At 71.0% G+C, this 55771-nt stretch carries 52 protein-coding genes (3 of these 52 running past the window's edge); 20 read left to right on the plus strand and 32 right to left on the minus strand.

Features of this window, described 5'->3' with window-relative positions:
- The 3 genes from EDC64_RS08900 to EDC64_RS08910 form a co-directional block, all read right to left on the minus strand.
- Positions 1-87: the beginning of a polysaccharide biosynthesis/export family protein gene (locus EDC64_RS08900; RefSeq protein ID WP_207915980.1), read on the minus strand. It extends 1098 nt beyond the left edge of the window; 87 of the gene's 1185 nt are visible here — the first part of the coding sequence; it begins with the start codon at positions 85-87; its stop codon lies off the left edge, out of view.
- 222 nt (positions 88-309) lie between these two features.
- Entirely contained in the window at positions 310-1512 is a 1203-nt protein-coding gene (locus tag EDC64_RS08905; protein ID WP_132030931.1) for an aminotransferase class I/II-fold pyridoxal phosphate-dependent enzyme, read from the minus strand.
- Positions 1513-1748: 236 nt separating this feature from the next.
- The gene (locus EDC64_RS08910; RefSeq protein ID WP_132030932.1) at positions 1749-2558 is read right to left on the minus strand and encodes a LicD family protein; all 810 of its coding nucleotides are present in this window, start codon (positions 2556-2558) and stop codon (positions 1749-1751) included.
- A 419-nt stretch (positions 2559-2977) separates the two neighbouring features.
- On the opposite strand from EDC64_RS08910, the gene EDC64_RS08915 reads away from it, so the two are divergent.
- The 4 genes from EDC64_RS08915 to EDC64_RS08930 are packed head-to-tail and all read left to right on the plus strand — an operon-like array spanning position 2978 to position 6415.
- Positions 2978-3268 (plus strand): hypothetical protein, encoded by a 291-nt coding sequence (locus EDC64_RS08915; protein ID WP_132030933.1) that lies wholly within the window; start codon positions 2978-2980, stop codon positions 3266-3268.
- A 7-nt stretch (positions 3269-3275) separates the two neighbouring features.
- Positions 3276-4484, plus strand: a complete 1209-nt coding sequence (locus EDC64_RS08920; protein ID WP_132030934.1) for a beta-ketoacyl-[acyl-carrier-protein] synthase family protein — start codon at positions 3276-3278, stop codon at positions 4482-4484.
- 1 nt (position 4485) lies between these two features.
- Positions 4486-5268, plus strand: a complete 783-nt coding sequence (locus EDC64_RS08925) for an SDR family NAD(P)-dependent oxidoreductase (RefSeq protein ID WP_132030935.1) — start codon at positions 4486-4488, stop codon at positions 5266-5268.
- Positions 5269-5281: 13 nt separating this feature from the next.
- Positions 5282-6415: a hypothetical protein gene (locus EDC64_RS08930; RefSeq protein ID WP_132030936.1), complete on the plus strand. Its 1134-nt coding sequence runs from the start codon at positions 5282-5284 to the stop codon at positions 6413-6415.
- Here the strand turns inward: EDC64_RS08930 and EDC64_RS08935 are convergent.
- From EDC64_RS08935 to EDC64_RS08945, 3 genes are all read right to left on the minus strand, one after another.
- The gene (locus EDC64_RS08935; RefSeq protein ID WP_132030937.1) at positions 6381-7520 is read right to left on the minus strand and encodes a glycosyltransferase family 21 protein; all 1140 of its coding nucleotides are present in this window, start codon (positions 7518-7520) and stop codon (positions 6381-6383) included. The two genes, EDC64_RS08930 and EDC64_RS08935, sit on opposite strands and share 35 nt — an antisense overlap.
- Positions 7521-7629: 109 nt before the next feature.
- A complete protein-coding gene (locus EDC64_RS08940; RefSeq protein ID WP_132030938.1) occupies positions 7630-8067 on the minus strand; it encodes a GNAT family acetyltransferase in 438 nt (145 codons plus the stop codon).
- A 1-nt stretch (position 8068) separates the two neighbouring features.
- A complete protein-coding gene (locus EDC64_RS08945) occupies positions 8069-9103 on the minus strand; it encodes an L-threonylcarbamoyladenylate synthase (RefSeq protein ID WP_132030939.1) in 1035 nt (344 codons plus the stop codon).
- A 128-nt stretch (positions 9104-9231) separates the two neighbouring features.
- Here EDC64_RS08945 and EDC64_RS08950 point away from each other — a divergent pair, with 128 nt between their 5' ends.
- Entirely contained in the window at positions 9232-11022 is a 1791-nt protein-coding gene (locus EDC64_RS08950) for an acyl-CoA dehydrogenase family protein (protein ID WP_132030940.1), read from the plus strand.
- A 1-nt stretch (position 11023) separates the two neighbouring features.
- On the opposite strand, the gene EDC64_RS08955 is transcribed toward EDC64_RS08950, so the two are convergent.
- Both EDC64_RS08955 and fabG read right to left on the minus strand, forming a co-directional pair.
- Positions 11024-11965 (minus strand): NUDIX hydrolase, encoded by a 942-nt coding sequence (locus EDC64_RS08955; protein WP_132030941.1) that lies wholly within the window; start codon positions 11963-11965, stop codon positions 11024-11026.
- Between the two features lie 189 nt (positions 11966-12154).
- Positions 12155-12934 carry a 3-oxoacyl-ACP reductase FabG gene (gene fabG, locus EDC64_RS08960; RefSeq protein ID WP_132030942.1) on the minus strand — a complete coding sequence of 260 codons (780 nt, stop codon included), beginning with the start codon at positions 12932-12934 and terminating at the stop codon, positions 12155-12157.
- A gap of 173 nt (positions 12935-13107) precedes the next feature.
- Between fabG and EDC64_RS08965 the strand changes: the two genes are divergently transcribed.
- On the plus strand, positions 13108-14112 hold the full coding sequence (locus EDC64_RS08965) for a phosphotransferase enzyme family protein (RefSeq protein ID WP_132030943.1): 1005 nt from the start codon (positions 13108-13110) through the stop codon (positions 14110-14112).
- Positions 14112-15428 (plus strand): aspartate aminotransferase family protein, encoded by a 1317-nt coding sequence (locus EDC64_RS08970; protein ID WP_132030944.1) that lies wholly within the window; start codon positions 14112-14114, stop codon positions 15426-15428. The genes EDC64_RS08965 and EDC64_RS08970 overlap by 1 nt, the downstream gene beginning before the upstream one ends.
- A 4-nt stretch (positions 15429-15432) precedes the next feature.
- On the opposite strand, the gene EDC64_RS08975 is transcribed toward EDC64_RS08970, so the two are convergent.
- Entirely contained in the window at positions 15433-16029 is a 597-nt protein-coding gene (locus tag EDC64_RS08975) for a HupE/UreJ family protein (RefSeq protein WP_132030945.1), read from the minus strand.
- A gap of 273 nt (positions 16030-16302) precedes the next feature.
- Here EDC64_RS08975 and EDC64_RS23495 point away from each other — a divergent pair, with 273 nt between their 5' ends.
- Positions 16303-16956: an invasion associated locus B family protein gene (locus EDC64_RS23495; RefSeq protein WP_165933697.1), complete on the plus strand. Its 654-nt coding sequence runs from the start codon at positions 16303-16305 to the stop codon at positions 16954-16956.
- Positions 16957-17010: 54 nt separating this feature from the next.
- Here the strand turns inward: EDC64_RS23495 and EDC64_RS08985 are convergent, their stop codons facing one another.
- Entirely contained in the window at positions 17011-18861 is a 1851-nt protein-coding gene (locus EDC64_RS08985) for a M3 family oligoendopeptidase (RefSeq protein ID WP_132030947.1), read from the minus strand.
- 142 nt (positions 18862-19003) lie between these two features.
- Between EDC64_RS08985 and EDC64_RS08990 the strand changes: the two genes are divergently transcribed.
- From EDC64_RS08990 to EDC64_RS09005, 4 genes are all read left to right on the plus strand, one after another.
- Positions 19004-19678 carry a response regulator transcription factor gene (locus EDC64_RS08990; protein WP_132030948.1) on the plus strand — a complete coding sequence of 225 codons (675 nt, stop codon included), beginning with the start codon at positions 19004-19006 and terminating at the stop codon, positions 19676-19678.
- 151 nt (positions 19679-19829) lie between these two features.
- Positions 19830-21803 (plus strand): L,D-transpeptidase scaffold domain-containing protein, encoded by a 1974-nt coding sequence (locus EDC64_RS08995; protein WP_132030949.1) that lies wholly within the window; start codon positions 19830-19832, stop codon positions 21801-21803.
- A gap of 403 nt (positions 21804-22206) precedes the next feature.
- Complete coding sequence (mepK, locus tag EDC64_RS23695) at positions 22207-23715, plus strand: peptidoglycan L,D-endopeptidase MepK (RefSeq protein ID WP_245504611.1); 1509 nt, start codon at positions 22207-22209, stop codon at positions 23713-23715.
- Positions 23716-24141: 426 nt separating this feature from the next.
- Entirely contained in the window at positions 24142-24522 is a 381-nt protein-coding gene (locus EDC64_RS09005) for a DUF2794 domain-containing protein (protein ID WP_132030950.1), read from the plus strand.
- A gap of 21 nt (positions 24523-24543) precedes the next feature.
- On the opposite strand, the gene EDC64_RS09010 is transcribed toward EDC64_RS09005, so the two are convergent.
- From EDC64_RS09010 to argB, 3 genes are read right to left on the minus strand one after another with little or no spacing between them, the layout of a single operon-like run.
- Complete coding sequence (locus tag EDC64_RS09010; protein WP_132030951.1) at positions 24544-25389, minus strand: GNAT family N-acetyltransferase; 846 nt, start codon at positions 25387-25389, stop codon at positions 24544-24546.
- On the minus strand, positions 25386-26090 hold the full coding sequence (locus EDC64_RS09015) for a pyrimidine 5'-nucleotidase (RefSeq protein ID WP_132030952.1): 705 nt from the start codon (positions 26088-26090) through the stop codon (positions 25386-25388). Before EDC64_RS09015 ends, EDC64_RS09010 begins: the two co-directional genes overlap by 4 nt.
- A 1-nt stretch (position 26091) precedes the next feature.
- On the minus strand, positions 26092-26997 hold the full coding sequence (gene argB / locus EDC64_RS09020) for an acetylglutamate kinase (RefSeq protein ID WP_132030953.1): 906 nt from the start codon (positions 26995-26997) through the stop codon (positions 26092-26094).
- A 312-nt stretch (positions 26998-27309) separates the two neighbouring features.
- Between argB and EDC64_RS09025 the strand changes: the two genes are divergently transcribed.
- Genes EDC64_RS09025 through EDC64_RS09035 form a run of 3 tightly spaced genes read left to right on the plus strand, consistent with a single transcriptional unit; the run spans position 27310 to position 29813 of the window.
- On the plus strand, positions 27310-28446 hold the full coding sequence (locus EDC64_RS09025) for an alpha-D-ribose 1-methylphosphonate 5-triphosphate diphosphatase (protein ID WP_245504612.1): 1137 nt from the start codon (positions 27310-27312) through the stop codon (positions 28444-28446).
- 56 nt (positions 28447-28502) lie between these two features.
- Positions 28503-29195, plus strand: coding sequence for a DUF1045 domain-containing protein (locus tag EDC64_RS09030; RefSeq protein ID WP_245504613.1), 693 nt, complete (start codon positions 28503-28505; stop codon positions 29193-29195).
- 3 nt (positions 29196-29198) lie between these two features.
- On the plus strand, positions 29199-29813 hold the full coding sequence (locus tag EDC64_RS09035) for an LbetaH domain-containing protein (RefSeq protein WP_132030955.1): 615 nt from the start codon (positions 29199-29201) through the stop codon (positions 29811-29813).
- Here the strand turns inward: EDC64_RS09035 and EDC64_RS09040 are convergent, their stop codons facing one another.
- The 8 genes from EDC64_RS09040 to EDC64_RS09075 all read right to left on the minus strand — a co-directional run bounded on the left by EDC64_RS09040 (position 29814) and on the right by EDC64_RS09075 (position 38649).
- Positions 29814-30728 (minus strand): methyltransferase domain-containing protein, encoded by a 915-nt coding sequence (locus EDC64_RS09040; protein WP_132030956.1) that lies wholly within the window; start codon positions 30726-30728, stop codon positions 29814-29816.
- Between the two features lie 48 nt (positions 30729-30776).
- Positions 30777-31142, minus strand: coding sequence for a DUF1850 domain-containing protein (locus tag EDC64_RS09045; RefSeq protein WP_338023394.1), 366 nt, complete (start codon positions 31140-31142; stop codon positions 30777-30779).
- Entirely contained in the window at positions 31139-33184 is a 2046-nt protein-coding gene (locus EDC64_RS09050; RefSeq protein WP_245504628.1) for a TRAP transporter permease, read from the minus strand. Before EDC64_RS09050 ends, EDC64_RS09045 begins: the two co-directional genes overlap by 4 nt.
- Positions 33185-33393: 209 nt before the next feature.
- Entirely contained in the window at positions 33394-34335 is a 942-nt protein-coding gene (locus EDC64_RS09055; protein ID WP_132030958.1) for a TAXI family TRAP transporter solute-binding subunit, read from the minus strand.
- Between the two features lie 127 nt (positions 34336-34462).
- Complete coding sequence (locus EDC64_RS09060) at positions 34463-35731, minus strand: hypothetical protein (RefSeq protein ID WP_132030959.1); 1269 nt, start codon at positions 35729-35731, stop codon at positions 34463-34465.
- 130 nt (positions 35732-35861) lie between these two features.
- Positions 35862-36839 carry a Bug family tripartite tricarboxylate transporter substrate binding protein gene (locus EDC64_RS09065; RefSeq protein ID WP_132030960.1) on the minus strand — a complete coding sequence of 326 codons (978 nt, stop codon included), beginning with the start codon at positions 36837-36839 and terminating at the stop codon, positions 35862-35864.
- A gap of 35 nt (positions 36840-36874) precedes the next feature.
- Positions 36875-37279 carry an AtuA-related protein gene (locus EDC64_RS09070; protein ID WP_132030961.1) on the minus strand — a complete coding sequence of 135 codons (405 nt, stop codon included), beginning with the start codon at positions 37277-37279 and terminating at the stop codon, positions 36875-36877.
- A complete protein-coding gene (locus EDC64_RS09075; protein ID WP_132030962.1) occupies positions 37276-38649 on the minus strand; it encodes an acyclic terpene utilization AtuA family protein in 1374 nt (457 codons plus the stop codon). The genes EDC64_RS09070 and EDC64_RS09075 overlap by 4 nt, the downstream gene beginning before the upstream one ends.
- 104 nt (positions 38650-38753) lie before the next feature.
- Between EDC64_RS09075 and EDC64_RS09080 the strand changes: the two genes are divergently transcribed.
- The 3 genes from EDC64_RS09080 to EDC64_RS09090 all read left to right on the plus strand — a co-directional run bounded on the left by EDC64_RS09080 (position 38754) and on the right by EDC64_RS09090 (position 41807).
- Positions 38754-39683, plus strand: a complete 930-nt coding sequence (locus tag EDC64_RS09080) for a LysR family transcriptional regulator (protein ID WP_132030963.1) — start codon at positions 38754-38756, stop codon at positions 39681-39683.
- Between the two features lie 54 nt (positions 39684-39737).
- Positions 39738-40982, plus strand: a complete 1245-nt coding sequence (locus tag EDC64_RS09085; RefSeq protein WP_132030964.1) for a glycerate kinase type-2 family protein — start codon at positions 39738-39740, stop codon at positions 40980-40982.
- A 210-nt stretch (positions 40983-41192) separates the two neighbouring features.
- Complete coding sequence (locus EDC64_RS09090) at positions 41193-41807, plus strand: GNAT family N-acetyltransferase (protein ID WP_132030965.1); 615 nt, start codon at positions 41193-41195, stop codon at positions 41805-41807.
- On the opposite strand, the gene EDC64_RS09095 is transcribed toward EDC64_RS09090, so the two are convergent.
- The 5 genes from EDC64_RS09095 to EDC64_RS09115 all read right to left on the minus strand — a co-directional run bounded on the left by EDC64_RS09095 (position 41808) and on the right by EDC64_RS09115 (position 48701).
- Positions 41808-42137, minus strand: a complete 330-nt coding sequence (locus tag EDC64_RS09095; RefSeq protein WP_132030966.1) for a DMT family transporter — start codon at positions 42135-42137, stop codon at positions 41808-41810.
- Positions 42138-42144: 7 nt separating this feature from the next.
- Positions 42145-42474 (minus strand): DMT family transporter, encoded by a 330-nt coding sequence (locus EDC64_RS09100; RefSeq protein WP_132030967.1) that lies wholly within the window; start codon positions 42472-42474, stop codon positions 42145-42147.
- 75 nt (positions 42475-42549) lie between these two features.
- Positions 42550-45942, minus strand: a complete 3393-nt coding sequence (locus EDC64_RS09105) for an error-prone DNA polymerase (protein WP_132031049.1) — start codon at positions 45940-45942, stop codon at positions 42550-42552.
- 187 nt (positions 45943-46129) lie between these two features.
- A complete protein-coding gene (locus EDC64_RS09110) occupies positions 46130-47701 on the minus strand; it encodes a Y-family DNA polymerase (protein ID WP_132030968.1) in 1572 nt (523 codons plus the stop codon).
- Positions 47604-48701: an ImuA family protein gene (locus EDC64_RS09115; RefSeq protein ID WP_132030969.1), complete on the minus strand. Its 1098-nt coding sequence runs from the start codon at positions 48699-48701 to the stop codon at positions 47604-47606. Before EDC64_RS09115 ends, EDC64_RS09110 begins: the two co-directional genes overlap by 98 nt.
- Here EDC64_RS09115 and EDC64_RS24035 point away from each other — a divergent pair.
- Together EDC64_RS24035 and EDC64_RS09125 are read left to right on the plus strand one after the other, a co-directional pair.
- Positions 48685-49197: a nucleotidyltransferase family protein gene (locus EDC64_RS24035; protein WP_132030970.1), complete on the plus strand. Its 513-nt coding sequence runs from the start codon at positions 48685-48687 to the stop codon at positions 49195-49197. The genes EDC64_RS09115 and EDC64_RS24035 overlap by 17 nt on opposite strands.
- Complete coding sequence (locus EDC64_RS09125) at positions 49178-49660, plus strand: ribonuclease toxin HepT-like protein (RefSeq protein ID WP_132030971.1); 483 nt, start codon at positions 49178-49180, stop codon at positions 49658-49660. Before EDC64_RS24035 ends, EDC64_RS09125 begins: the two co-directional genes overlap by 20 nt.
- A 28-nt stretch (positions 49661-49688) precedes the next feature.
- Here EDC64_RS09125 and EDC64_RS09130 read toward each other — a convergent pair whose 3' ends face one another.
- On the minus strand, positions 49689-50978 hold the full coding sequence (locus EDC64_RS09130) for an MFS transporter (protein WP_132030972.1): 1290 nt from the start codon (positions 50976-50978) through the stop codon (positions 49689-49691).
- 428 nt (positions 50979-51406) lie between these two features.
- A complete protein-coding gene (locus EDC64_RS09135) occupies positions 51407-52426 on the minus strand; it encodes a peptidoglycan -binding protein (protein WP_132030973.1) in 1020 nt (339 codons plus the stop codon).
- A gap of 3 nt (positions 52427-52429) precedes the next feature.
- On the minus strand, positions 52430-53533 hold the full coding sequence (locus tag EDC64_RS09140) for a flagellar motor protein MotA (protein ID WP_132030974.1): 1104 nt from the start codon (positions 53531-53533) through the stop codon (positions 52430-52432).
- Between the two features lie 125 nt (positions 53534-53658).
- A complete protein-coding gene (locus EDC64_RS09145) occupies positions 53659-54447 on the minus strand; it encodes an inositol monophosphatase family protein (protein WP_132030975.1) in 789 nt (262 codons plus the stop codon).
- 141 nt (positions 54448-54588) lie between these two features.
- Positions 54589-55771, minus strand: partial view of a tetratricopeptide repeat protein gene (locus EDC64_RS09150; protein ID WP_132030976.1) — the 3' portion only. The gene runs 2 nt beyond the window's last position; 1183 of the gene's 1185 nt are visible here — the last part of the coding sequence; the start codon is cut by the window's right edge — 1 of its three bases falls inside, at position 55771; it ends in the stop codon at positions 54589-54591.
- Positions 55770-55771, minus strand: partial view of a thiamine phosphate synthase gene (locus EDC64_RS09155; RefSeq protein WP_132030977.1) — a 2-nt sliver only. Its footprint extends 595 nt past the window's final position; a 2-nt sliver of its 597-nt coding sequence is all that appears in the window; its start codon lies beyond the right edge, outside the window; the stop codon is cut by the window's right edge — 2 of its three bases fall inside, at positions 55770-55771. Before EDC64_RS09155 ends, EDC64_RS09150 begins: the two co-directional genes overlap by 4 nt.

Below are 55771 nucleotides of genomic sequence, written 5' to 3' on the forward strand. Positions count from 1 at the left end.
CCCGCAGCCGGTCAGCCCCATCAGCGCGGACGCGGCCATAAGCAGAAGACTGGCACGCTTCGCCCGCAGTCCGTGGAAGACCGACATTCCATCCTCATGCACCGACCATGCTGCACCGCGGGTGCCGCGCGCAGACCTTTACGGACCAAGCGTCGCGCGTCAAGCGCCGCCGCAGCCCCGTTCCGGCGTACCCCATCTATTGTAAAGATCCTGCAAACACAGGGGCCTGGGGTCTCTCGGGGGGCGTCGCGACATGTTGCATTTGCGCATCGCTGCGGCGGCAAAGCGGACGGAAGGGCCGGTGTGCCGCTACGTGACGTTGCGGATGATGCCCAGCGTGCGGTCGATTTCACACCGGTCGAGGTCGGCGGAGAGAAAGAAGCGGATCCGCGAGGAGCCGGTACCGATCCCGGAATGCATGATGGGCGGGGCATAGATCCCGGCCGCGGCGAGCGCGCGCGACACTGCGGCGGTCCGGGTCGGCGTGTCGAACAGAATCGGCACGATCCCGGCACCGATCGCCGATCCGGTGGCAAGTCCGGCCGCGGCGGCTTCGGACAGGAAGTGGCGCGAGAGTGCCTGCAGGCGCGCCACCCGCTCGGGCTCCCGGCGCAGCACCCGCAGCGCGGCATCCGCCGTGGCGGCGATCGCCGGCGACAGGCCGACGCTGAAGACGAAACCGGGAAGCGTGAATTTCAGCCAATTGACGAGCTCGGCGCGTCCGGAGACGAAGCCCCCCATGGAGGTGAAGGTTTTCGACAGCGTGCCGACCAGGATGTCCACGCGCGCGGGATCGACACCGAAATGCTCGCATGCCCCCCGCCCCGTGGGACCCAGCACGCCGATGGAATGGGCTTCGTCGACCATTACCCAGGCGTCGTGCGCATCGCGGATGTCGAGGAGGCGCGGCAGGTCGACGATATCGCCGTCCATCGAATAGAGGCCCTCGACCGCGATCAGGCACAGGCCGTGCCGCTCGCGCTGCTCGGCGAGAATCTGCGCGAGGTGGTCGAGGTCGTTGTGGCGGAAGGTGCGCACCGTCGCCCGCGTCGCCTTCGCACCGTGGACGACCGAGCTGTGCGCCAATTCGTCCATCACCACCAGATCGTCGGCGCCGACCAGATGCGGGATCAGCGACAGGCTGACGAGATAGCCGGCCCCCATCGTCATCGTGGCTTCGGTGCCGAGAAAGTCCGAGAGGGCGCTCTCGAACTGCGCGTGGATCTCCCGCTCGCCGCCGATCAGCCGCGACGCGCCCGCGCCGATGCCGACGGTGTCGATCGCGGATTTGGCGGCGGCGCGGACCTCGGGATGCCGGGAGAGGCTGAGGTAATCGTAATGGCCGAGGCTGAGAAACGTCGTGTCCGCCTGGGCGGCGGCGTGCTCCATCGTATCGATGGGACGAAACCAGGGGCTCTCGGGGCCGGTCAGAACGATGCCGGGCGGCAGGCCCGTGGCCGCCAGGCGCATGCGCTTCCTGGCATAATCGTGCAGCCGTACCCGCATCTTCATCCTGCGCCTCCTGTGCCGTCACAAACGCCTGGGCGGCGCCTCGCGGGGGTGCGTCGGGACGGACCCACGGGTGGGGATCGCAGATGGGTCGGCGCGGCGACCCCCCTTCGCGAACGGAAGCGGACACACGGTTCGAATCGACCGGAGCCGAGCGGATCCGACCCCCTGGGGCACCCTGCGGCGAAACACGCGCGCCCGTCAATCCGGCCGGGATCGGCCGAAGGGGTCGGGGCGCCTCATTCTCCCGCCTCATTGTTCCGGTCGGCGGCGATCCGCCGGCGCGCCCATCGCTTCAGCGCGTTGATGGCGAGGATGTAGCTCCCGTTGAACCACCACCAGGGTACGCTCAGAACGGGGCGCCAGCGCGCCTGGCCGCGAAAGCGTGCCGAAATGGCCGGCCAGTCCAGCCGGTCGGGCGTCCGCGCCCGCGCCCAGAAGTCCTGCGCCGCGCGCCGGATCCGGGGCGGACGGAAGGCGCGCATGGCCTCTTCGCCGGCAGATGCGCCGTAGAGCCGCGCGAGAATCTGCTCGGTCTTCTGCGGCGCGAGCACGAAGCTGCCATAGATCGGCAGCCGTTGCAGGTCCCGCAGTTCGCCCTCCGCGAGATGGGGCGCGCCACCCTCCCAGACGGGCAGATCCTCGGGGCGCGCCGCCAGCGCCGGCAGGACGGTGAGCGAGAGATGTCCCGAGGCCGCCGGCCAGATCGCCTCGCGCACCCAGAGAAAGCCCCTCGGATCGCGGGTCATCCGATAGCCGTGCGCACGCATCACCGGCGCGAGTCGCGCTTCCACGGCATCGATCGTCACGTCGATCAGGAACAGATCGTGGTCCTCGTCCCAGGGCAGCGGGGCGCCGAGCCGCGCCGCCCCGAGCAGCGATCCGTAATGCACGACATAGTCGATCCGGGCCTCCTCCAGGGCCGAGGCGACGAACAGGAGGAGGTCGGTGAAATGGGTGGCCGCGCCGGTCGGCATCATGGCCCAGTCCGGCCGCGCGCTGGGCAGCAACCGCGCGAGGCGCGCAAAACCGTCATGTATCCACGACATCTGGTCTTCCCGGGTGGCGCACGCGATCTTAGAGCACGCGCCGATCGGCCCGCAGCGCAAGCTGATCGGATAACGCGTTCTCCCACAAATGTTTAGAGGCTGATTCACCGATCAGGTTGGTTCGGTCCGATCGGATGGGCTCAAACGGCGGCCCTCCGCAGGGGGCGTGCCGTTCGATCCAAAGACGTGTTGACGGCAGCGTTCGGGACCTTGATACCATGGCAAGCATGAATCCGGGCTGCCGTTGGGGGAGTCGGATCAGTTCAAATTTCGCGCGCCGAGCACATAGTCCCAGCTTTCCCTCAGACGACTGAAGCGATAATTTGCCGAAGCGGATGCCAGTACAGATCGACGCCCTGCTTGTGTATGTTGCCGTCAATGCCGTCTCGGATCGACTTTCAGTTGAGAGGATAAATTCGATGGTTGAAGTTGCGGAGGGTCACGCCGCGCTGCTCGACAGGAAGGCCCTGCAGGAGGAAATCATCGCCTTTCTTCAGCGGGAAATTCAAGATCCGAGCGTCATCCTGACGATGGAGACGCCGACGGACAGCGTCGTCATCGACTCGCTCGACATCGCGCGCGTTCTTTTTAAGATCGAAGAAAAATATCAATGTGAAATCGTTTTGTCCTTGGCCGCCCCGCCCGAGTATGTCGGTGAAATCGTGGATTTCCTGATCGACCAAATCTTGCTGGAAAAGCAGAACGGATAGGACGTCCATGGCCATCAGCGCCATTACGGGGCTCGGAATCGTCTCGAGCGCGGGTCAGGAGGTCGCGTCCTTCGCATCCGCCGTTCTGAACGGGACCTGCGCCATCGGCGACATCTCCGATCTGACCGAGGCGAATCAGCGGGTCGCCATCGGCGCGCCGGTGCGCGGGTTCGATGTCGCCGGGCATTTCGACCGCCGCACGGCGGGCCAGCTCGATCGCTTCTCGCAATTCGCCGCCGTCGCGGCCCGACAAGCCTGGGCCGATTCGGGGCTTGCGGCCGCAGCGCCGGCCCCCCACCGGCTCGGCGTCGCGATGGGCACGAGCGTCGCCGGCATCGACATTTTGGACGCGGGCTTTCGGCGCATCCTGCACAAGGGGCTCAAGCCGGATCCCTTCACCGTCCCGATGACCATGGGGAATGCGCCCACCAGCCGGATCGCCTTCGAGATCGGCGCCCGCGGACCGAGTTTCGGGATCAACAGCGCCTGCGCTTCGGCGGCGCACGCCATCCTTCTGGGCCACAAGCTGATCGCATCGGGCCTGGCGGATGTGTTCGTCGCGGGCGGCACGGATTCCTGCTTTTCCGACGGCTTCCTGCGCGCGTGGGATTCGCTGCGCATGCTGTCGCCCGAGCCGTGCCGGCCGTTCTCCGCCGACCGGCGCGGGCTGTCGATGGGCGAGGGCGCGGCGGTTCTCGTCCTGGAATCGCGCGAGCACGCGGCGCGGCGCGGCGCGCAGGTCCACGGCTATTTGGTCGGCGGTGGATTGAGCAGCGATGCCTGCGGCATTCTGGTGCCGGATTCCGCCGGCATGGCGCAGGCGATGCGCAGCGCGCTGGAAGATGCCGGCCTGGATGCGGCGGACATCGACTATATCAATGCACACGGCACCGGAACGGTGGCGAACGACAAGGCGGAGGCGGCCGCGATCCTGGACGTCTTTGCCGGCCGGCCGGAGCCGGTGCGGGTGTCCTCGACCAAGTCGATGATCGGCCACAGCATGGGCGCCTCGGGGGCGCTCGAGGCGGTCGCGACCCTCGCCGCGCTGAAAGCGCAGATCGCGCCGCCGACCGTCAACGTCACCGCCGCCGGACCCGACTGCCCGATCGACATCACCCCCGAAATCCCGGTGCCGCAGCCGATGCGGTACGCCATGTCCAATTCGTTCGGCTTCGGCGGGCTCAACGCCGCCTTGATCTTCGAACGGGCGCAGTGACATGGCCTCCAGCTTCGCCCATGTCGCCATCACCGGCGCGTCGAGCGGGATCGGCGCGGCGCTGGCGGAGGCGCACGCGGCCCCCGGCGTGCGCCTCGTCCTCGGCGGACGGGATGCGGCGCGTCTCGCGGCCGTGGCGGCCCGCTGCCGGGAAAAGGGCGCCGAGGCGGCGGTGCAGTGCGTCGACGTCACCGATGCCGCCGCCATGCGCGGCTTCATCGAGGCGGCGGACGATCTGCGCCCGCTCGATCTCGTCTATGCCAATGCCGGGCTCGGCGGCTTGCGCGCGCTGGCGGCCCCCGACGGCGAGGCGATCGAGGCCGCGCACGCGATCATCGCGACCAATCTCGCCGGCGTCGTCAACACCGTCGCGCCCGCATTGCGCCGGTTCGTGCCGCGCGGCGCGGGTCATCTGGTCCTGGTCGGCTCGCTCGCCGGGCGGCTCGGCCTGCCGCATTCCCCGGTCTATTCGGCCTCCAAGGCCGCCGTCGCGGCCTATGCCGACGGGCTGCGCCGCCTCACCGCCCGCACCGGCGTCACTGTCACATTGATCGAGCCGGGTTTCGTCAAGACGCCGATGGCGGAGGGCGTGCCGTCCAGCGCGCTGATGCAATGGTCGGCGCCACGGGCTGCTGCGGCGATCCGCGCCGCCGTCGAGGCGCGCCGCCCGGTCTATGCCTTCCCCTTCGCTTTGGCAGCGCTGCTCCATCTGGCGCGCCATCTGCCCCGCCCGCTGGTCGACGCCATCCTGTCGGCGGCGCATCGAAAGTCCGGCCAGCCATGACCTGTCCCCGAACATGAATGCCGTCACGGTGAAGTCGCTGAGGTCCGGCGCCCGGGTCACGGACTGGATCGAGACGCCCGCGATCGTCCATGCCGAGGATCCGCATTTCGTCCGCCAGCTCGACCTGAAGGAGCGGATGCGCATCGCCCGGCGCTTCAATCCGTTCTTCCGCTTCGCGCGCGCGGAAATGTTCGTCGCCTATCGCGGCGGCCGCCCGGTCGGGCGGATCAGCGCCCAGATCAACCAATTGCACCGCGCCCGGCACGACCCCCAATCGGGCCATTTCGGCTTCTTCGACTGCATCGACGACGTCGCCGTGGCGCGGGCCTTGTTCGATGCCGCGCGGGGCTGGCTCGCCGCCCAGGGCGCGACCTCCATCAGCGGCCCCTTCTCCTTCTCGATCAACGAGGAATCCGGCCTGCAGGTGGACGGATTCGACACCCCCGCGGCGATGCTGATGAACCAGGCCCGCCCCCATACCGGCGCGCTCGTGGAGGCCGCCGGCCTCACGCCCGAGATGGACACCTTCGCGTTCCGGCTGCGCGGCGGCGCTGAGGTGCCGGCGCTCGATCGGCTCGCGGCGCAGGTCGCGGCAAGCGCTGCGCTGACGATCCGGCCGGTGCGCGTGGACCAGTTCGCGCGCGAGGTGCGTCTGGTCATCGACATCTTCAACGATGCCTGGAGCGAAAACTGGGGTTTCGTGCCGTTCACCGACGGCGAGATCGACGCCATGGTGCAGGAATTGAAGCCGTTTTATGCGGCCGAATATGGCCGCTTCGTCGAAATCGAGGGGGAGGCGGTCGCCTTCATTCTGGCGATTCCCGACGTCAACGGCCTGATCCAGCCGTTCCGCGGCCGGTTGCTGCCGCTCAATTGGTGGCGGCTTCTGTCGGGGCTGAAGAAGAAGCGGTTTTCCGCCTTCCGGGTGCCGCTGATGGGGATCCGCCGCGCCCACCAGAACTCGCCTTTGGCCGCCGGCATCCTCGCCTTGATGGTGAGCGAGGCGCTGAAGGAAGCGCGAAACTACGATCTCGACTGGGTGGAGTTCTCCTGGGTGCTGGAGACCAATCGCCCCATGATGGCGCTGGCGCGGATGATCGCCGGCCCGCCCGTCAAGCGCTACCGCTATTATCGCGGTCCGATCTGACCTCCACCGCCTGGCCGCGCCAGACATAGCGGCGCCGGAACCAGGCGAGGATCCAGATCGCCGCCATCATGACGTCGCGGACGGCGCAGGCGAACGGATAACGCCAGCCCGCCGGCCAGCCCGCGGCGGCGGCGAGCGCCGTCTCGGTCCCGTACCAGAGCGCAAGGAGGCCGAGCCCGGCCGGCAGCAGCGGCCAGGACAGGCTCTCCGCCGCGACCAAGGCGGCCGCGAGCGCGGCGAAGACCGGCAGGAAGACCTCGGCGGCGAACACCAGCGGATAGGTTCTGCGCCGCACCAGCGCCCAGCGCAGGGTGCGGTTCCACACCTCGATCGCGCCGCGCGGACCGAGCGGCTGCGCGATCGGGCGCCGGCAGAGCCGCACCCCGAGGCCGGCGCTCCGCACCAGCTTGGTGATCGCGGCATCCTCCGCCGTCTCGCGATAGAACCCCTCGATCCCGCCATGGGCGTCGAGAAAACTGCGGCGGAAGGCCAGCAGCTTGCCATGGGCGAAGCCGCCGCCCAGTTCGTCCCCGGCGAGCTGCCAGCGCGCGAAGCACGAATTGAGCAGCGCGCATTCGACCTCCGCCCAGAAGCCGGCGGGTCGAGTGCCGAGGGGCGGGGAGGAGACGAGGCCGGTTCGCCCGTCCCACACCGCCAGCAGCCGTGCGATCAGGTCCGGCGGCACCTCGACATTGCCGTCGATCATCACGACGAGATCGGCCGTGGCGGCCGCAAGGCCCTGTTCCACCGCATCCATCTTGGGATTGTCGGAGACGCGCGTGCGGCCGGTGAGGAGGCGGGCCGTGCAGTCCGGCCGCGCGGCCAGTGCGGCCCGGATCTGCGCCGCAGCGGGATCCTCCGGCGCAAAGGCGCAATAGAGGATTTCGGCGTTTGTCCCGGTGAGGTCGAGGGCAGAGAGGGCACTGCGGGTTTCGAACGGCGTGAGGCCGACGACGGGGATGACCAGCGTGACCGGCTCCGCGGGCGCGTCCGCGGGGAAGGCCGGCGCGCTGCGCACCCGCCGCAGCGTCGCGAGCGCGGTGCCGAGATGGAGCAAGAGAAGGAGCGCGAGCAGCCCCGCCGCGATCCCGCCCGTCACGTCCATCGCGCGCTCCCCTCCGAACCCGGAGACCGCTCAGCGTGCGACCGGCGCGCGGGCCGACGCCGCGCGGCGCGGGCGGACGGCGGATCGCACGCCTCCGTCGTCCTCGGCATCAGGCTTGATCGAGCCGCTTGGAAAAGACGATCCGCGGCTCGTCGAGATAGCCGAGGGCGGCGTAGAAGCCGCGCACCCCGGCGTTCTCGGGGCGCACCATGAGCATCAGCTTGGGCACGCCGCGGGCCGCCAGCCAGTCCTCGGCGGCGGTGGCGAGCCGGCGGCCGAGGCCGCGGCGCAGCAGATCGGGCCGCACGGCGAGGTAATAGATCCAGCCGCGATGCCCGTCATGGCCGACCATCACCGAGCCGGCGAGGCCGCTCTGGTCGCGCAGGACCAGGATCGAGGAATGCGGACCGCGCCGGGCCAAGGCGATGTCGGCGCGCGGATCGTTCCAGGGCCGCACCAGTCCGGCGGCGTGCCAGAGCGCGATCAGTCCTTCGGCATCGTCGTCGCGCATATGGCCGAGGGCGGGTTCGGCATGTCCGGTCTCCATCTCAGCCTCCTTCGATTTCGGTGGAACGTGGGGCGGCGGCGCGCCGGAGGCGGTCGGCGATCGCCTCGCCGAGCCCGGCCTGCGGCAAGGGGACGACGGCGATGCCGCGCGCGCCCGCGGCATCGAGCCGGCGCAGCGCGCCGTAGAGATTGGCCGCCGCCTCGACCGGATCTCCGGCCGGGCTGAGGTCGAACACCGCCATCGCCGCGTCCGCACCCGGCGGAGCGGCGCCGGCAAAGGTCAGCAGGGCCTCGTCCGGTGCCACCGTCTCTGCATCGAGGCGCACACGCGCGCGCGGCGCATAATGCGAGGCGAGCCGGCCCGGCGCCAGCGGCCGCGCCGCGTCGCCCGACGCCGCGTCCGCGACCGCATGGCCGAGGATCCGGGCAATGTCCGCCCGCGCGAGCCCGCCGGGCCGCAGCAGGGCCGGCACCGCACCGGTGCAGTCGAGGATGGTGGATTCGACGCCGACTTCGGTCGGCCCGGCATCGAGCACCGCATCGATGCGCCCGCCGAGGTCCTGCATGACATGGGCGGCTTCGGTCGGCGAGACGTGGCCGGAGCGGTTGGCGCTGGGGGCGACGATGGGCCGGCCGGCGGCGCGGAGCAGATCGAGGGCGACCGGATGGGCGGGCACCCGCACCGCCAATGTGCCGAGCCCGGCGCGGGCGAGGTCGCACATCGCCACCGGGTCGCGGAGCGGCAGGACCAAAGTGAGCGGTCCCGGCCAGAAGGCGGCGGCGAGCCGTTCCGCCGCGTCGGACAGATGGCCGAGCGCAGCGGCGGCGGCGGTGTCCGGGACATGGGCGATCAGCGGATTGAAAGCCGGACGGCCCTTGGCGGCATAGAGCGCGGCGACCGCGCGCGGATCGCCGGCATCGGCGCCGAGGCCGTAGACCGTCTCGGTCGGGAAGGCGACGAGACCGCCGCGGAACAGAAGCCCGGCCGCCTCCCGCACCGCCGCCGCGCGGCCGGCGCCGGACGCATCCAGGAGGCGGGTCGTGCGGGTCAGGCTGTCGGTCGGGCTGAGCGGCATGGGACCTTTCCGGGCGGGGGCTTGACGAATGAGGCCCCCCGCATCGAACTGAGGCCCCGCCGGCCGCTTCGATTACGGCCGGAGGCGGGCCGAGGTCAATGCCGCGCAGGCCGGCGAGGGAGGGATTGATGAGCTATCGCGCGCCGGTCGAGGAAATCGGCTTCTTCCTCAGGCACTGCACCAGCCTGCCGCAGGCCATGGCGGAGGGCCGGTCGGACCTGTCCTTCGATCTCGTGGACAGCATCCTGGAAGAGGCGGGGCGGTTCGCGGCCGAAAGGATCGCGCCGCTCGACCGGGTCGGCGACACCGTCGGCAACCGGCTCGCGGAGGGCGCGGTGACAACGGCGCCCGGCTGGCGGGCGGCCTATGCCGCCTGGACCGGCGCCGGCTGGAACGGGGTGGCGGCGGGGGAAGCGTTCGGCGGTCAGGCCCTGCCGTGCGTCGTCACCTCGGCGCTGACCGAATTCTGGAACGCCGCCTCGCCGGCCTTTGCGCTCGGCCCGGTCCTCACCATGGGGGCGATCGAGGCGCTGACCCGCCATGGCGCGCCGCCGCTCCAGGAGGCGTTCCTGCCGCACCTCGTCAGCGGCCGTTGGACCGGAACGATGAACCTGACCGAGCCGCAGGCCGGCTCCGACCTCGCCGCGCTGCGCACGCGCGCCGAGCGCCAGGCCGACGGCAGCTACCGCATCTTCGGCACCAAGATCTTCATTTCCTATGGCGAGCACGACCTCGCCGAGAACATCGTCCATCTGGTGCTCGCGCGCCTGCCGGACGCGCCCGCCGGCACGCGCGGCATCTCGCTGTTCGCGGTTCCCAAGATCCTCCTCGCCGGCGACGGCACGCTCGGTGCGCGCAACGACGTCAAGGCGATCGGCCTGGAGCACAAGCTCGGCCTGCACGGCTCGCCGACCTGCACCATGACGTTCGGCGAAGCCGGCGAGGGCGCGGTCGGCTATCTTGTGGGCGAGGAGAATCGCGGCCTCGCCTGCATGTTCACCATGATGAACAATGCCCGCCTCGCGGTCGGCATTCAGGGCGTGGCGGTGGCGGAGCGGGCGACCCAGCGGGCGCTCGCCTTCGCGCGGGAGCGGCGCCAGGGTCGCGCGGCGGGCGCGGCGCCGGGCGAGATGAGCCCGATCATCGCCCATCCCGACGTGCGCCGCATGCTCCTGACCATGCGCGCCGAAACCGCAGCCGCCCGCGCCCTCTGCCTGCGCACCGCCGACGCCCTCGACCGCGCGGAGCGTCACGCCGACCCGATCCTGCGCGCCGCGGCGCACGCCGAGGCGAGCCTGTTGACGCCGATCGCCAAGGCGTTCGCCACCGATGCCGGCATCAAGGTCGCTTCGCTCGGCATCCAGGTGCATGGCGGCATGGGCTATATCGAGGAGACCGGGGCGGCCCAGCATCTGCGCGACGCCCGCATCTTCGCCATCTATGAGGGGACCAACGGCATCCAGGCGATCGACCTCGTCCTGCGCAAAGTGCCGCTCGCCGGGGGCACGGTCGCCGAGGGGCTGATCGCCGATTGTCGCGCGGCGGCGGCGGACGTCCTGGCGCTCAACGCGGTCGAGTTCGGCCAGACCGGCGCGCGCCTTTCCGAGGCCGTGGACGCGCTCGGCCGCGCCACGCGGGCGATGCTCGACTGGGCCGCCGAGGCGCCGGAAAAGGCGCTGGCCGGTGCGACGCCCTATCTCGCTTTGTTCGCCCGCGCCGCCGGCGGCGCGGCTCTGGTGCGGACCGCGCTCGCGGCGCACGGCGCGCTGAATGCCGGCGCCGACGATCCCCGCCTCATGGGGCGGGTGACGTTGGCGCGCTTCTTCGCGGAGAATCTGGCGGTCGAGGCGGCGGGGCTCGAAGCGGCCGTCCATGGCGGCGGCGCGGTGCTGGAGGCGGATCCCGCTTTGGCGCTGTAGCTCAGCCGCGCCGGACCCCGGTGGGCCGGACGCCAGGAGCGGGGCGCTCGATCAGCACCTCGCGCCGGAACCGGACCAGCCGGGCCGGACGCCCGGTGCCGGTCACGCTGCCCCCGGTCTCCTCGACCAGCCCCTGGCTCTCCACCAGCCGGCGGAAATTCTGCTTGTGCAGCCGCATGCCCGACAGCGCCTCCACCGCCAGCTGGAGCTGGAGCAAAGTGAAGGCCGGCGGCATCAGCTCGAACACGACGGGCCGATATTTGATCTTGCCGCGCAGCCGGCCGATCGCCGTGGCGAGGATGCGGCGGTGGTCGAACGCCATCGCGCGGCCCAGCGCGGGCGCGGCGCCGTCCTCTACCGCCTCCTGCACGAGGCCGGCCTCATAGAGCAGTTCGTAGCGCTCCAGCACCCGCTCGTCGTTCCAGGTCAGGCCCTCCCCGAAGGCGAGGCGGCGGCGCTGGCGGCGGATCTCGGCGCTCTTGGCGTCCGGCGCCGCCCGCGTCCAGGCCTCGAGGGCGATGTCGACGGCATCGAGGACCGCCGGGCGGCCGGCGCGCCAGTCCTCCCAGGGGAAGCAGCCGTACCAATCGAGCCAGGCGGCCTCGATCTCGCCCGCCGGTCGAGCCTCGCGCACCAGAGCGAGATAGGCGACCGACAGCGCGCGCGCCCCGGCATCGTGCCGGTCGAGATCGCCGAAAGTGTAGAGCTGCTCGACATAATTGAGCTTCTGGTTGGTCTGCCGCTCGACCCAGGAGCGTAGCCCCGCCTCCAGCGTCCGATGCGCCGCCTCGAGCGGCCCGGAGGGCAGAGCCGGCCGCTCGCCGCCATACAGCGCCAGCACGCGCGGCTGCTCCGCCGTCACCGCGACCACCGCCGCGGACAGGTCGATGCTGACGCCGGGCTCGGACCCAAAAGCGGGGAGGCGGTGAGGAGGATCGGCCATGGACGCGCACTTCTGTCCGGCGCCGCAGAGGAGCCGGCGGCTCTCTATCGCGCGAAGTCGCGCGCGCTTCAACGGCCGTCTGCGCCGGCCGCCCGATCCGCCCACCGGCCGCTCGGACCGCCTTCACATCTCGGGGAAATCGGCCATCGGCCGGTCCCCGCGCCGCCGACGTGAGGCCGGGCGGCGCGCTCAGCCGGCTGCCATGTCCTCGAGCGCGGCCAGCGATTCGGGCAGGACCTGCCCGCCGTCCACGACCAGGGTCTGGCCGGTGATGTAGCCGGCCTCCTCGCTGGCGAGGAACAGCGCCGCATGGGCGATGTCCTCCACGCTGCCGAGCCGCTTCAACGGGATCGAGGATTCCATCTTGCGCAGATAATCCGCGCCGAGCCCGTCCAGCCCCTCGGTCCGGATATTGCCCGGCAGGACGGCATTGACCGTGATTCCCCAAGGCGCGAGTTCGAGGCAGGCGGTGCGCACGAAGCCGAGCTGACCGGCCTTGGAGGCGCCGTAATGCGCCCAGCCGGGATAGCCGGTGATCGGCCCGGTGATCGAGGAGGTCACGACGATCCGGCCCCATCGGGCGGCCTTCATCGCCGGCAGGACGGCGGCGGCCGAGAGGAAGGTGCCCTTCAGATTGGTGCCGATCACGGCGTCGAAATCGGCGCCGGTCATGGCGTCGAGCCGCGCCGCCGGGAAGATTCCGGCATTGGCGCACAGGATGTCGATCCGGCCATAGCGGTCCAAAGCGGCGGCGGCGAAGGCGGCGCAGGCCTCCGGATCGGCGACGTCGGCGGCGAAGGCGGAGGCGTTGGGGCCGATCTCGGCGGCCGCCGCCGCGGCTTCTTCCAGCCGGAGCGCGACGATCAGGACATTGAGACCGGCCGCGCCGAACCGGCGCGCGATGCCGCGCCCGATCCCCTTGCTGCCGCCGGTGACGATGACGGTGCGCCCTGCCAGGGGGGTGAACATGGGGCCTCCTCGGCGCCGGTCCGGGGCGCGCGGCGAAAGGATGCGGTGCCGAAATTCCGGTGTAAAGCCTGCAATTCGGGGCCTAACATCGCCGCTAACAGACCATCTAAGCCCCGACATAACGCCGAGACCGACCGCCGGGCCACCGCGCGGCGCGAGAGGAGGGCCGGGCCATGTACGACGCGGCGTTTCTGGAGCGGCTGGCCGACGGGCTGCGGCGGGCGCTGCCGCGCTGGGACCTCCCGGCCGACGCGCGGCTCGACCTCCTCACGGTCTCGGAGAATGCCACCTTCCGCGCCGCCGGCCCCGGCGGGGCGGATCTGGTGTTCCGGGTCCACCGCCCCGGCTATCACAGCCGCGCCGAGATCGCCTCCGAACTCGCCTGGATCGCCGCGCTCCGCGCCGAGGAGATCGTGCCGACGCCGCGGCCGGTGCCGCTGCGCGACGGCAGCCTGATCGCCGACATCGACGATGCCGGCATTCCCCGCCAGGTGGTGGCGTTCGAGTTCGTCGCCGGCCGGGAGCCGGACGAGCGCGACGATCTCGTCGCCTGGTTCGAGGTGCTGGGCGCGATCCATGCCCGGCTGCACCAGCATGCCCGGACCTGGGCCCGACCGGCGGGCTTTGCGCGCAAGGTTTGGAATTTCGACACCATGCTCGGCCGCACGCCCTTGTGGGGGGACTGGCGCGCCGCGCTGGGGCTCGACGCCGCCGGCGCCGCGGTGCTGGCGCGGGCGGTTGCGGCGCTGGCGCACGATCTGCGGGCGGCCGGCACCGGGCCGGACGCCTTCGGCCTCATCCATGCCGACCTGCGCCTCGCCAACCTCCTGGTGGCGGGCGACCGGCTCGCTTTGATCGATTTCGACGATTGCGGCTTCTCCTGGTTCCTCTACGATTTCGCCGCCGCCGTCTCGTTCATCGAGCACACGCCGATCGTGCCGGACCTTTGCGCGGCCTGGGTCGCCGGCTATCGCACGCGGCTGCCACTGTCGGACGCCGCGGCGGCGCAACTGCCGATGTTCGTGATGCTGCGGCGGATCCTCCTCACCGCCTGGATCGCCTCGCACGCCGAGACCCCCACCGCCCAGGGCCTCGGCACCGGCTACACCGCCGGCACGGTGGAGATGGCCGAGGCCTATCTCGCCCGCCGACCGCAGCCGGTGGAGGCGGGGGGCTGATGGCGAAGGACATTCTCGCGCTCAACGCCTTCGCGCCGGGCGCCGGGCTTCCGGGGGACCTGGAGCGGCAGGTGGCGCGGCGCCGCGCGAGCTTCGGCGCGGGCTCGGTCCTGTTCTACGAGCGCCCGCTCCATCTCGTCGCGGCGCGTGGCGCGACCGTCACCGCGGCGGACGGGACGACCTATCTCGATCTCTACAACAATGTGCCCTGCGTCGGGCATGGCCATCCCAAGGTGGTCGAGGCGGTGGCGCGGCAATTGGCGACGCTGAACTGCCATTCGCGCTATCTGACCGACGCCGTCACCGCCTATGCCGAGCGCCTGCTCGCGACCTTCCCGCCCGCTTTGTCGAACCTCGTCATGACCTGCACCGGCAGCGAGAGCACCGATCTCGCGCTGCGCATCGCGGCGCAGGCGACCGGCGGGACCGGCTTCGTCGTCACCGCGACCGCCTATCACGGCAACAGCCGCGCCGCGACGGAGGTCTCGCCCGCTTCGTACAAGACCGGCGGGCCGCCGGCCTTTGTGCGCACCGTGCCGGCGCCCGATCCGGACCGGTTCGGCGCGGATATCGGGTCCGGCTTCGCGCAAGCGGTGCAGGCGGCGATCGCCGCGCTCGCGGCCGACGGCATCGGCTTCGCCGGGCTGCTGGTGGACACGATCTTCTCCAGCGACGGCGTGTTCGCCGATCCGCCGGGCTTTCTCGCCCCGGCGGTGGCGGCGGCGCGGCAGGCGGGCGGGCTGGTGATCGCCGACGAGGTCCAGCCGGGTTTCGGGCGGACCGGCGCGGGGCTCTGGGGCTTCGCGCGCCACGGCGTCGTCCCGGACATCGTCACCTTGGGAAAGCCGATGGGCAACGGCTATCCGATGGGCGGGGTGGTGACGCGGCCGGATTTGCTCGCCGCCTTCACGGCCGCCTTCGGCTATTTCAACACGTTCGGCGCCACGCCGGCGGCGGCCGCCGCCGGGGGCGCGGTGCTCGACGTGCTCGCGGAAGAGGGGCTGATCGCGCACGCGGCCGAGGTCGGCGGCCATCTGCGCGCGCGCCTCGCGGATCTTCGGGCATGTCGGCCGGCGCTCGGCGCGGCACGCGGCGCCGGGCTCTATCTCGGGATCGACTGTCTCGACCGCGACGGGGCGCCGGACGCGGCCGGCGCGTCGCGGCTCATCAACCGGCTGCGCGATCGCGGCATGCTGATCGGCGCGGCCGGCCCGCTCGGCCATGTGCTCAAGGTGCGTCCGCCGCTCTGCCTGACGGCGTCGGAAGCCGACAGGTTCGTCGATGCGCTCGACGCCTGCCTCGCGGACGCGGCCTGACGCCTCAGGCGATGCCGGCCAGGATGGCGATCCCGGCGACCGCGATCGCGGCGCCGGTGCCCTGGACCAGAACGGCACCCCGCTCCGAGCCGGTTCTGCCGATCGCCGTGCCGAGGCCGATTCCGGCGAGATGCAGCGCCGCCGTCGCGAGCAGGAAGCCGAGGCCGTAGGCCGCGCCGCTCGCCGCCTCGGGGATCTCGGTGCCGTGGGCATGGCCGTGGAAGATCGCGAACAGCCCGGTGACCGCCATCGCCACCGCGAGCGGCGCCCGGAGGCCGAGGGCGATCGCGCCGCCGAGCGCGATCACCGAGCCGGCGATGCCGATCTCGACCCAAGGCACGTCGATCCCGGCCACGCCGAGCATACCCCCCGCCGCCATCAGCGCCAGGAAGGTCGCCGGCACCGCCCAGAGCGCACGGCCGCCGAGCTGGCCGGCGAAAATGCCAACCGCCACCATGGCGAGCAAATGGTCGAGCCCGGTGAGGGGATGCAGGACGCCGTGCGCGAATCCGTCCGCGCCATGCCCGGTATGGGCGAAAGCGAGGGTCGGCAGCGCGGCGGCCAGGCTGGCGAGAAGGCCGGTACGGACAAGACGGTTCATCGCGAAATCCCCAACCGGAGCCTCGGTCCGGCGCGGTGCGACCGGCCCGATCCGAGACCCGCTCGAAACCCTGTGACGCGGCGCCGCCCCGACGCCCGGCGCAGAAGCGCCCCGGCGGAAGCCGCGCCCGTCCAAATCATGCTAAGCTGCCTTGATGGTGCTGCGCAATGCGCCGCGTGCAAGACCGGTGGTCCGATCCGGTTGGCACTGCGGTGCGGTATTGATATGCAGGGCGCCGAACCGGGAAGTTTGCAGAGCGCGGGGAGTCTTTTCATGGGTTTCAGCATTGGTCTCGGCATTTTTCAATCGCGGGCGGGCCGGCTTGCCTGCGGTCTTGCGGCGGGTATCGCCGTTCTCGGTCTGACGGCGGTGGATTTGGCGCAGGCCCAGACGCCGGCCCCTGCGCAGACCCAGCCTCGCAAGCCGGCCACGCCCCCCGCGACGGCGCAGAAGCCCGCCCTCGGCAGCCAGGACGACAATGTCCCGAGCCGCACCAGCGCGACCTATGACGATTGGGTCGTGCGCTGCGAGCGCGGCGAGAGCACCGGCGGCGTCAAGGTGTGCGAAGTCGCCCAGACGCTGCAGATCGGCAATCAGCAGCAGGGCCTGATGGCCCAGGTCGTGTTCGGCAAGCTGAAGGAAGATGGCCCGCTGCGCATGGTGCTGCAGGTGCCCGTGGGCGTCTGGCTGCCGGCCGGCGCGCAGTTCACCGCGGGCGACAATGCCAAGCCGATCCCGGCCGGCTTCAAATTCTGCATCCGCGCCTGCATCGCCGATCTCGACCTCACGGCGCAGCAGGCGGCGGCGCTCGCGACCGCCAGCGGCTCCGCCACGCTCGCCTTCGAGGACCGCAATCAGGCGCCGATCAGCCTGCCGGTCTCGCTGAAGGGCCTCGCCCCGGCGCTCGCCGCCCGCGAGAAGATGTGACCGCCTGAAGCCGGCGAACGCTCGGACGGGGACGCCGTCCGAGCGGGCCGCGGCTCAGGCGCCGGCCGGCGCGTCCGCCGGCGCCTCGGTCTGCTCCAGCTCGGTGATCATGCTGTCGATCAGATCGAGCCCGGTCTGCCAGAAGGCGGGGTCGCGGGCATCGAGCCCGAACGGGGCCAGAAGCTCGGCATGGTGCTTGGTGCCGCCGGCCGCCAGCATCTCCATATAGCGCTCCGCGAAGCCCTCGGAGGCACCCTCATAGACCGCATAGAGCGAGTTCACGAGGCAGTCGCCGAACGCATAGGCATAGACGTAGAAGGGCGAGTGGATGAAGTGCGGGATGTAGGTCCAGAAGGTCTCGTAACCGGGACCGAGATGGATGCCCGGGCCGAGGCTCTCGCTCTGCACGTCGAGCCATAGCGCGTTGAGCTGCTCGGCGGTGAGTTCGCCGCGGCGGCGCTCGGTATGGACCAGACGCTCGAAGGAATAGAAGGCGGTCTGGCGCACCACCGTGTTGATCATGTCCTCGACCTTCTGGGCGAGCATGATCTTGCGGGCCTGCGGGGTCGCCGCCTGCGACAGCAGCTTGCGGAAGGTCAGCATCTCGCCGAACACCGAGGCGGTTTCCGCGAGGGTCAGCGGGGTCGGCGCCATCAGCGCGCCCTGACGACCGGCGAGCACCTGGTGCACGCCGTGGCCGAGTTCGTGGGCGAGCGTCATCACGTCGCGCGGCTTGCCCTGATAGTTCAGCAGCACATAAGGGTGGACCGAGGGCACGGTCGGATGGGCGAAGGCGCCCGGCGACTTGCCCGGGCGTACCGGCGCATCGATCCAACCGCGCTCGAAGAAGGTGCCGGCGATCTCCGCCATGCGCGGCGAGAAGGCGCCATAGGCGCCGAGCACGGTCTCGCGCGCCTCGCTCCAGCCGATGTCGCGGGTCTCGACCTTGGGCAGCGGCGCGTTGCGGTCCCAGAATTCCAGCTGGTCCTTGCCGAACCACTTGGCCTTCAACGCGTAATAGCGATGCGACAGGCGCGGGAACGAGGCGCGGATCGCCGCGACCATCGCGTCGACCACCTCCTTCTCCACCCGGTTGGCGAGATGGCGCGACGCGGCGACGTCGTCGAAGCCCCGCCAGCGGTCGGAAATCTCCTTGTCCTTGGCGAGGGTGTTGGTGATCAGGGTGAACAAACGCAGATTCTTCGCGAACACCTCGGCGAGCGCCTGGCCGGCCGCGCGGCGGACCTCTTCCCGCGGATCCTGCATCAGATTGAGGGTGGGCTCGATCGCGAGCTCCTGCCCGTTCACCTGGAAGCGCAGGCTCGACATGGTCTCGTCGAACAGCCGGCCCCAGGCGCCGCGCGAGGGGTGCGACTTTTCGTGGAACAGTTGCTCGATCCGGTCTTCGAGCTGATAGGGCCGGTCCTTGCGCAGATCCTCGACCCAGGGCCGGTAATGGCCGAGCGCCGGCGCCGCCATGGCGGCCTCGAGCGCGTCGTCCTCCAGCCGGTTCATTTCCAGGGTGAAGAACAGGAGGCGGGTCGAGACGTCGGTCAGACGCTGCTGGATGTCGCCGTAGAATTTGGCGCGCGCCGGATCGGACGTATCGCCGGCATAGACCAGGCTGCCATAGGAGCCGATGCGGCCGAGCAGATCGTCGATCTCCTCGTAACGCGCGATCGCCGCGCCGAGCGCCGCGCCGCCGTCCGGACCGGCCAGCAGATCGGCGAGCTTGCCCTTATAGGTCGCCTCGAAGGCGGTGCAGTCGGCCTCGGCACGGTCGAGATCGGCCGTGAGCTCGGGCGCGGCCATGCCGGAATAGAGGTCGGCGAGATTCCATTCCGGCAGGCCGTCCGAGCGGGTGGCGGGGGCGGGCTCGGCCGCGGACGTCACTGTGGGGGACATGGCACCTCCGGGCGGATCGGAAACGGGAGCACGTCTCTTAAAGCGCGAATGTCCGGGAGGGAAGGCGGCTTCCGGCGCCGGCGCTTAGACCTCTCTTAACCCCTCCCGGCCAAGCTCCGCAGAATCAGGGGAGCCGTGTTTCATGGGTGCGCGTATTCTCATCGTCGAGGACGACCCGCTCGAAGCGGCGCGTCTGGAAGGAATCCTGTCGGGCCTCGGCCATGCCTGCACGGTCGCCGAAGACGGCGATGCGGCGCTGCGGCTGATCGCGGGCGCGGCGTTCGACTGCATCCTGCTCGATCTGGTTCTGCCCGGGCTCGACGGGATGGGCGTGCTCGGACGTCTGCGGGCGGCGGGCAACCCGGTGCCGGTCGTCGCGGCGGTGACGCCGATGGGCCTCGACGCCGTCGAATCGGCGCTGAACGCGGGCGCGCGGGACTTCGTCGTCAAGCCGGCGGGCCGGCTGCGGCTGCAGGTGTCGATCGCCAATGCGGTCGGCGCGCGGGCGCCGGCGCGCCCCGGCTCCGCTCACGATTGCGTCAGATGGCCGGGCCCGGTCCTGGTCGCCGAACGGCCCGCCGAGATCGATCCGGAGGCCGGCGCGAGCCTGCCTTTGCGCGACCGAAACGGCCATGCCCGGCCCTTGGCGCATCTGGAAAAGGCCATCGTCGCGGCCGCCGTCGATCTCTATGGCGGGCGCATGAGCGAAGTGGCGCGCCGGCTCGGCATCGGCCGCTCCACCTTGTACCGCCGCTTCGGCGCGCCGCTGCCCGACGTGCTGGAACACGAGCCGCCGCTGTCCGTTGCGGCCGAGTGACACCCCGGCAAATCCCGGCGGCGCGCACGGTTTTGAATTGAACCGGGCGCCCGCGGGTGCAAGCTCGCGCGGCGTGCGGGCGCAGGTTTCGAATTGGACCGCCCATCGTCGCGCCGCGGGCGCGGCGGCGGAGGGCGGGATGGAGTGGCCGATGGCCCATCGTGGAACGAGTTCACTGTGCGCGTGGGTGGTGGCCCTGGGGCTCGCGACAGGCTTTGCCGGCCCTGCGCCGGCGACCGAGGGCGCGGCGGCGAGCGGCCATGCCGGCATGGGCACGGCGGATCTGCCGCCGGCCGCGACCGGCGAGGGCGCACCGCACCATCTCACCGGGGAGGCGCCGCGCCCCGGCGATGGCGCCGGCTCCGGCGCGGCGGGGCATCGCGCCTCGGACACGGTGCCGCCGCCCGCACCCGCGCTCCGCGCCCCCGACCCCGTTCCGGTGATCGCCGATCTTCCGCCGGAGCCGGCGCCCCCGGTCGGCCTCGATCCGCCCGCGCGGTCGCCGCAGGGCGCCAAGGCGGAAGCCCCGGCCCGCGACGCGGCCCAGGATCCGGCGAAGCCGGAGGTCGCGGCGGTGCCGGAAGATCCCGAGGCGCCGCTGAAGGCGGCCATGGCGCGCCTGCTCGCGGCGCCGCCGGTCGCGCCCGGCAAGGAACAGGAGGCGCTGGCGGCCTTCTACGGCGCGCGCAGCGACGCCCCGGTCTTCGTCGATGCCGGCGGCTATACCGCGCGGGGCAAGGCGATCCTGGCGCGGTTCGCCGCCGCCGCGGACGAGGGGCTGGAGCCCGGCGCCTATAAGAGCGTGAAGCTCGCGCCCGGCGCCGCCCCCGATACCCTCGCCCAGGCCGAATTGCGCCTGGCGGCGAGCGTGCTGCTCTATGCCCGCCACGCCCAGGCCGGCCGGTTCGACCCGGGCCGGATTTCCGGCATGGTGACGCCGACCCGCACCTTTCCCGATCCCCTCGCGGTCCTGACCGCGCTCGCCGCCGCGCCGGACGCAGGCCGCGCGCTCGCCGGCTACAATCCGCCCCATCCGGGCTATGCGGCGCTGCGCCAGAAGCTCGCCGCCGCGCGCTCCGGTCCGCCGCCGCGCCCGCTGGCGCGGATCGCGCCCGGGCCGAGCCTACGGCCGGGCGAGAGCGATCCCCGCGTGCCGGCGCTGCGCGCCCGGCTGGAGGTCGCCGGCGCCAAGGGTGATCCGCGCTACGACCGCGACCTCGTCGCGGCGGTGCGCACCTTTCAGAGCCGCAACGGCCTCGAAGCCGACGGCATCGTCGGCGCGGCGACGGTGGAGGCGCTGAACCTCGTCGAGGATCCCGCCGAGCGGGTGGCCGACCTCATCGTCAATATGGAACGCTGGCGCTGGCTGCCGCGCGATCTCGGCGCCGCCAACGTCATGGTCAATATCCCGGAATATATGGTCCGGATCCGCCAGGACGGCCGGGTGATCCACGCCACGCGGGTGATCGTCGGCAAGCCAGAGACGCCGACCCCGCTGCTGACGCACGACATGGAATATGTCGTCATCAACCCGGCCTGGAACATCCCGCCCACCATCGCGCGCAAGGAGATGCTGCCCAAGCTGCGCGCCGACCCGTATTTCCTCGCCCGGCAGGGCATCGAGATCACCCGCAACGGCCGCGTGCTCGACCCGGCCTCGATCAATTGGAATGCCGGGCTCGGCGGCTATTCCTTCCGCCAGCCGCCCGGCGAGCGCAATGCGCTCGGCCGCATCAAGTTCATGTTCCCGAACGACCATTCGGTCTATCTGCACGACACGCCGTCGCGGAACCTGTTCGCCAATGACCGCCGCATGTTCAGCCATGGCTGCATCCGGGTGCAGGACCCGCTGGTGTTCGGCGAGGTGATCTTCAGCCTCGGCCTCGGCAATGACAGCTGGACCGAGGACCGCATCGAGCAGGCGTTCGGCGGCAAGGAGCGCTACATCAATCTGAAGCACCACATCCCGGTCCACCTGGTCTATTTCACCGCCTTCGTCGACGAGGCGGGGCGGCTCAGCGTGCGGCCGGACATTTACGGCATCGACGCCCGCACCAAGGCGCTGCTCGGCCTCTCCGAGCCGCAGCACGTCGCCTCCGGCAAGCCCAAGACGGCGACACGCTGAGCCCGGCGACGCGCTGAGGCCGGCGACGCGCTGAGCCCGGCGACGCGCTGAGCCGGGCCACGCGCGCCGCCGCTGCCCGGCATGCCATGCCTTGCGCCGGGCACGGTTTCGCTTAAGATTGTGTCAACCATGCCACAAAGAACCCGCCCCCCCAACCGCGGGCGGAAGGCGAATTTTCCTTATCCAGCGACGACTTGGCCTTGCGTGTGACATTTTTATCACACGGAACCGGCACGATTTCGCCATAGTCCGCGCCTACTCACGGCAGCGTGACCGGCGCGAAGACGTGGAAAACGTCCCCGTTTCGGCCAGGGAGGGACGGGCGTCAACACGCCCTTAACCGAACCCGACAAGACTCTCTTGAGCTTCGCGTCGCGCGCCACGGTGCGCGACAGAGACCGACTTGAGCCGCGGGTTCGCGACATTGCCGATCATCCAGCAGATCATTGCCCCGCTCCGCGCCCTCGCCCGATCCGGCGCCGCCTCGCGCCGGCTGCGGGCCGCGCTTGCCGCCCTCACTTTGGTGGTCGGCGGGACCACCTCGCTCCAGAACGCCACCGCCAACGGCGATACGCGCACCCTGGAAATCCAGAACATGCATACCGGCGAGCGCGGCGTCTTCACCTTCCGGAAGGACGGCCGCTATGACGAGGCGGTTCTGAAGAAGCTGAACTGGATGCTGCGCGACTGGCGCAAGGACGAGCCGACGGACATGGATCCGGAGCTGTTCGACCTGGTCTGGGAGGTCTATCGGGAGGTCGGCGCCAAGGAGCCGATCCATGTGGTGAGCGGATATCGCTCGCCCTCCACCAATTCCATGCTGCGCTCGCGGTCCAAGGCGGTTGCCCAGCAGAGCCAGCATACCCGCGGCCGGGCGATGGATTTCTACATTCCCGGCGTCAGCATCACCGAATTGCGGGTCGCCGGCCTGCGCATGCAGCGCGGCGGCGTCGGCTTCTACCCGACCTCCGGCTCGCCCTTCGTCCATATGGACACCGGCAGCGTGCGGCACTGGCCGCGCATGACCCACGACCAGCTCGTGAAGGTGTTCCCGGACGAGAAGACCATCCACGTGCCCTCCAACGGCAAGCCGCTCGCCAATTACGAGGCGGCGCTGGCGGAGCTGGAATCCGGCCGCAGAAACACCGCCGTCGCCTCCGCCGATCCGGGCAAGGGAATCCGCCAGTTCTTCGCCTCGCTGTTCGGCAAGAGCGTCGACCAGGAAGAGGACGAGGCGGTGGCGGACGAGACGCCGGCCCCCAAGGTGGCGCCCGCGCCGAAGGCGGTGCAGGTCGCCGCCGTCGCCGAGACGCCGGCCGAGGCGCCGCGTGCCGCTCCGGTCCGGGTCGTCGCGGCGCCGCTGCCGACCTCGCGTCCCGCCGAGATCGCCGCGGCCATCGTGGCCGCCCAGGCGGTCGTCGCCCCGCTCCCGAGGGCGCCGCTGCCGCTCCGCCGTCCCGCCACCCAGCTCACCGCCACCCAGGCCCCCGCCACGCAGGTCGCCTCCGCGACCGTTCCGCCGCTGCCGGCGGTGATCACCCGCGGGTCGAAGGTGATGCCGGACGGAATTCTGGCCTACGCACCGTCCGGCGATCTCGATCCGCAGCGTCCGCTGACGCACGACATGATCGCCGCCCCGGCGATCCAGGCCCGCCAGCGGATCCGGACCGCGGAAATTCCCTTCGGCCGCTTGTTCCTCGGTCCCTCGCTGGCGCAGGAGACCTATCTGCGCCTGCCGGAACTGCGGGTCTTCGCCAGCTTCATGACGGCGCCGCGCGAGATCGTGGCCGCGGGCTTCTCCGATGCCGGCCCCGGCCTCTCGACCACCCGCTTCTCCGGCCCGGCGCTCGCGGCCCTGCCGGTCTACACGTTCGGCACGCCGGCGGTGCGCCTCACCCAGCGCCTGCCCTGACCGGCCGGCGCGGGCCATCCTTCGCCACATAGCCTTTCGCATGCGCGCGCCCGCCGGCCGGCGGGCGCTTTCGCCGTGGCGCGGGCAATAAAAAAGGCCGCTTGCGCGACCTCAGAAGTTTGGTTTTGGTTATGTGCAGCAGTGGCCGGTCCGCTCGTCACCCCGGGGGGCTGGGGGGCTGGGATAGACCGGAGCAACCGCGAACCGGCCCTGCTACGGGAGTGAAGATGCCCCCCGCCATGGGCGAGGACGGGGCCGAAAAACGACCATAGTGTGATTTTCGTTGACGAGGCTGTGAGGGGACGTTCAGCCGGCTTCCGAACCGGCTTGTCAGAATCCCGGCGGGGCGCGATCATGCGCGGGCCGGCCTGCGGATCCGCAGGGTCGGCCGTCCGGTCGCCGCCAGGCGCCGCTCACGGAGGCCCGATGGGAGACGTCGAACCTATACGCCAAGCGGGCGCCGGGTCGCTTCCCGCCAGCCCGCAGGCCGCACCGGCGCCTGCCGCGACCCCCCGCGTCACCTTCACCCGTGCCGAACTCGACCGAATCCTGGATCTCTACGGCCGCATGGTCGCGGCCGGGGAATGGCGGGATTACGCCATCGATTTCCTGAAGGACAAGGCGGTCTTCTCGATCTTCCGCCGGTCTCTCGACGTGCCGCTCTACCGGATCGAGAAGGATCCCAAGCTGGCGCGGCGGCAGGGGGCATACAGCGTCGTCTCGCAGACGGGCCTGATCCTGAAGCGCGGCCACGAACTGCCGCGCGTCCTCGCCGTGCTGGAAAAGCCGCTGCGCGCGATCGGCTGACGGCGTCGCCGCGGGGCGGCCTCAGCCGAGTTCGAGGCTGGTGATGCCGTAGATCCGCGCCAGCGGCAGGCCGGGGGCGTCGCCGCGATACATCCGGGCCGTCTCGAACACCGGGGAAAGCCCGGCCTCGGCCGCCAGGGTGCGGGCCGCTTCGTTCGGCTCGGGGACGTCGAGGAACAGATCGCTGCCGGGATCCGCCGCATGGGCCGCGCCGGAGAGCGCGCCATACAGCGCCCAGGCGGTGGCCTCGTCCACCGCGAACAGCGGGCCGATCTTGTGACCGTGCCGGCAGCGCCGCACCACGCCATAGCCGAACACCTCGCCCTCCGCGCGTGCCACGAGGGCCGCCCCGTCCGGCGGGGCGAGCCATTTCTCCAGGAAGAGCGGGCGGTCGAACAGGAAGTGCCTGCGGTCGAAGCCCAGCACCGCCGGAAGCGCCGCCATGTCGATCGGGCCGATGCCGTCGATCTTGGGGAAGGCCGCCGATTTTCCGCCGAATCGGATGTTGCGGTGGGCGAGGGCAAAGCCAGCGCGGGCATAATTGTCCTGCTGCGCCACGACGCCGTCGAGCCCGAGGGTGCGCGGTCCGAGCCGCTCCAACGCGGCCTGCCAGAGCTTGAAGCCGTAGCCCCGGCCCCGCAGGTCCGGCCGGCAGATATAGAGGCCGAGGAAGCCGAACCCCGCGCCATAGGCGGTTGCCGCGATCACGGCCGCGAGATCCTCGCCCTCGAACAGGCCGAGAAAGCCGTCGGCATCCTGCGCCCGGAAGGCGGTGGCGTCGTGGAGGCCGGGATTCCAGCCCTCGGTGGCCGCCCAGTCGATGGCGAGGTCCACCTCGGCAGGGGTCAGGGTCCTGATTTCAGTCATGTGCCTGCCGAAATCCCTTCGAGAAAGCCCGCGAGATCGTGGGTGACGTGGTCGACATAAGCGGCTTCGCGGCCTTCGAATTCCCAGCTCTGGTCGGCCGCGATGCGCTCCCCGGGGGGAATGACGAGCACGGTCGCCATGCCGAGGCGGTGGGGCACTTCGAGATTGCGGGCGAGGTCCTCGAACATGGCGGCGCGGGCCGGCGCGACGCCGTGGGCGCGTAGAAAGCGCTGATAGGCTTCCTCGGTCGGCTTCGGGTGGAACTCCGCCGCCACGATGTCGTGGATCGCCGCGAAATGCCCGCCGAGGCCGAGCTTCTCCAGGACGTTGGTGGCGTGGCGCTCGGAGCCGTTGGTATAGACCAGCTTCGTGCCCGGCAGCAGCTCGATCGCCGCCGCGAGGCGCGGCGAGGCGTCGAGCCCGGAGAGATCGAGCTGGTGGACGTGTTCGAGGAACGGCGCGGGATCGACGCCGTGCTCTATCATCAGGCCGCGCAGCGAGGTGCCGTAACGGCGGTAATAGTCCTTCTGGACCAGGAACGCCTCGTCCGGCGTGATGCCGAGAAGCCGCGCCACATAATCGCGCATGCGGGCGTCGAGCTGCGTCCAGAGGTCGTGCTGGGCGGGATAGAGCGTGTTGTCGAGGTCGAAGACCCAGGTCTCGACCTCGGCGAAGCCGCGCGGCGCGGGGGCAGGGGGCATGTCAGCGGGTGATCAAGGTGCCGGCCCCGAGGTCCGTCAGCAGTTCGAGCAGGACGGCGTGCGGCACCTTGCCGTCCAGGATGACCACGCCCTCGACGCCCTGCTCGAGGGCGTAGATGCAGGTCTCCACCTTGGGGATCATGCCGCCCGAGACGGTGCCGTCGGCGATCAGCCGGCGGGCCTCGGCGATGGTGAGCTGCGGGATGAGCTGCTTGTCGCGGTCGAGCACGCCCGGCACGTCGGTCAGCATCAAAAGCCGCTTGGCGCCGAGCGCACCGGCGATCGCCCCGGCGAAGGTGTCGGCATTGACGTTGTAGGTGCCGCCGTCGGCCGCCGCCGCCACGGGGGCGAGCACCGGGATCAGCTCGCGCCCGAGGATCTGGTCGAGCACCATGGTGTCGACCCGGTCGGGCTCGCCGACGAAGCCGAGATCGACCACCTGCTCGATCTTGCTGTCGGGATCGACGATGGTGCGGCTCGCCTTGCGCGCCACCACCATGTTGCCGTCCTTGCCGCACAGGCCGATCGCCTTGCCGCCGGCCTCGTTGATGAAGCCGACGATCTGCTTGTTGATCGAGCCGGCGAGCACCATCTCGACGATCTCGACCGTCGCCTTGTCGGTGATCCGCAGCCCGGCCGCGAATTCCGACTTGATGCCGAGCTTGGCCAGCATCGCGCCGATCTGCGGCCCGCCGCCATGCACCACGACCGGGTTCACGCCGGACTGTTCGAGAAGGACGATGTCCTCGGCGAAATTGCGCGCCACGGCCTCGTCGCCCATGGCGTGGCCGCCATATTTGACCACCACGATCGCATCGTCATAACGCTGCATGTGGGGAAGCGCCCGGGCCAGGACCTCGGCCTGAAGCTGGCCTTGCGCGTCGATGGGAGTAGGGTGCGCGCTCATGGCAGGATCCTTCTTCGTCCGGCGGCGGCGTCCTCATAGACCATTGCCGGGGAAAGTTGAATGCCTCCCGTGAATGCCTTTCTTGCGGCGGGCCATCGCCGGACAGGAACCGCGCGATAGGGGCGAGGGCCTTGCAATGGCCGCGCGCCTCTGTTCCGATCCTCCGGTCTCACGCTCATCGCGCGCAGGAGTGGGGGCGGCGCTGCGCCGCGCTTCAAGCTCTGTCGCGTGCCGGGCCACCCGTCGCGACGCGTCATGCCGCCGTCATGGCGGCGTGACACAGCGGGCGCCGAGGGGCCCAGGAAGATTGCCGTGTCCGAGACCATCCTGACCAATACCCGCCTTGTGTGCGACGACCGGATCCTGGACGGCACCCTCCTCGTGCGCGACGGCCGGATCGGCGCGGTCGAGGCCGGCCGCTCGGCGCATCCCGCCGCGGTCGATTGCGACGGCGACTATCTCGCGCCCGGCTTGATCGACCTGCACACCGACGCGCTGGAGGGCCATTTCGTCCCCCGCCCGAAAGTGGTGTGGCCGGATCCGCGCGCCGCGGCGCTGGCCCACGACGCCCAGACCGTCGCCTCCGGCGTGACGACGGTGTTCGACGCCATCTGCGCCGGCGGCTTCGACCAGGCGAAATCGATCCGCCGCGAGCTGTTCGGCGTGATGCTCGACGCGATCGCGGCCGGCCGGCCGCTGTTCCGCGCCGACCACCGGATCCATCTGCGCTGCGAACTGACCGATCCCGACGTGGTCGCGCTGGTCGCGCCGGAACTGGCGCGCCCGCAGCTCGGCCTCGCCTCGCTCATGGACCACACGCCCGGCGCCCGGCAATGGCGCAACGTGGCCCATTTGCGGACCTTCCTCCTCGGCCTCGGCAAGAGCGCGGAGGATGTCGAATATGAATTGTCCGAGCGCGCGGCGCGCGGCCGGGCGGCGGTGGCGGGCAATTTCGACCGGCTCGCGGCGCTGCTGCGCGACACCGGCATCGTCCTCGCGAGCCATGACGACACGACCCCGGCCCATGTCGATCTGGCGCGCGGCGCGGGGTGCACGATCAGCGAATTCCCGACCACGCAGGAGGCCGCCGCCGCGGCCCGTGCCGCCGGCCTCACCACCATCGGCGGCGCGCCGAACGTGGTGCGCGGCGGCTCGCATTCCGGCGGCGTCGCGATGGGGGACCTCGCGACCGCCGGTCTGCTCGATGCGCTGGCCTCCGATTATGTCCCCGCCAGCCTGCTCCAGGCGGTGGCGGTGCTGGCCGATCGCGGCGGGCGCGGTCTGCCGGCCGCGATGGCGCTTGTGACCGCCGCGCCGGCGCGCATGGCCGGGCTCGCCGATCGCGGCCGGCTCACCCCCGGCCTGCGGGCCGATCTCGTGCGCTTCCGTCTGGTGGAGGGCACGCCGGTCGTGCGCGAGGTGCTGGTGGAAGGCCGCCGGGTGTTCTAAATGGCGCCCTGGCCGACGTCCCCGCCGCGCTGCCGGCGCTGACCAAAGAGGTGCCCGTGCGCTACGCCGTCTATCTCGCGCCGCCGCCCGACACGCCGCTCTGGACCTTCGGCTCCGCCGTGCTCGGCTATGACGCGGCCACTGGGCGCGACGTGCCGCCGCCCGACCTCGCCGGCTTCGATGCGCCGACCTGGGCGGGACTCACCGCCGAGCCCCGCCGCTACGGCTTCCACGGCACGCTGAAGGCGCCGTTCCGGCTCGCCGAGGACTGCCGGCCGGAGGATCTGGCGGCGGCGCTCGCCGCGCTCGCCGACCAGCATCACGCCTTCGATCTCGGACCGCTGGAGGTGCGCGAGCTGGGCGCCTTCATCGCTCTGGTGCCGGGGGGCCCGGCGCCCGCGCTGGAGGATCTCGCCGGCTGCGCGGTGGTCGATCTCGACCCGCTGCGCGCCCCGCTCACCGCGGCGGAAATGGCCCGGCGCCGGCCCGAGGATCTCTCGGAGCGCCAGCGCGACCATCTTCTCGCCTATGGCTATCCCTACGTGCTGGCAGACTTCCGCTTCCACATGACCTTGACCGGGCCGCTCGACGCGATCGACCGGCCGCGCGCGCTGAATTCGCTCGCGGCGGCCTATGCCGCTTCGGGCGCGGACCAGCCGCTGCGGGTCGCCGACATCGTCCTGTTCGCGCAGGAAATGCCGCAGGACCGCTTCCACGTGCTCGACCGCTTTCCGCTGCGGGGCGCCTGAGCGATGCGCCCCCTCGGCCCCGAACCGACCATCGATCCGCAGGCGCACGTCACCGCGAGCCGGCTCGGCCGCTATACCGAGATCGGTCCCCGGGTGCGGCTGCTCGACGTCGAGATGGGCGATTATTCCTATGTCGCGCGCGATGCCGAGATCGCCTATTCCGGCATCGGCAAATTCTGCTCCATCGCGGCGGCGACCCGGATCAATCCCGGCAACCATCCGATGTGGCGCGCCAGCCAGAGCCATTTCACCTATCGCGCCGCGGCTTATTTCGAAGATGCCGAGGACGAAGACGATTTCTTCGCCTGGCGCCGGGCGCACCGGGTGGAGATCGGCCATGACGTGTGGATCGGCCACGGCGCCGTCGTGCTGCCGGGGCGGACCATCGGCAGCGGCGCGGTGATCGCCGCGGGCGCCGTCGTGACCAAGGACGTCCCGCCTTACGCCATCGTCGCCGGGGTGCCGGCGCGCGTGGTCAAATGGCGCTTTCCCGAAGCGATCGGGGCGCGGCTGATCGCGCTCGCCTGGTGGGACTGGAGCCATGACCGGCTGCGCGCGGCGCTGGCGGATTTCCGCCATCTGCCGATCGAGGCGTTTCTCGACCGGCACGGCGGATAGTCAGCGCTCCGGCGTGTCCGTCTCCGGCCTATCCTTATCGGGAATATCCCGTGCCGGCTGCTCGATCGTGCCGAGCGCGTCGGCGAGGCGCATCTTGGCGGAGCCGGGCCGCAGCGGCTTCTGCTGGCTTTCGTGCGGCACCCAGCCGGAGAGCCAGACGATCTCGAACGTCACCCGCACCCTGCCGTCCGGGTCCGAGAAGCGCGCGGCATAAATCTCGGCCGCCCGCAGCAGCGTCGCCCGGCGCAGCGGCACCCGGCGCCGCTCGGCGAGCGCATTGGCGGCGCCCATGCGGCGCAGATCGGCGAACACGGCGAACGGGGTGGCATAGCGCACCGTCACCCGGTCGATGTCGGTGACCGGCAAGGCGAAGCCGGCACGCTGAAGCAGGGCGCCCAGTTCGCGCACGTCGACGAAGGGCGCGACCCGCGGCGAGAGGCCGCCGGTGGTCTCGCTCTCGGCGACCGCGAAGGCTTCGCGCAGCTCGGCGAGGCTTCCCCCGCCGATCATGGCGGCGAGGAACAGGCCGTCCGGCTTCAGCGCGCGGCGGATCTGCGCGAAGGCGCCGGGCAGATCGTTGACGCTCTGGAGGGCGAGGGCGGAGACGACGAGGTCGAGCGCGGCGTCGGCGAACGGCAGCGCCTCCTCGTCGGCGACGAGGCTGGGCCGGTCCGCGGCGAGGGGCGCCGCCCGCACCAGCCGGCCAATGGCCGGGGCGCCGGCGAGCGCCTGCGCCACCGCGCCGGTCGGCGTGCCGAGATCGAGCGCGACGGCGAAACTGCGCTTCACCGCGCCGACCCGCTCCGCGAGGTCGCCCGCTGTGCGGGCGAGCAGGAAATCGGCCGGCCCGAGCGCCGCGGCGCGGGCGAGGCGTCGGCGCAGCAGCGGCCGGTCGAAGACGAGGGGAAAAGCCATGGCGGGGATATAGGACGCCGCGCGGCGGAGGGGAACAGCCGCGCCGGTTCAGTCGCAGGGGCGCAGCGCCACCGGGTCCGCGTCGGCGGGGACGAAATCGGACATCGGCCGGCATTGGCCCGCAATGCACACGCGGTAATCGGCGGTCGCCCCGGAGCGGCGCAGGATCAGTTCCGCCTGCGGCGCGAGCGCGGGATGGGCGATGTAGCGCCCGTCCCGCAGCACCGCGTCGGGCGGCGGCTCCATGCCGGCGCCGGAGCCGGAGATGCGCATTTCGGCGAGGACCAGACCGGCCGGAGTGGCGCGCCAGTCTTCCTCCCACACGGTCTTCTGCACCGAATGGGTCCAGGCCAGGGTCAAGGCGGCGGCGAGCCGGACGCTGGTTCCCGCCGCGACGAGGCAGATCAGGCTCACGCCCGACGCGCCGCCTCGGGCGCCGCCCGCTTGGTGCGCCAATAATGCCAGGCGAGGAAGGCGATCGCGGCGGCGAAGCCGATCTCGTCGGTCAGCGGCAGAGCGGCGATGAGGGTGGCGGCGGCGCCGAAGGCGATCAGGCGTTCGACCAGGCTGATCGGTCCCAGGAGATAGCCGGTCGCGGTGCCGGCCCAGAGGATGATGGCGAGGACCGCTTTCACGGTGACATAGGCCACCGCCGGCCAGAAGCCGATCACCGCGGCCATCGGGTCGCCGTCCTGCAGCATGAGGGCGGGGGCATAGACCGCCATGAACGGCACGACATAGCCGGCGACCGCGATCCGGGTGGCGGTGACCGCGATGAGCTGCCCCGACACGCCCGCGATCGGCGCCGCGGCGAAGGCGGCCAACGCCACCGGCGGGGTCAGGTCCGCCATGATGCCGAAATAGAATACGAACATGTGGCTGACGATCAGCGGCACGCCGAGCGACAGCAGCGCCGGCCCGGCGATCGCGGCGGTGATGATGTAGTTCGGGATCGTCGGCAGGCCCATGCCGAGCAGCAGGCACGCGATCATGGTCAGGATCAGCGAGAGCATCAGCGAGTTCTCGCCGACCGCGACCACGAAGGTGGCGAAGGTGGTGGCGACGCCGGTCAGCGTGAAGACGCCGATCATGGTGCCGACCAAAGCGCAGGCGACGCCCACCGGCAGCGCGTTGCGGGCGCCCTCGGCCATGCTGTCGAGGCTGATCTGAAGGGTCTCGCGCCCGCCTTTCATGAAGGCCAGAATCACGACGAGGACGGCGATGGTGAGCGCGACGATGTTGATGCCGAACTCGAAGAAGCTCGCCGAAATGATTCCGAGAACCACCCAGAACACCACGCGGAGCGCGGTGACGTTGAGGCGGCGGGCGATCGGCGTGCCGAGCACGATCATCGCGGTGAGCGCCAGCCCGACCGTGCCGGCGAACAGCGGCGTGTAGCCGGAAAACAGCATCCAGACCAGGACGGCGAGCGGGGCGAGCAGGTACCAACGCTGCGTGAACGCCTTCCAGGCGCTCGGGCATTCGGACTTCGGCAGGCCGACCAGACCGTGCTTGCAGGCCTCCAGATGGACCATGCAGAAGACGGTGAAGAAATAGAGCATCGCCGGAATGATCGCGGCGGTGGCGATGTCGGCATAGGGAACGTCGATGGTCTCCGCCATGATGAAGGCGACCGCGCCCATCACCGGCGGCATGATCTGCCCGCCCATCGAGGCGGTGGCCTCCACCGCGCCGGCAAAGGCGGGCTTGTAGCCGAACTTCTTCATCAGCGGGATGGTGAACTGGCCGGTCGTCACCACGTTGGCGACGCCGGATCCGTTGATCGTGCCCATCAAAGCGGAGGAGACCACCGACACCTTGGCCGGGCCGCCGCGGGTGTGGCCCACCGTGCCCATGGCGAAGTCGTTGAACAGCTGGATCATCCCCGCCCGTTCCAGGAACGAGCCGAACAGGATGAACAGGAAGATGAAGGAGGAGGAGACGTAGGTCGGCGTGCCGTAAATGCCCTCGGTGCCGAGGAACATCTGGTCGACGACCTGGGAATAGTCGAACGGCCGGTGATCGAGCGGGGCGGGCAGGTATTCGCCGAACAGGCCGTAGAGCAGAAAGCCGCCGCAGATGATCGGCAGCGACGCCCCCATCAGGCGCCGCGCGCCCTCGAACACCAGAATCACCGCGATCGTGCCGACCACGATGTCCATCATGTTGGGATCGCCCGCGCGCTGGATCAGCGCCACGTAGAACACCCAATGATAGAGGCCGACCGCGAAGGAGAGCAGGCCGAGCCCCCAGAGCACCGTGCGCATCGGTCCGCGCGCGTGGTTGCCGGCGATCGTGAACACCATCAGCAGCAGGAAGCCGACATGGACCGAGCGCACGATCTGGCTCGCCAGCGGGCTCCAGGCGGCGGTGATGAGCTGGAAGGTGGAGAAGGCGACGGCGATCCAGAACACCGCCTTGCCGAGGGCGCCGGGTCCCCAGGCGAGGTCCATCATCGCGTCGTCGACCACGACATGGGCTTCATTCTTGGCCGGGGCGGGGGCCACGGAGGACGGTGTCGCGGACATCGGCGGTGCCATTTCGAGAGGAGCGCCGCCCCAAGAGGAGGCGGCGCGAACCGGGGGGCCGCGCCGCGAGCGGCGCGGTGAGAAGGTGACGCGCCGCGGGCGGCGCGCCGGAGGTCACCCGGACACAGGCAGGAGCGTCAGTTGGTGACGCCCTTTTCCTTGAAATACTTCGCCGCGCCGGGATGGAACGGCACGGGCGAGCCCTTCATGGCGTTCTCGACCTTGATCGACTTGGCGGCGGCGTGGGCCGCGGCGAGTTCGCCGAGATTGTCGTAGATCGCCTTGGTCATGGCATAGACCGCCTCGTCCGAGAGATCGGCGCGGGTAACGAGGAAGTTGGGCACGGCGGCGGTGGCGACGTCGGCGGTCTGGCCCTCATAGGTCTTGGCCGGGATGGTGGTCGCGAGATAGGGCGCCCCCACTTTCTCGATCACCGCGGCGGGAACCTCGACGACGGTGATCGGCACCGAATTGGCGAGGTCCTTGATCGAGGCGACGCCGAGGCCGGCGGACTGCAGGGTGGCGTCGAGCTGGCGGTTCTTCATCAGCTCCACCGATTCCGCGAACGGCAGATATTCCACCTTGCCGAGATCCTCGTATTTGATCCCGGCGGCGTTGAGGATCGCGCGGGCGTTCAGCTCGGTGCCCGACTTCGGCGCGCCGACCGACAGGCGCTTGCCCTTCAGATCGGCGAGCGTCTTGATGCCGCTGTCCTTGGACGCGACGATCTGGATGTAGTTGGGATAGATGCCGCCGAGCGCGCGCACCTTGGTGAGCGGCGCCTTGAAGCCGGCTTCCTCCTTGCCCGCCGCGCCGTCCGCGAGGCTGTCGGCCAGCGTGAAGGCGATCTCGCCTTTGCCACCCTGGATGAGAACCAGATTTTCGACCGAGGCCTTGGTCGCCTGAACCGAGGGGCGGGTGTCCTTGACCTTCTCGGTCAGCACCTTGGAGATGGCGACGCCGAGCGGATAATAGACGCCCGAGGTTCCGCCGGTGAGGATGTTGACGAATTCCGCCTTGGCGGCGACCGGGGCCACCACGATGGCGGCCGAAAGCGCGATGCTGGCAAGTCTGAACATTGGCGATCCTCCCTGTCTGTCAGCTTGCCGCGAGGCTAACGCCTTTGCCGCCAAAGGCCAGAGGTTTTGACCGCGACGAAAGTCGAATCTTCCGCTGGGGAAGATGGGGCGGGATCCGCGCCGGGGCTCAGAAATCCTTCTTCGGCACCGCGCCGCGCTGCACCGCCTTGGCCGAAAAGATCTCGAACAGCCCGGCATTGCGGGCGCAGCCGTCGAGCGCGGAGGAGGGGCTGACGGCGATGCTGTATTTGGTCGAGGAGAGCATTGCGGGGAATTCCGTCATGGCCTCGTCCCACAGCGCATTGAGGTTCGTCTCGCTCTTATAGGCCGCTTCGAGCGCGCTCATGCGCCGGCGGAACGCGGCCATCTGGCCCTCGGTGAAGGGCGGGCCGCTGACTTCCTGGAACGCCTGGGTGCAGGCGAGCACGCGGGCATAGAGGGTGTAGGTGTATTTGAGCTTGCTGATCTGGTCGGAGCGCGCCTTTTCGGTCTCGGCGCCGACCAGGCTCGGCAGGTCCTTGGCGTTCCATTGGCTGCGCAGCGTCACCAGAGCGGCGGGGGGCAGGGCGATCTTGCGGGCGGCGCGGGCGAGCGCGGGATAATCGAGCGTGCGCAGCATTTCGGCCGCGTCCAGCGCCGCCTGGACCAAAGCGGGCTGGGACAATTGCTTGACGCGGAAGCAGTCGGAGCGCTCCGCCGTGGGATAGCGCAGCCGCGGCGCGGCGGTCTTGTCGGCGTCCGGCAGGCTGCGCAGCGCCGTCTCGACCGCCTCGTAGAAGCCGTGCAGCGCGAGGCAGGTCGATTTCAGCTCGCCCGGCTCGAGCTTCGCCGCGCCGGCCGCCTTGAGCCGGGCGAGGGCGGCGTCGTAGCCGGCCGCCTGGAGGCAGCGCAGCAGGCTCTCGCGGCTGAGGCCGTCGAGATCGATCTCCACGGCATAGCGGCGCCCGGAAATCTCCGCCGCCAGATATTGGGTCGCGGCGGCCTGGAGCAAAGCGATCTGGGCGAGGCCGGTGAGCGCCTTGGTCTGCTCGGCGAAGTCCGCGCGTCCCGCCGGATCGAGATCGGCGGTGACGAGGAAGAAGCCGCCCGCGGCCCGGTCGGGCGTGTAGCGCCACTGGCTCGGGAAGGCGATGATGCCGGGCGCGCTGCCTTTGTCGATGAAGGTGGCGGCGAGGATCACGTCGAGGCCGGAAAACAGCGCCACCGCCTCGAGCGTGCCGCCGCCGACCCGCGACGTGTCGACCAGCGGGCCGATCATGCCGTCGGCGCGGCAGACATAGGCGAAGCCGATCGTGCCTTCGGCGCTCTTGGAGAGCGGCAGGGAGACCGTGTCCGCCGCGGCGCGGGCGGGCAGGCCCAAGGCCAGAACGAATACGCAGACAAGCACGCGCCACATCGCCGTTCGACCTCAAGCTGAAACTTGAGCGGAAGCTGGCACGGGACCAACGCGGGAGCAAGTGCCCGGCGCGTGCGCCGGGCCGGGCGGCCTTGGGGCCGGGCTTAGGCGGGGTTCGCGCGCCCGCGCCTCATTCCGGCTCGATGCCGGCGGCCTTGGTGATTTCGGCCCATTTCTTGGTCTCGGACTGGACGAAGGCGGCGAGCTGGGCGGGGGTCGAGGAGGAGGGCTCGATGCCCGCGCTGACCAGCGCCGCGGCGACGGTCTTGTCGCCCATCGCCGTCACCAGCGCCTTGTTCAGCGTGGCGACGACGTCCGCGGGGGTCTTGGCCGGGGCGAAGGCGGCGAACCAGGCGGTCAGCTCGTAGCCGGCGATGCCGGCCTCCCGCATGGTCGGCAGATTGGGCGCGAGCGCCGAGCGCTCCGCGCTCGACACGCCGAGCGCCTTCAGCTTGCCGGCGCGGGCGGCGGGCAGGGTGGTCGAGATGTCGGCGAACATCAGGCTGATCTGCCCGCCGAGCAGGTCGCTCACCGCCTGGGGATTGGACTTGTAGGGGACATAGAGGATGTCGACGCCGGCCTGCGACTTCAGCATCTCCACCGCCAGACGCGAGGAGGTGGAGCCGGCGCCGAAGCTCAGCTTGCCGGGATTGGCCTTGGCATAGGCGATCAGTTCCTGGGTGGTCGCCACCGGCACCGCGGGATTGACCACCAGAGCGAGGGTGATGGTGCCGAGCGTGGTGATCGGCTCGAAATCCTTGACGTGGTCGTAGGACAGCTTTTTCACCAGCGCCTGGTTGGAGGCGTGGGTGGAATTGGAGGTGATGAGCACGGTGTAGCCGTCCGGCGCCGCGCGGGCGACCTGGGAGGCGGCGATCTGGCCGTTGGCGCCCGGCACATTCTCCACCACGACCGGCTGGCCGAGCTGCTGCGACACGCTCTGGCCGACCACGCGGGCGAGCGTGTCGGTGGCGCTGCCGGCGCTGAACGGCACGACGAAGCGGATGCTCTTGGTCGGGAAGGTCTCGGCGCCGGCCGGCACCGCGCCGGCGAGCAGCAAAGCGAGGCCGCCGGCGAGGCCGGCACGGCGTGTGATCGAAATCGGCATTTTGTTTCCTCTAGTGTTTTAAGTCGTTTTGGATGTCAGGTGGTCTTGAACGCGGCTTCCAAAGCGCGGAGCGGGTCCTCGGGGGCGGCCGGAAGGTCGCGCAGCGCGGCGAGGATCGCGGCGCTCGGTGCCAGTTCCAGAGCGAGGAGATGGAAGGACAGCGACTTGCCGTGGCCGTCGAGGCCGAGCGAGGCGTTGACGCCGCCGTCGAGCACGTCGTCGAGCACGAAATTGAAGGCGGCGAGGTTCGGCAGGTCATAGCGCACCACGCGCGACGGCCGGCGCGCCGCGAAATGGGCGGCGACGCGCGCCGGGGTGAGCCCCTCCGCCAGAACCGGAAAGGCGCGCGGCGTGCGGCAGATCACGGCGATGTTCAGCCGGTTGCCCTTGTCGCCGGTGCGGGCGAAAGCGAGCTGGCGCAGCAGGATCGGGCCGGTCATCGGGGCGCTCCGTAAAGTTCGGCGCGCGGCGCGGAAAACTCCCGCTCCACCAGGCAGGAGGCGCTTGCGAGGCGCGGCACGAGATGGCGCCGCACCCCCGCACCGCCCGCCGGGCCGGCGCAATAGAGCCCCTCGACCTCGTCGAGCAGCAGATCGAGCGCCGCGCCGTCCTCCGACTGGGCGGCGAAGCGCAGCCGCACGTCATCGGCGGCGGCGGACGGGAACAAAGCGCCGAGGGTCGCGCCGGGCGTGTCGTTGAACAGGCTGGCGATGCCGATGGCGTCGATCCGCAGCGCGAGGCCGGGTGCGCGCCGTGCCATGCGCGCGCGGATCACGTCGGCGGCGAGCCGGGCGCGGGCGGCGGCGTTCGGGCCGGCATAGGAAATCTCGGCCTCGGCGAGAAAGCCCGCCGCGAAGCAGACCGTCGCCTTCAAGGTGTCCGGCCGGGGTTTTCCGCGCGCGCCGCTGACTTTTACCCGGTCCGGGCCGATCGCGGCCACCGCCACCCCGGTCAGGTCCATGACCACGTCGGGGGTCAGATAGGCCGCCGGATCGTGGATCTCGTAGAGCATCTGCTCGATCACCGTGAACCGGTCGATCCGGCCGCCGGTGCCGGCGGGCTTGGTGAGGACGAAGCTGCCGTCGCGGGCGATTTCGGCGATCGGGTAGCCGATTTCGGCGAGGCCGGGCACGTCCTTGATGCCGGGATCGGCGAAATAGCCGCCGGAGACCTGGCTGCCGCATTCCAGGAGGTGGCCGGCGAGGGTGCCGGCGGCGAGCAGGTCCCAGTCCGTATCGCCCCAGCCGAAGGCATGGATCAGCGGCCCGAGCGCCAGCGCGGGATCGGCGACGCGCCCGGTGACGACGATGTCGGCGCCGAGATCGAGCGCCTCGGCAATGGCACCGGCGCCGATATAGGCATCCGCCGAGGTGATGGCGCTGCGCCCGGCGAGCAGCGTGCCGCCGGTCTCGCGCGCCGCGAGATCCGCCGGGCCGAGCCGGGCGGTGAGGTCCGAGCCGGTGACGACGCCGATGCGCGGCGACAGGCCGGCGGCCTGGGCGAGGGCGGCGAGGCGCGCCGCCGCGGCCTCGGGATTGGCGGCGCCGAAATTGCCGACGATGCGGATGCCGGCTTCGAGGCAGGTCGCGAGCACCGGCGCGATCAGCTTCTCCATCGCCGGGCTGTAGCCCTTCGCCGGATCGGCGCGGCGCGCCAGCTGGCACAGCGCGAGGGTGCGCTCGGCGAGGGTCTCGAAGATCAGGAAGCGGGGGCCGTCGAGCTGCGCCAGAGCGGCGGCGACGGGGATCGCGGCATCCGTTCGGTCGCCGGCAAAGCCCGCGCCGGAGCCGATGCGCACCATGTCCACCATCCCGCGTCCTCCGTGCCGTCCCTCTGCGGGGACGTTCGGGAAGGCTGGGGGAAGATATTCATCGCGTCAAATAATGTGTATATATGATTTCATAGGATGAACATATGAATCTCACGGTCCGCCAGCTCGAAGTCTTCGCTTGCGCCGCCCGCGCCATGAGCTTCACCCAGGCGGCGCAGCAGCTCGGCATTTCGCAGCCGGCTTTGTCCGAGAGCATCCGGCGCATGGAGACCGAGCTCGGCTTCCGCCTGTTCGACCGCACCACGCGCCGGCTCGCTCTGACCCAGCAGGGCCGCGCGCTCGCCGGCCTCGCGGAGGAGGTGGCGCGCGACGTCCGCGACGGGCTGCGCGACATCGCCGAGCGCGGCGGCCGCCGGCCGCGCGTGACCATCGCCCTTCTGCCCTCGATCGCCGCCGCGCTGCTGCCGGCGGCGGCGGACGCGCTGCGCCGTTCCTTTCCGGATGCCGAGCTTTCGGTCTGCGACGTGCCGCATGAACGGGCGGTGGGGCTCGTCGAGGACGGCATCGCCGACATCGCCGTGACCATGCGGCCGGCCAGCGACCTGCTCGCCTATGAGCCGCTCGGTGCCGACCGGGCGCATCTCCTGATGCGGCGCGGCCATCCGCTCGCCGGGCGCGGGCCGATCGCCTGGGGCGCGCTGGCCGGGCACAGCTTCGTCGCGCTCGCCCGCAGCACCTCGGTCCGCAAGCTGGTGGATGGCGGGCTCGCGGCGGCGGATGTCGCGGTGCAGCCGCGCTTCGAGGTCGAGCAGATCCCCTCCGCGGTCGCGCTCGTCGCGGCCGGCCTCGGCGTCACGGCTCTCCCGGAACTGACCTTCGCCATGTTCCCGCGCCAGGGCCTCGCGACGCGGCTGCTCGTCCGCCCCCAGGTGTCGCGCGCCTTCGGCCTGCTGACGCGCGCAGAGCGCGCGCTGTCGCCGGCCGCCGCATCTCTGGCGGCGGGCCTGCGGGCGGCGGCCAATGCATCGCGGCCATTGATCGGCGGCGGCCGGACGGCTACTCAGCCGGCATAGACCGACCGCGCCCTCAGGGACCGGGATCTTCGCGAGGAGGCCGAGGGAGCAGCCATGCCGTCCGACAAAGACATTCTTCTCGCTTTGTTCGAGGCCGCGCTCGGCGCGGCGCTGCCCGAGGGCAAGTTCAAGGACCGGCTCCCGGCGCCGCCCAAGGGGCGGACCCTGGTGCTCGGCGCCGGCAAGGCCTCGGCCCGCATGGCGCGCGCCTTCGAGGCGGAATGGGGCCGACCCTGCGAGGGCCTGGTCGTCACCCGTTACGGCCATGGCTGCGCGACCCGGCAGATCGAGATCGTCGAGGCCGCCCATCCGGTGCCCGACGCGGCCGGGCAGGACGCGGCGCGGCGCATCCTGGCGCTCGCGCGCTCGGCCGGGCCGGACGACCTCGTCGTCTGCCTGATGTCGGGCGGCGCCTCGGCGCTGCTCACCGCGCCGGCGGAGGGGCTGACGCTCGAAGACAAGCAGGCGCTCAACACGGCGCTGCTGAAGTCCGGCGCCCCCATCGGGGTGATGAACAAGGTGCGCAAGGCGGTCTCGGCCATCAAAGGCGGCCGGCTCGCTGCCGCCATCGCGCCCGCGCGCTGCGTCACCTATCTGATTTCCGACGTGCCGGGCGACGATCCCGGTGCGATCGGCTCCGGCCCGACCATCCCCGAGGCGTCCGATCCCGCCGCCGTGCTCGCTTTGATGCGGCGCTACGGCGTGCCGGTGTCGCCGCAGGTGGAACAGGTGATCCGCGCCAACCGGGTGGGCGGCGATCCCCTGCCCGGGCAGGAGGTCCATATGATCGCGACCCCGTTGATGGCGCTCGAGGCCGCCGCCGCGAAGGCCCGCGATTTCGGCCTCGCGCCGCTCATCCTCGGCGACGCGATCGAGGGCGAGGCGCGGGAGGCGGCGACGGTGTTCGCCGGCATAGCGCGCTGCGCCGCAGCCCATGGCCGTCCGCTGGCGGCGCCGGGCGTGCTGCTCTCGGGCGGCGAGACCACGGTGACGGTGCGCGGCACGGGCCGGGGCGGGCGCAATGTCGAATTCCTGCTCGCGCTCGCCGTCGCCTTAAGCGGCGCGCCGGGCGTCTCGGCGATCGCCTGCGACACCGACGGGGTCGACGGGACCGAGGACAATGCCGGCGCCTGGTTCGATTCGACCGTGCTCGCCGCGGCGGAACAGGCCGGCCTCTCCCCGGTCGACCGGCTCGACGACAATGACGGCTACGGCTTCTTCGCCGCCCTCGGCGGGCTGGTGAAAACCGGCCCGACCCTCACCAACGTCAACGATTTTCGGGCGATACTGGTGCGCTGACAGGCGGCGGATGCCGCAGGCGTGCCGGCTTATGTTTTTGCAGTGCAGCAGATCTGCAAAAATTGCAGGAGCCGGCCAAGTCCCTCATTCCATAAATGAAACGGCCGTTTGAATACCACGGGCCGCCCGACCCCATACGGAAGGCGTCTTGACCCATGTTGCGCCGCACATAAGTTGAGCGCGGGGATAGGGGGCAGTGGGAGAGACGGTATGCACGCCGTGCCGCACGACACAGCACCCCCGGTCATCCGTCGCCTCTGGCCCGGAGAAGGGCCGCGGCTGCGCGATCATCTTCTGCGCCTCGACGCGGAGAGCCGCCGCACCCGGTTCGGCTCGACCGTGTCGGATGCCTTCATCGTCCACCATGCCGAGCGGGCCTTCACCGCGGGCGCCGTGATGCTCGGCGCCTTCGTCGATGGCGACCTGCGCGCGGCGGCGGAGATCTATCCCCTGACCGCCTTGCTCGCCTCCGAGGCGGAGGCCGCGTTCAGCGTCGAGACGGCGTACCAGAATCACGGCTTCGGCACGCTGCTGATGGCGCGCGTGGTTCTTGCCGCCCGCAATCGCGGGATCCGCACGCTGCAGATGAACTGCCTCGCTTATAACCGGCCGATGCAGCAGGTGGCGCGCAAGTTCGACGCGGTGCTGGCGTTCGACAGCGATTGGGTCGTGGCCGAGCTGAAGGCACCATTCCCGACCGTCTTCTCGATGGCCGAGGAGGCCGATGCCGAGGCGCGCGGCGTCGCCGGCGCGATCGTCCAGGCGCAGCGGGCGGCGGCCGGCCGCATGATGCGGGTTCTGCTGCCGGAGCCAGCGGCGGCCTGATCAGTGCACCTCGGTCTTCGACAGCAGGTTCACCATCAGCACGCCAACAATGATGAAGCCGAGGCCGACGATCGCCGGCAGATCGAGCCTCTGGCCATAGCGCCACCAGCCGATGAAGGCGACCAGCACGATGCCGACGCCCGACCAGGTGGCATAGGCGATGCCGACCGGAATGGTCTTCAGCGTCACCGACAGGCAGACGAAGGCGACGAGATAGCCGACGACCACGACGATCGTCGGGCCGATCCGCGTGAAGCTCTCGGCCGCCTTCAGCGAGGTCGTGGCGGCGACTTCTCCGAGGATCGCCAGGAACAGCGCGAAATAGTGCATTCCGCTCTCAGTGCGAGACCGATTTTGAGAGCAGGTTCACCACCAGAACGCCGGCGATGATCAGACCGAGCCCGACGATCGCCGCGAGGTCGAGCTTCTGGCCGTACAGCACCGCGCCGATGCCCGCGACCAGCACGATCCCCACCCCCGACCACAAAGCGTAGGCGATGCCCACAGGCAGCGTGCGTAGGGTCAGCGACAGGCAATAGAAGGCGATGGCGTAGCCCACCACGACGATGATGGAGGGAAGGGGCCGCGTGAACCCTTCCGCCGCCTTCAGCGCGGACGTGGCCACGACTTCCGCGACGATGGCGACGAACAGGATCAGATAGACCATGGCGCCATCAAGCGGGACGGCGCGGGCCGTGTCAATGGCGGTAAAGCCTTCGCGCGGTGGACTTTTCCGGTTTTCTCAATGGAAGTTGCGGCCTTTCGGCAAAGCCGAGCCCACGCTCGGCGCCGGCCGCGCCGGGAGGGGGGCGGGGGAAGCCGGCGCGGTCTGGCTCGGCGCGCTCTGGACGGGCGCGGTTTGGGCGGGCGCGGTCTTGGCGGGTGTGGTCTTGGGATGCGGCGCGCGGCGGCGGTCGGGGCCGCCGCCGCTGCGGCCGATGTCGGACGGCATGGTCGGGTCGATCCGGGCGCCTTCCGCCGCCACCTGTTCGAGCAGCGGGCTCCAGTCGGCGATATGGTCGGCGACGAGATGGATCACCCCGCTCTCGTTCTGCAGCCGGCCCTTCACCGCGATCAGGCGGGCGCCCATCACCGCCGGCCGGAAGGTCTCGAACAGGCGCGGCCAGACGATGACATTGGCCCAGCCGGTCTCGTCCTCGATGGTCATGAAGATGACGCCGCTGGCGGTGCCGGGACGCTGGCGCACCAGGACCAGCCCCGCCAGGGTCAGGCGCCGGCCGCTCGCCATCTCCGGCAGAAGGCCGGCGGGCGTCACGCCGCGCGCCGCGAGGCCGGTGCGCAGGAAGTGCACCGGATGGGCCTTCAAAGAGAGCTTCAGGTGGCGGTAATCGGCGATCACCTGCGCCCCCGGCGGCAGGACCGGCAGATCGACGTCTGGCTCGCGCGGCGTCGCGGCGGCGCGGAACAGGGGCAAATCGTCCTTGTCCCCGGCGCGGCGCAGGCCGCGCACCGCCCAGAGAGCGGCGCGCCGGTCGAGGCCGAGCGAGCGGAAGGCGTCGGCATCGGCGAGCCGCTCCAAGGCGGCCGGCGCGAGCCCGGTGCGCAGCCACAGATCGCGCACGCTGTCATAGCCGGCGCCGCGGCAGGCGGCGAGCTGCACGCCGTCCGTCTCCCGCAGCCCGTCCACCTGCCGCAGGCCGAGGCGCACCGCATGGGTGGTGCGCAGATCCCCCGCCATCTCCCGGTGGCGGGGATGGAGGCGCGCCGCCGCCGTCTCCCGCGGCCCCTCCGGCTCGAGGGTGTGATCCCAGGCGGAAGCGTTGACATCCACCGGCCGCACCGCGACGCCGTGCTCCTGCGCGTCGCGCACCAATTGGGCGGGGGCATAGAAGCCGAGCGGCCAGGCGTTCAGCATGCCGGCCAGGAAGACGTCGGGATAGTGGCACTTGATCCAGGCCGAGCAATAGACCAGCAGCGCGAAGCTCTCGGCATGGGAGCGCGGGAAGCCGTAGGAGCCGAAGCCCTCGATCTGCTTCCACAGGCTCTCGGCGAAGTCCGCCGCATAACCCTTCTGCGTCATGCCGCGGATCAGCTTGTCATGGAACGTGCCGATCGTGCCGACGCGCTTGAAGGTCGCCATGGCGCGGCGCAACTGGTCCGCCTCCTCCGGCGAGAAGCCGGCGCCGACGATCGCGATCTGCATCGCCTGTTCCTGGAACAGCGGCACGCCGAGGGTCGGGCCGAGCACCTCTTCGAGTTCGCGGGAGGGATAGGCGACCGGGTCGAGCCCCTGGCGGCGGCGCAGATAGGGATGGACCATGCCGCCCTGGATCGGGCCGGGACGCACGATCGCGACCTCGATCACCAGATCCTCCATCCGCTCCGGCCGCAGGCGCGGCAGCATGGTCTGCTGGGCGCGGCTCTCGACCTGGAACACGCCGACCGAATCGGCGCGCCGGAGCATGGCATAGACCGCCGGATCGTCCTGCGGGACGCTGCCGATGGTCGGGTGGCGCGCGCCATAATGGCCTTTGAGGAGGCCGAAGCATTTCTGGATCGCGGTGAGCATGCCGAGCGCCAGAATGTCGACCTTCAAGAGGCCCACCGCCTCCAGATCGTCCTTGTTCCATTCCAGGATCGGCCGCGCCTCCATCGCCGAGCGGGTCAGCGGCACGGTCTCGTCGAGCCGGTCGTGGGTCACCACCATGCCGCCGACATGCTGGGAGAGATGGCGCGGAAAGGCGATCAGCGCCCGGGTCAGGTCGAGCACCTGTGCCAGCCGCCGGTCGGTGGGGTCGAGCCCGAGGCGGCGCGCCTCGGCGTCCCGCACCCCGTCCGAGGACCAGCCCCAGACCGTGCCGGCGAGCGCGCCGACCGTATCCTCCGACAGGCCGAACGCCTTGCCGACCTCGCGCACCGCCGAGCGGGTGCGGTAGGTGATGGTGGTGGCGGCGAGCCCGGCATGGGCGGCGCCGTAGCGGTCATAGACGAATTGCAGAACCTCGCCGCGCCGCGCGTGCTCGAAATCGATGTCGATGTCGGGCGGCTCGTTGCGGTTGCGCGAGATGAAACGCTCGAACAGCAGCGACGAGCGCATCGGGTCCACCTCGGTCAGGCCGAGGCAGAAGCACACCGCCGAATTCGCCGCCGAGCCGCGCCCCTGGCAGAGGATGCCGCGGCCGCGGGCGAAGCGGACGATCTCGTCCACGGTGAGGAAATAGGGGGCATAACCGAGGTCGCCGATCAGCGCGAGTTCGTGGGCGAGGGCACGCATCACCTTGTCGGGCACGCCGCCGGGATAGCGCCGCGCCGCGCCGGCATGCGCCAGGGAATCCAGCGCCGCCTGCGGCGAGGCGAAGCCGGCGCGCGCCTCGCGGGGATAGCTGGGCTTCAGATCGTCCAGCGAGAAGCCGAGGCGCGAGAAGAAGGCGAAGGTCTCCGCCACCGCCTCGGGCACGGCGCGGAACAGGCGGGCCATTTCCGCCGGCGGCTTGAGATGGCGCTCGGCATTGGCCTCCAGCAGCCGGCCGGCGGCATCGAGCGTCACATGGTGCCGGACGCAGGTCAGCACGTCGTGCAGCGCCCGGCGCTCGGGCGCGTGATAGAGCACGTCGCCGACCGCCAGAAGCGGCAGGCCGGTGGTGCGGCCGAGGTCGGCGAGCCGGGCGAGGCGGCGGCCGTCGTCGCCCCGGCGGGGCATGGTGGCGGCGAGCCAGAGACGGCCGGGCGCCGCTTCCTTCAGCCGGCCGAGCAGCCGCGCAAACGCCTCCGCCCAGCGGCGCGGCGGCAGGACGGCGAGGCACAGGCCCTCCTGCCAGTCCAGCAGATCGGCCAAAGTGAGCAGGCAATCGCCCTTCTCGGCCCGCATATTGCCCGCCGTGAGCAGGCGGCAGAGCCGGCCATAGGCGGCGCGGTCGGTGGGATAAGCGAGCAGGTCCGGCGTGCCGTCGCAGAAGCCGAGCCGGGCGCCGACCGCCAGCGCGACCCCCGCCGCCTTGGCCTGGGCGTGCGCCCGCACCACGCCGGCCAGCGTGTTGCGGTCGGCAAGGCCGATCCCGCGATGGCCGAGCGCCTGCGCGGTGAGGACATATTCCTCCGGATGCGAGCCGCCGGCGAGGAAGGTGAAATTGCTGGTGGTGGCCAGCTCGACATAAGGCGGCGGGGCGGACGTCATGAGAGGCGGCGCGCCGGGCGCGCGGGCCGAGGCCGCGCCCTGTTCGCCGGTGTCCTGCCCGGCCATGTCCCGTTCGGCAGAGTCGCAGGCGGCGGGGCCGCGTCCGGCCGGGCGGCACCGGACGTCGCCCACCGCCGGAGCGAGGGACCAAAGGCCGGCCCAGAGGACGGGGCGGAAGACCGGCCTGTCATCCGAACAGCCCGTGCACGTACCAAGCGGGGTGGGCCGTCTCGGTGCCGAACAGGCCGGCGCGGAACAGCCACAGGCGGCGGCCCGCGGTGGTCTCCACGCGGAAATAGTCGCGCGTCGGGGACAGGCCGGGCTCGCGCCACCAGGGCGCGGCGATCCGCTCCGGGCCTTCCGCGACCGCGACCTGATGCAGCAGCCGGCGCCAGCGGAAGCGCACCGGCGGGCCGTCCGGCACTTCGGCCACCGCCTCCACCAGTTCCGGCCGGTCGAACAGGCGCGGCGGGCGGGCGGGGCCGGCGAGGTCCGGGGGCGGCGGATCCGGCCTGTCCGGCGCGGCCCGCCGCGCGCTCTGCGCCGGCACGAGACGACAGGCGGCCTCGGGACAATGCGCGTCCTCCAGCCGCGGCACCGTGACGGCGCCGCCGCCGAGCCGCGCCGCCAGGCGGTCGACCAGCGCATCGAGCGCGGCCGCATCCGCCTGCCCGGCATCGAAACTGTCCTGGTGCGGGGCGAGCGGCTCGGCGAGCGGGGCGGAGAGCCGCAGCAGGTCGAAGCCGAAGCCGGGATCGAGGCTGCCCAGCGCCGCGACCTTCTCGGCGAACAGGCGCTGGACGATGGCGGGATCGCGCAGCGGCCGGGCGGTGCCGACCGACAGGCGCGTCACCGCGCCGTCCACCCGGAACAAAGCGAGGTCGAGCCGCCGCGCGCCGAGCCCGGCGCGCTCCAGCGCGGCGGCGAGCGTGCCCGCCAGATGCCGGGCGATCCCGAGCACGTCCGCGCTGCGTTCGATCGGCTCGGCGAGCGCCTTCTCGGCGCTGAAGCGGGGCGGCGGCAAACGATGGTCGAGCCCCGGCCGCGCCGCCCCCGTCAGCGCGTCGAGCCGGGCGAGGACGTCCGCTCCGAAGCGCGCGGCGAGCGGGGCGCGGGGCTTGTCCATGAGGTCGCCGAGCCGGGCGAAGCCGAGCCGGGCGAGGGCGGCCTCCACCGCCGGCGGGCTGCGCAAGGCGGCGAGCGGCAGCGGCGCGAGCACCCCGGCGAGATCGGCGTCTTCCGGCACCAGACTGGCCGGCCGGCCGGAGAAGCGGGCGAAGGCGGCGGCCGCGGCCGGCGTTCCGGCGATCGCCGCGCGGGCGGAAAAGCCGGTGGCGACGACCCGACCGCGCAGGTCGCGCAGCAGGCCCCGCTCGCCGCCGAACAGATGGGCGCAGCCCGCAATGTCGAGCAACAGCCCGTCGGGCGGATCGAGGGCGAGCAGCGGGGTATAGCGCTCGCAGGCATCGGCGAAGCCGGCGAGGGTCCGGGCATCCGCCTCCGGGGCGTGCGGGGCGACCGCGAGCGCGGGGTGGCGCGCCCGGGCATCGGCCAGCGACAGGCCGGGCTGGAGCCCGAGCGCGGCCGCCGCCCGGTTCAGCGCGACGAGCCGCAGCGCCCCGCGCTCCGGCGCCACGGTGGCGCGCGGGGCGGCCCGGGCCTCAGGCGCCAAGGGCCGTTCGATGCGGTCCGTCGACAGGCGCTCCAGCCACAGGCCGAGATAGCGGCGCGGCGCCGGGGAGGACAATTCGGGGCTCATGCCGCGCCTCCCGGGGCGGAGCGGGCGCGAAGCCGCCCGCGCGGAGCTCCAGCTCCCATTCCCCCGGCGGGCCGAGGCGGTTGCGGGTGAGGGCGGCCGACAGGCAGACCGGCCCCAGCCCGCCATAGGCGTCCTGCGGCCGGCTGGGGCGGGGAGCGATCAGCCAGCGGGTCGCCGCCGCGCAGGGCGCGGAATCGCGCGCCTGACGCAGCAGGAGGCTCAGCGTGCCGCCGGCGCGGGCGGCCAAAGCCAGGCGCCGCGTCGCCGTGAGCAGATCGGGCACAGGCGCGGCCGTCTCGCCCAGAACCGCCGACAATCCCACGCATCTCGAAGCCTCCTCCATCACCAGCAGGACGTCCTGCGTCCTGCGCACACGCACCAGAAGGATCCGTCCTTCGGGCAGCCCCATTTCGGCGAGGCCGGGTCCGTAAAGCCCGCCGGCCTCGAAGCCGGCGAGGTCCTGCTGCACGACCAGGACCGGGCGGCGCCGGAGCCGCGCCGCCATCGCCGCGAGGCCGAGCCCGAAGGCCGCCAGCGTTGCCTCGGCGCCGATCGCGGCGGCGGCCGCCTCGTGCAGCGTGCCGAAGGCGAGCCCGCCGCCGAGCGACCGGTCGAGGTCCGCGACCCCGAAGGCGAGCCGCCTCCCGTCCGCAGGTCCGGGATCCGCGCCGTCTTGGCCCGCGCCGTCTTGGTCCGGGCCGTCTTGGCCTGTGCCGTCTTGGCCTGTGCCGTCTTGGTCCGGGCCTTCCAGGTTCCGCCCGGGACGCTCCGGCCCGTCTCCCGCCGGAGCGTCCCGGGCCGGGGTGTCCCGGCCGGGGGTGTCGCGCTCGGGGTTTGCCGGGCTTGCCTCCGGCGCCCGCCGGTCCGGGGCCGACGCGTCGTTCGGTCCCGCGCCGGCCACCGCCCAGCCCGGCCCGACCGCCGCGATCCGGCCGCTTGCCGCGATGGCGGCAATGCGGCGCCGCAGCCCCGCAATCTCCGCCATGCTCGGAGGGGACATCCGCTCACTCTCGCTTTTGTTCTCTATTTGTTCCTATAGATTCCGGAAGGCGGGGGGAGAGTCAAGGCGCGGTGGGCCGGCGAAATTGACGCCGGGGACTGGGGCCGCCATATGTCAATGCACCAGGCAAGAGGACATCATCGTGCGTGCATCCGGGATCCACCCGTCTGCCGGCGCAGGAGCCCCGCCCGCGGGAGGGCCGGAGGAGCGGCGGCACTTCGCCATCGCGCGGGCTCGGGCGGCTACCGACACCCTGTTGCAGCTGGGGGTGAGGGTGCAGGTCATCGGCTCGCTCGCGAAAGGCTGTTTCGGCCCCGGTTCGGATGTCGATCTGCTTGTCCTCGACTGTCCTCGCGCCCTGAAATACACCATTGAGGGCCTCGTCGAGGACTGTCTGCAGGGGCTTGCCTTTGATCTCGTCTATTTCGACGAAATTCCTCCCCACAAAGTCGACCGCTTCTTAGAAGGAGCGGTCGATGCGCGGCATCTTCGTTGATATCGAGAATGAACTCATCGATATCGCGCACGAGGTGGAGATGCTGGCGCGTGGCACCGAAATCTACATAAATCAGGAAGAAAAGGCCGAGCCGGCGCTGGCTTGGCTCCTGGTCCAGGGATTGGCGTCCGGTGTCGAGAAAGTCTACACCGGCTGCGAACGTGTGATGTCGATGATCGCCCGGGGCATCGACAATGCGAAGATCGAGACCGAGGATGGGTGGCACATCTCGCTGCTGAAGCGCATGGCGCATCCTTTTCCCGAAATCCGGCCGGCGGTGATTGAGCAGGATACCTATCGGGCGCTCGATCGGCTGCGCGCTTTTCGTCACCGGCAGCGCAACGTTTATGGCCTGGGGCTGGACGCGGATATCGTGCTTGAGCGGGCGCTTGAAACAACGCATGTCTTCGGCCGGTTCCGTGACGATCTGGAAGCGTTCCTGCGGCGGCAGCCATCCGGCTGAGCCATCCCTTCCACGCCCGGATGCCTTTTCACCCCTTCGCCGTTCCCGTCGTGGCGGCGGCGTCCGCCTGGGCGTCCTCCATCCGGTCGAGCCGGCGCAGCGGCGGCCACAGCCAGGCGCCGAGCGCGGTGACGCCGAGAATGGCGAGGCAGCCGGTGACCACGGCCGGCACCACGCCGATCAGCCCGCCCATCACCCCGGCGCGGAAATCGCCGAGTTCGTTCGAGGCGCTGACCACCACCTGGTTCACCGCATTCACCCGGCCCTGCATGGCGTCGGGGGTGGCGAGCTGGACCACGGTCGTGCGCACCACCACGCTCACCATGTCGGCGGCGCCGGCGATCGCCAGCGCGCCGCAGGACAGGAGCAGATTTTCCGACAGGCCGAACACCAGCGTGCCCAGCCCGTGCACCGCCACCGCCACCAAAAACAGCGGCCCGGCGCGGCGCTGCAGCGGCCGGCGGGCGAGGGCGAGCGCCATCAGCACGGCGCCGAGCGCCGGCGCCGCGCGCAGCATGCCGAGCCCGGCCGGGCCGACATGCAGGATGTCCTTGGCATAGACCGGCAGCAGCGCCACCACTCCGCCCAGCAGCACGGCGAACAAATCGAGCGCGATGGCGCCGAGCAGAAGCGGCTTGCGCCAGACGAACCGGATGCCCTCGATCACCCGCTCCAGGGTCGAGATGCCGCCGCCCGCCGGCCCCGGCAGGGCGGCCGGCACCTGCATCCGCCACCAGATCAAGGCGGCGAACAGGCTGACCGCGGTGATCGCGCCATAGGCGACCTGCTGGCCGAGCAGAAGCAGCAGCCCGGCCACCGCCGGCCCCGCGATCAAAGCGAACTGCCCCATGCTGGACGCCCAGGCGATGCCGGCCGACAGCCGCTCCGGCGGCAGGATCTGCGGCAGCAAGGCCGGCACCGCGACCCGGTTGAAGGCGGCGCCGACGCCGAACAGCGCGGTCGCGGCGAGATAGGGCCAGACCTGCGCCACCCCGGCCCCGCTCAGCCCCAGGAAGGCGGCCGAGGCGCCGGTCAGGATCAGCGAGGACACGGTGAGAAGGAAGGACCGGCTCACCCGGTCGGCCCAATCGCCGATGATGAGGCCGAACAGCACCATGGGGATGAACATGGCGAGCCCGACATAGCCGAGCGCCACCGGATCGCCGCTGATCTCATAAATGTGCCAGCCCACCACCACCGCCTGCATGCGGGTGATCAACTGGCTGGAGAGCCGGCCCAGCAGATAGGCGCGGAAGCGCGGATCGCGGAGCGCATCGGCCGCCGCGTGCGGATCGCCGGAGGAGGAAACGGAGTTCAAGGGGACCTATGGAGCCGGGGCGCGGAGCGGGGTGCCTTTGCACGTTCGAAGCTCGCTTTACGCCTTCTCGCCAGGCCTCACAATTCGCGCCTGCTCATCTCAGGCGCAGTTTCGCGCCGAGGCTCCGCGACGCGGGGGAACGCGGTCTAAAATCCGCTCTGCATCTTTTTGTGAAGACGGGTCGCAGGCGCTTTGCCGCCGGACTCCAGAAATCTCCGGACGACCCTTACTTCCTCCTCGGACAGTTCGGCGCAGGACGTCGGGCCGGAGGGATCCTGCAGGAGATGGAACCCGTACCGCTGCTTTGCCTCGGGCGGACCGGATATCCGTTGGCGAAAGACCCGATCCATCGAACACCCTCAGGCTGCGCGCGCCCCGAGACTAAGCCAGCCTCGGGAAAAGGGAAGGCCCGCGCAGCGGTCGCCCGCTCAGCGTTCGGTGAGCTTCAGCTCGATGCGGCGGTTGCGGGAGAGGGCGTCTTCCGCCGTGCCGCTGTCGATGGGCTGGTATTCGCCGAAGCCGGCGGCGATGAGGTGCTGCGGCTGCACGCCCTTGCTGATGAGATATTGCACCACCGCGATCGCGCGGGCGGCCGACAATTCCCAGTTGGAGGGGAATTGCGGGGTGGAGATCGGCCGGCTGTCGGTGTGCCCGTCCACCCGCAGCGCCCAATTGATGTCGGGCGGGATCTGCTTTTCGAGGTCGAGGATCGCACTCGCGAGCTGGTCGAGCGCCGGCAAGGCTTCCGGCCGCGGGGTCGCCGCGCCGCGGTCGAAGAACACTTCCGACTGGAACACGAAGCGGTCGCCGACGATGCGGATGTCCGGGCGGTTGCCGAGGATCTGACGCAGGCGGCCGAAGAATTCGGAGCGGAAGCGGCTCAGTTCCTGCACCCGCTGCGCCAGCGCGACGTTCAGCCGCCGGCCGAGATCGGCGATCTTGGTCTGGCTCTCCTGGTCGCGCTTCTCGGACAGATTGAGCGCCTCCTCCAGCGCCGCCATCTGCCGGCGCATCGCGGAAATCTGCTGGTTGAGCAGTTCGATCTGCGCCAGCGCGCGCGCCGCCGCGTCGCGCTGCATGTCGACTTCGCGCGACAGCGCCCGCTCGCGCGAGAGGTCCGGGCCGGCCGGGGCGGTGACGATCTGGCCGCGCAGCCGGTCCCGCTCGGCCTCGGTGGCGGAAAGGTTCGCCCGCAGCGCGCTCAGCTCGCCCTCCGCGGTCTGGCCGCTCGCCCGCTCCAGCGACAGAAGTTCGGTCAATTGCCGGATCTGCGCCTGCAGGCGCTGGAGCACGTTGTCCTTGCCCGACATTTCCTGGGTCAGGAAGAACTGGGTGATCATGAACACCGAGAGCAGGAAGATGAAGACCAGGAGCAGGGTGGACAGCGCGTCCACGAAACCGGGCCAGTAATCGATGGTGCGCTCGCGCCCGCGCCGTCCCAGGGCCATGGCTCAGACCCTCCGCGCGGGCGGGGTGTTCTCGGCCTCGAGATTGTCGAGGCTCTGGTCGAGCCGGTCGACGATGCGCCGCAATTCGTGCTGCTGGGCGCTCTGGACCTCGATCATCTGCTTCATCAGGGCCTGTTCGGACCGCATATGGGTCACCAGGCCCTGGAGGCTTTCGGCGAGATGCGCCATGGCGCTGGTCACGCGCTGCGAGCCGGCTTCCGTCATGGTCCGCTGCAGCCGGTCGATCGCCTCCACCAGAGGTTCGATCGGCACGGCCGGGGGCGGCGGTAGAGCGAGCGGGACGGGGGTGGCTTCGGCCGGCGTGGCGACCGGCTCCGGCAGGCGCTCGCGGGCGCCGGGCGCGGGCGGGCCGACGAAAGTGCCTTCGCCGATGTCGCGCACCGTGGTCGAGAGCCAGTCTTCGAGATCGGTGTAGAAGCGATTCTGCGCCTGGCCCGCCTGCAGATCGAGGAAGCCGAGGACCAGCGAGCCGGCGAGGCCGAACAGCGAGGACGAGAAGGAGATGCCCATGCCGCCGAGCGGTGCGGCGAGGCCCCGCTTGATTTCCTCGAACACCGAGCCGCTGTCGGGCCGGATCTCCAGCGCGCCGATCACATTGCCGATCGAGGAGACGGTTTCGAGCAGGCCCCAGAAGGTGCCGAGCAGGCCGAGGAAGACCAGGAGGCCGGTGAGATAACGCGCCGTGTCGCGCGCCTCGTCGAGGCGCGTGCCGATGGAATCGAGGATCGAGCGCATCGTCGTCTGCGAAATGCTCATCCGGCCGACCCGGTCGCCGAGCAGCGAGGCCATGGGCGCGAGCAGCGTCGGCGCCCGCGACACCGCGAGGCCGGGATCGGCGAGGCGGAAGGAATTGACCCAGTCGACCTCGGGAAACAGCCGCGCCACCTGGCGGATCGCGAGGATGATGCCGATCGCCAGAACCCCGAAGATCACCCCGTTGAGGCCGGGATTGTTCATGAAGGCATCGAGGATCTGCTGGTACAGCACCGCCGCGAGCGCCACGCACAAAGCGAGGAACACGATCATCCGGACCAGGAAGATGCGAGGGGAGGAGACCTTTACGAATGGATCGACACTGCGCGCCATGTGTGTTCCCGCAACCCCTTCCGACGGTGCGGACTATGGCACAGATGGGCAGGAATGACACCCGCAGGCTTGCCGGCCCGCGCGCGCGCCCTCCGGCCCGGCATGCGGCCGGCGCGCGGAGCGCGTTACGCGCCGCCGAGCGCCGCGAGCAGGTCGCGCCGCATGTCTTCGTTGCCGGCGAGGATCTCGCCCTTCTCGAGCACCTTGTCGCTGCCGTCCAGGGCGCAGACGAGGCCGCCGGCTTCGCGCACGATGATCATGCCCGCCGCCATGTCCCAGGCGCACAGATCGCGCTCCCAGAAGGCGTCGAACCGGCCGGCGGCGACCCAGGCGAGGTCGAGGGCGGCCGATCCGGTGCGGCGCAGCCCCGCCACCTTGGTCTGGACCGCCGCCAGCTCCCGGTTGAAGCGGGCATGGTCGCCGCGGCCGAGATGCGGCAGGCCGCAGCACACCACGGCGTCCGACAGGGTGCGGCGCGCCGCCACCCGGATGCGGCGGTCGTTGAGGAAGGCGCCCTGGCCCTTCTCGGCGACATAGAGTTCTTCGGTCGCCGGATTGAAGATCACCCCGGCATACGGCACGCCGTTGCGCACCAGCGCGAGCGAGATCGCGAACAGCGGGATGCCGTGCAGGAAATTGGTGGTGCCGTCGAGCGGGTCGACGACCCATTCATTGGAGATGTCGGTGCCCTCGACCCGGCCGCGCTCCTCCATCAGGAAGCTGAAACCCGGCCGCACCCGCGACAATTCGGCAAACAGCAGGTCCTCGGCCTTGCGGTCGGCGGCGGTGACGAAATTCGCCGGCCCCTTGGTCGAGACCTGGAGATTTTCGACCTCGCCGAAATCGCGGGCCAAGGCGCGCCCGGCCTTGCGCACGGCCTGGACCATAACGGTGATGAGCGGGGTACGGATCATGGGTCATTCCTGCGCGGCGCGGATCGGGCCGCACGCGGCAGCCGAAGTGCAGGCGCCCCTGTGCCTGCCCCGCCTTCTCCCGTCAAGGGACGCCGCCGCAATGCAGGCCTGCGGCGGACGGCCGTCTCGCCGGCGCGGGTGCTATAAAGCGGGCGCCGGCGCGTTTTCCGCCCAGCGGCGGGCGGTGGCCTCGGCGCGCTTGCGGTCGGCGGGCGGCAGCGTGTCCACCAATTGGTCGAGATAGGGATCGGCGAGGCCCCGTCCCTTGGCGAGCAGATGCCAGGCGGCCGCCATGGTCCGGTCCTGGGGCACGCCGCGCCCCGCCGAAAGCAGGCGGGCATAGCGGTTCTGCGCGATCGCATTGCCGGAGAGCGCCGCCTTGCGGAACAGCCGCGCGGCGGCCGCCTCGTCCTTGGTGACGCCGGTGCCGTTGAACAGGGCGATGGCATATTCCACCTCCGCCGTGATGTGGCCCTGCAGGGCCGCCTCGTGCAGCAGGGCCATGGCGGCGGCGCGGTCGGGGGCGACGCCATTGCCTTCGCGCAGCAGCACGGAGAGCGCGTATTGCGCATCGGACACGCCGGCATCGGCCGCCAGCCGGAACCATTTGGCGGCCGCCGGCAAATCGGAGACGACGCCCCGGCCTTGCATATAGAGCAGGCCGAGATTGTAGGCGGCGGGGCCGTGGCCCTTCTGGGCCGCGTCCTCGAACCATTTGGCGGCTTCCATGTCGCTTTGCGTCAGGCCGTGGCCGCTCAGCGCCATCATGCCGAGCGCGAACATGGCGTTGGTATCGCCGTCCTGGGCGGCGCGCCGGTAATATTCCGCGGCGCGCGGCGGATCGTAGGGCACGCCGAAGCCGCGCGCATAGAGTTCGCCGAGCAGCGTCATCGCCGCCGGGTCGCGGCCCGCGCGCACCCGCTTCAGCGCCTCGAGGGCGGCCGTGATGTAATAGCCGCTCTGATAGGCGCCGAAGGCGATGTCGGACCCCGGCACCGGCGGCGTGATGTCGGGGTTGAGCACGAGATTGGGAAGCGCCGGCGCCGCCGGCTTCACGCCGCGGGTCTCTGGCGCGCCCGGCAGCGGGGTCGCCGGCTGTGCGGCGGGCGCCTGGACGCTGGTCGGGCTGCGGGCCGGCTCGGGGGCCTGGCCGGCGGGCGCCGGCTTCGAGGTCTGGCCGGCAGGTGCCGGCTTCGAGGTCTGGCCGGCGGCCGCCGGCTTGGAATCGGACGGCCTTGCCGGGGCGCCGGTCTGCGCCGAAGCCGGGCCTTGGAGCAGCAGGAGGGCGGCGAGCGCGAGCGCCGGACGGGCGCCGGCATGCCTC

Origin of the sequence: Aquabacter spiritensis (assembly GCF_004346185.1) — a bacterium.
Taxonomy (GTDB): domain Bacteria; phylum Pseudomonadota; class Alphaproteobacteria; order Rhizobiales; family Xanthobacteraceae; genus Aquabacter; species Aquabacter spiritensis.

Coding starts and splice junctions, on each gene's coding strand:
- EDC64_RS09135 (WP_132030973.1), bottom strand. CDS start 52,426: ATGGCCCTGGGACGGCGCGGGCGCGAGCGCACCATCGATTACTGGCCC.
- EDC64_RS08970 (WP_132030944.1), top strand. CDS start 14,112: ATGGCGAAGGACATTCTCGCGCTCAACGCCTTCGCGCCGGGCGCCGGG.
- EDC64_RS08985 (WP_132030947.1), bottom strand. CDS start 18,861: ATGTCCCCCACAGTGACGTCCGCGGCCGAGCCCGCCCCCGCCACCCGC.
- EDC64_RS09040 (WP_132030956.1), bottom strand. CDS start 30,728: ATGGCTTTTCCCCTCGTCTTCGACCGGCCGCTGCTGCGCCGACGCCTC.
- EDC64_RS09050 (WP_245504628.1), bottom strand. CDS start 33,184: ATGATGGACCTCGCCTGGGGACCCGGCGCCCTCGGCAAGGCGGTGTTC.
- EDC64_RS08930 (WP_132030936.1), top strand. CDS start 5,282: ATGAATGCCGTCACGGTGAAGTCGCTGAGGTCCGGCGCCCGGGTCACG.
- EDC64_RS09110 (WP_132030968.1), bottom strand. CDS start 47,701: ATGAGCCCCGAATTGTCCTCCCCGGCGCCGCGCCGCTATCTCGGCCTG.
- EDC64_RS09055 (WP_132030958.1), bottom strand. CDS start 34,335: ATGTTCAGACTTGCCAGCATCGCGCTTTCGGCCGCCATCGTGGTGGCC.
- EDC64_RS09005 (WP_132030950.1), top strand. CDS start 24,142: ATGGGAGACGTCGAACCTATACGCCAAGCGGGCGCCGGGTCGCTTCCC.
- EDC64_RS08920 (WP_132030934.1), top strand. CDS start 3,276: ATGGCCATCAGCGCCATTACGGGGCTCGGAATCGTCTCGAGCGCGGGT.
- EDC64_RS08940 (WP_132030938.1), bottom strand. CDS start 8,067: ATGGAGACCGGACATGCCGAACCCGCCCTCGGCCATATGCGCGACGAC.
- EDC64_RS09140 (WP_132030974.1), bottom strand. CDS start 53,533: ATGGCGCGCAGTGTCGATCCATTCGTAAAGGTCTCCTCCCCTCGCATC.
- EDC64_RS09070 (WP_132030961.1), bottom strand. CDS start 37,279: ATGACCGGCCCGATCCTGCTGCGCCAGCTCGCTTTCGCCCGCACCGGC.
- EDC64_RS09145 (WP_132030975.1), bottom strand. CDS start 54,447: ATGATCCGTACCCCGCTCATCACCGTTATGGTCCAGGCCGTGCGCAAG.
- EDC64_RS09075 (WP_132030962.1), bottom strand. CDS start 38,649: ATGGTGGACATGGTGCGCATCGGCTCCGGCGCGGGCTTTGCCGGCGAC.
- EDC64_RS08995 (WP_132030949.1), top strand. CDS start 19,830: ATGGCCCATCGTGGAACGAGTTCACTGTGCGCGTGGGTGGTGGCCCTG.
- EDC64_RS09085 (WP_132030964.1), top strand. CDS start 39,738: ATGCCGTCCGACAAAGACATTCTTCTCGCTTTGTTCGAGGCCGCGCTC.
- EDC64_RS09010 (WP_132030951.1), bottom strand. CDS start 25,389: ATGACTGAAATCAGGACCCTGACCCCTGCCGAGGTGGACCTCGCCATC.
- EDC64_RS09125 (WP_132030971.1), top strand. CDS start 49,178: ATGCGCGGCATCTTCGTTGATATCGAGAATGAACTCATCGATATCGCG.
- argB (WP_132030953.1), bottom strand. CDS start 26,997: ATGAGCGCGCACCCTACTCCCATCGACGCGCAAGGCCAGCTTCAGGCC.
- EDC64_RS08975 (WP_132030945.1), bottom strand. CDS start 16,029: ATGAACCGTCTTGTCCGTACCGGCCTTCTCGCCAGCCTGGCCGCCGCG.
- EDC64_RS08905 (WP_132030931.1), bottom strand. CDS start 1,512: ATGAAGATGCGGGTACGGCTGCACGATTATGCCAGGAAGCGCATGCGC.
- EDC64_RS09035 (WP_132030955.1), top strand. CDS start 29,199: ATGCGCCCCCTCGGCCCCGAACCGACCATCGATCCGCAGGCGCACGTC.
- EDC64_RS09065 (WP_132030960.1), bottom strand. CDS start 36,839: ATGCCGATTTCGATCACACGCCGTGCCGGCCTCGCCGGCGGCCTCGCT.
- EDC64_RS08965 (WP_132030943.1), top strand. CDS start 13,108: ATGTACGACGCGGCGTTTCTGGAGCGGCTGGCCGACGGGCTGCGGCGG.
- EDC64_RS08935 (WP_132030937.1), bottom strand. CDS start 7,520: ATGGACGTGACGGGCGGGATCGCGGCGGGGCTGCTCGCGCTCCTTCTC.
- EDC64_RS08950 (WP_132030940.1), top strand. CDS start 9,232: ATGAGCTATCGCGCGCCGGTCGAGGAAATCGGCTTCTTCCTCAGGCAC.
- EDC64_RS09105 (WP_132031049.1), bottom strand. CDS start 45,942: ATGACGTCCGCCCCGCCGCCTTATGTCGAGCTGGCCACCACCAGCAAT.
- EDC64_RS08955 (WP_132030941.1), bottom strand. CDS start 11,965: ATGGCCGATCCTCCTCACCGCCTCCCCGCTTTTGGGTCCGAGCCCGGC.
- EDC64_RS09060 (WP_132030959.1), bottom strand. CDS start 35,731: ATGTGGCGCGTGCTTGTCTGCGTATTCGTTCTGGCCTTGGGCCTGCCC.
- EDC64_RS09015 (WP_132030952.1), bottom strand. CDS start 26,090: ATGCCCCCTGCCCCCGCGCCGCGCGGCTTCGCCGAGGTCGAGACCTGG.
- EDC64_RS08945 (WP_132030939.1), bottom strand. CDS start 9,103: ATGCCGCTCAGCCCGACCGACAGCCTGACCCGCACGACCCGCCTCCTG.
- EDC64_RS08925 (WP_132030935.1), top strand. CDS start 4,486: ATGGCCTCCAGCTTCGCCCATGTCGCCATCACCGGCGCGTCGAGCGGG.
- fabG (WP_132030942.1), bottom strand. CDS start 12,934: ATGTTCACCCCCCTGGCAGGGCGCACCGTCATCGTCACCGGCGGCAGC.
- EDC64_RS09095 (WP_132030966.1), bottom strand. CDS start 42,137: ATGCACTATTTCGCGCTGTTCCTGGCGATCCTCGGAGAAGTCGCCGCC.
- EDC64_RS23495 (WP_165933697.1), top strand. CDS start 16,303: ATGGGTTTCAGCATTGGTCTCGGCATTTTTCAATCGCGGGCGGGCCGG.
- EDC64_RS24035 (WP_132030970.1), top strand. CDS start 48,685: ATGCTCGGAGGGGACATCCGCTCACTCTCGCTTTTGTTCTCTATTTGT.
- EDC64_RS09100 (WP_132030967.1), bottom strand. CDS start 42,474: ATGGTCTATCTGATCCTGTTCGTCGCCATCGTCGCGGAAGTCGTGGCC.
- EDC64_RS08910 (WP_132030932.1), bottom strand. CDS start 2,558: ATGTCGTGGATACATGACGGTTTTGCGCGCCTCGCGCGGTTGCTGCCC.
- EDC64_RS09115 (WP_132030969.1), bottom strand. CDS start 48,701: ATGTCCCCTCCGAGCATGGCGGAGATTGCGGGGCTGCGGCGCCGCATT.
- EDC64_RS09080 (WP_132030963.1), top strand. CDS start 38,754: ATGAATCTCACGGTCCGCCAGCTCGAAGTCTTCGCTTGCGCCGCCCGC.
- EDC64_RS08915 (WP_132030933.1), top strand. CDS start 2,978: ATGGTTGAAGTTGCGGAGGGTCACGCCGCGCTGCTCGACAGGAAGGCC.
- EDC64_RS09090 (WP_132030965.1), top strand. CDS start 41,193: ATGCACGCCGTGCCGCACGACACAGCACCCCCGGTCATCCGTCGCCTC.
- EDC64_RS08990 (WP_132030948.1), top strand. CDS start 19,004: ATGGGTGCGCGTATTCTCATCGTCGAGGACGACCCGCTCGAAGCGGCG.